General features: G+C 63.2%; 51 protein-coding genes. 32 read left to right on the forward strand and 19 right to left on the reverse strand.

Annotated elements, in window-relative coordinates; translation table 11 throughout:
* Position 1: 1 nt before the first annotated feature.
* A complete protein-coding gene (purB, locus tag HWE17_RS20675) occupies positions 2-1,381 on the reverse strand; it encodes an adenylosuccinate lyase (protein ID WP_176390070.1) in 1,380 nt (459 codons plus the stop codon).
* A 277-nt stretch (positions 1,382-1,658) separates the two neighbouring features.
* Here purB and HWE17_RS20680 point away from each other — a divergent pair, with 277 nt between their 5' ends.
* From HWE17_RS20680 to HWE17_RS20700, 5 genes are all read left to right on the forward strand, one after another.
* Entirely contained in the window at positions 1,659-2,273 is a 615-nt protein-coding gene (locus HWE17_RS20680) for a glutathione S-transferase N-terminal domain-containing protein (protein ID WP_099403975.1), read from the forward strand.
* Positions 2,274-2,280: 7 nt separating this feature from the next.
* On the forward strand, positions 2,281-3,309 hold the full coding sequence (locus HWE17_RS20685) for a LacI family DNA-binding transcriptional regulator (RefSeq protein WP_255206334.1): 1,029 nt from the start codon (positions 2,281-2,283) through the stop codon (positions 3,307-3,309).
* Between the two features lie 312 nt (positions 3,310-3,621).
* A complete protein-coding gene (locus HWE17_RS20690) occupies positions 3,622-5,901 on the forward strand; it encodes a TonB-dependent siderophore receptor (RefSeq protein WP_176390071.1) in 2,280 nt (759 codons plus the stop codon).
* A 14-nt stretch (positions 5,902-5,915) separates the two neighbouring features.
* A complete protein-coding gene (locus tag HWE17_RS20695) occupies positions 5,916-7,778 on the forward strand; it encodes an alpha-amylase family glycosyl hydrolase (RefSeq protein WP_255206335.1) in 1,863 nt (620 codons plus the stop codon).
* Positions 7,775-9,103, forward strand: a complete 1,329-nt coding sequence (locus HWE17_RS20700; protein ID WP_099403973.1) for an MFS transporter — start codon at positions 7,775-7,777, stop codon at positions 9,101-9,103. Before HWE17_RS20695 ends, HWE17_RS20700 begins: the two co-directional genes overlap by 4 nt.
* A 53-nt stretch (positions 9,104-9,156) precedes the next feature.
* Here the strand turns inward: HWE17_RS20700 and bfr are convergent, their stop codons facing one another.
* Positions 9,157-9,633 (reverse strand): bacterioferritin, encoded by a 477-nt coding sequence (gene bfr / locus HWE17_RS20705; RefSeq protein WP_034745609.1) that lies wholly within the window; start codon positions 9,631-9,633, stop codon positions 9,157-9,159.
* A gap of 422 nt (positions 9,634-10,055) precedes the next feature.
* Between bfr and HWE17_RS20710 the strand changes: the two genes are divergently transcribed.
* The gene (locus HWE17_RS20710) at positions 10,056-10,736 is read left to right on the forward strand and encodes a Fe2+-dependent dioxygenase (protein ID WP_035822772.1); all 681 of its coding nucleotides are present in this window, start codon (positions 10,056-10,058) and stop codon (positions 10,734-10,736) included.
* Between the two features lie 215 nt (positions 10,737-10,951).
* Here the strand turns inward: HWE17_RS20710 and HWE17_RS20715 are convergent, their stop codons facing one another.
* Together HWE17_RS20715 and HWE17_RS20720 are read right to left on the reverse strand one after the other, a co-directional pair.
* Positions 10,952-11,656 (reverse strand): energy transducer TonB, encoded by a 705-nt coding sequence (locus HWE17_RS20715; protein WP_051959629.1) that lies wholly within the window; start codon positions 11,654-11,656, stop codon positions 10,952-10,954.
* Between the two features lie 17 nt (positions 11,657-11,673).
* Positions 11,674-11,889, reverse strand: a complete 216-nt coding sequence (locus tag HWE17_RS20720; RefSeq protein WP_176390072.1) for a bacterioferritin-associated ferredoxin — start codon at positions 11,887-11,889, stop codon at positions 11,674-11,676.
* 412 nt (positions 11,890-12,301) lie between these two features.
* On the opposite strand from HWE17_RS20720, the gene HWE17_RS20725 reads away from it, so the two are divergent.
* From HWE17_RS20725 to HWE17_RS20740, 4 genes are all read left to right on the forward strand, one after another.
* A complete protein-coding gene (locus HWE17_RS20725; RefSeq protein ID WP_077408814.1) occupies positions 12,302-12,586 on the forward strand; it encodes a FeoA family protein in 285 nt (94 codons plus the stop codon).
* 2 nt (positions 12,587-12,588) lie between these two features.
* On the forward strand, positions 12,589-14,490 hold the full coding sequence (locus tag HWE17_RS20730) for a ferrous iron transporter B (protein ID WP_176390073.1): 1,902 nt from the start codon (positions 12,589-12,591) through the stop codon (positions 14,488-14,490).
* A 9-nt stretch (positions 14,491-14,499) separates the two neighbouring features.
* Complete coding sequence (locus tag HWE17_RS20735; RefSeq protein WP_100874743.1) at positions 14,500-14,781, forward strand: hypothetical protein; 282 nt, start codon at positions 14,500-14,502, stop codon at positions 14,779-14,781.
* Positions 14,782-14,845: 64 nt separating this feature from the next.
* Complete coding sequence (locus HWE17_RS20740) at positions 14,846-15,007, forward strand: hypothetical protein (protein WP_176390074.1); 162 nt, start codon at positions 14,846-14,848, stop codon at positions 15,005-15,007.
* Positions 15,008-15,056: 49 nt separating this feature from the next.
* Here HWE17_RS20740 and nagZ read toward each other — a convergent pair whose 3' ends face one another.
* The 4 genes from nagZ to HWE17_RS20760 form a co-directional block, all read right to left on the reverse strand.
* Entirely contained in the window at positions 15,057-16,598 is a 1,542-nt protein-coding gene (nagZ, locus tag HWE17_RS20745) for a beta-N-acetylhexosaminidase (protein WP_176390075.1), read from the reverse strand.
* A 182-nt stretch (positions 16,599-16,780) separates the two neighbouring features.
* Entirely contained in the window at positions 16,781-18,391 is a 1,611-nt protein-coding gene (locus tag HWE17_RS20750; RefSeq protein ID WP_176390076.1) for an FMN-binding glutamate synthase family protein, read from the reverse strand.
* Between the two features lie 102 nt (positions 18,392-18,493).
* On the reverse strand, positions 18,494-19,504 hold the full coding sequence (locus tag HWE17_RS20755; RefSeq protein ID WP_176390077.1) for a M48 family metallopeptidase: 1,011 nt from the start codon (positions 19,502-19,504) through the stop codon (positions 18,494-18,496).
* Between the two features lie 2 nt (positions 19,505-19,506).
* Entirely contained in the window at positions 19,507-20,559 is a 1,053-nt protein-coding gene (locus HWE17_RS20760) for a YjgN family protein (RefSeq protein WP_369681759.1), read from the reverse strand.
* Positions 20,560-20,734: 175 nt separating this feature from the next.
* Here HWE17_RS20760 and HWE17_RS20765 point away from each other — a divergent pair, with 175 nt between their 5' ends.
* From HWE17_RS20765 to HWE17_RS20775, 3 genes are all read left to right on the forward strand, one after another.
* Positions 20,735-21,406, forward strand: a complete 672-nt coding sequence (locus HWE17_RS20765) for a glutathione S-transferase family protein (protein ID WP_176390079.1) — start codon at positions 20,735-20,737, stop codon at positions 21,404-21,406.
* A 71-nt stretch (positions 21,407-21,477) separates the two neighbouring features.
* A complete protein-coding gene (locus HWE17_RS20770) occupies positions 21,478-22,251 on the forward strand; it encodes a 5'-3' exonuclease (protein WP_035822757.1) in 774 nt (257 codons plus the stop codon).
* 41 nt (positions 22,252-22,292) lie between these two features.
* On the forward strand, positions 22,293-22,703 hold the full coding sequence (locus HWE17_RS20775; protein WP_035828354.1) for a response regulator: 411 nt from the start codon (positions 22,293-22,295) through the stop codon (positions 22,701-22,703).
* Here the strand turns inward: HWE17_RS20775 and mnmA are convergent.
* Together mnmA and HWE17_RS20785 are read right to left on the reverse strand one after the other, a co-directional pair.
* Positions 22,700-23,821 (reverse strand): tRNA 2-thiouridine(34) synthase MnmA, encoded by a 1,122-nt coding sequence (mnmA, locus tag HWE17_RS20780; RefSeq protein WP_099403967.1) that lies wholly within the window; start codon positions 23,819-23,821, stop codon positions 22,700-22,702. The genes HWE17_RS20775 and mnmA overlap by 4 nt on opposite strands.
* 41 nt (positions 23,822-23,862) lie before the next feature.
* A complete protein-coding gene (locus HWE17_RS20785; RefSeq protein WP_034745637.1) occupies positions 23,863-24,342 on the reverse strand; it encodes an NUDIX hydrolase in 480 nt (159 codons plus the stop codon).
* A 412-nt stretch (positions 24,343-24,754) separates the two neighbouring features.
* Between HWE17_RS20785 and HWE17_RS20790 the strand changes: the two genes are divergently transcribed.
* Genes HWE17_RS20790 through HWE17_RS20800 form a run of 3 tightly spaced genes read left to right on the forward strand, consistent with a single transcriptional unit; the run spans position 24,755 to position 27,669 of the window.
* A complete protein-coding gene (locus HWE17_RS20790) occupies positions 24,755-25,867 on the forward strand; it encodes a Re/Si-specific NAD(P)(+) transhydrogenase subunit alpha (RefSeq protein WP_035822752.1) in 1,113 nt (370 codons plus the stop codon).
* 24 nt (positions 25,868-25,891) lie between these two features.
* Positions 25,892-26,206 carry an NAD(P) transhydrogenase subunit alpha gene (locus HWE17_RS20795; protein WP_034778841.1) on the forward strand — a complete coding sequence of 105 codons (315 nt, stop codon included), beginning with the start codon at positions 25,892-25,894 and terminating at the stop codon, positions 26,204-26,206.
* An 8-nt stretch (positions 26,207-26,214) separates the two neighbouring features.
* Complete coding sequence (locus tag HWE17_RS20800; RefSeq protein WP_176390097.1) at positions 26,215-27,669, forward strand: NAD(P)(+) transhydrogenase (Re/Si-specific) subunit beta; 1,455 nt, start codon at positions 26,215-26,217, stop codon at positions 27,667-27,669.
* A gap of 44 nt (positions 27,670-27,713) precedes the next feature.
* Here the strand turns inward: HWE17_RS20800 and HWE17_RS20805 are convergent, their stop codons facing one another.
* From HWE17_RS20805 to HWE17_RS20825, 5 genes are all read right to left on the reverse strand, one after another.
* Positions 27,714-28,667, reverse strand: coding sequence for a sensor domain-containing diguanylate cyclase (locus tag HWE17_RS20805; RefSeq protein ID WP_099403964.1), 954 nt, complete (start codon positions 28,665-28,667; stop codon positions 27,714-27,716).
* A 115-nt stretch (positions 28,668-28,782) separates the two neighbouring features.
* Complete coding sequence (locus HWE17_RS20810; RefSeq protein WP_176390080.1) at positions 28,783-29,925, reverse strand: UbiH/UbiF/VisC/COQ6 family ubiquinone biosynthesis hydroxylase; 1,143 nt, start codon at positions 29,923-29,925, stop codon at positions 28,783-28,785.
* A gap of 9 nt (positions 29,926-29,934) precedes the next feature.
* Positions 29,935-31,257 (reverse strand): Xaa-Pro aminopeptidase, encoded by a 1,323-nt coding sequence (pepP, locus tag HWE17_RS20815; RefSeq protein WP_176390098.1) that lies wholly within the window; start codon positions 31,255-31,257, stop codon positions 29,935-29,937.
* Positions 31,257-31,976 (reverse strand): N-acetylmuramate alpha-1-phosphate uridylyltransferase MurU, encoded by a 720-nt coding sequence (gene murU / locus HWE17_RS20820; protein WP_176390081.1) that lies wholly within the window; start codon positions 31,974-31,976, stop codon positions 31,257-31,259. The genes pepP and murU overlap by 1 nt, the downstream gene beginning before the upstream one ends.
* 43 nt (positions 31,977-32,019) lie before the next feature.
* Positions 32,020-33,087 (reverse strand): aminoglycoside phosphotransferase family protein, encoded by a 1,068-nt coding sequence (locus HWE17_RS20825; RefSeq protein ID WP_035822738.1) that lies wholly within the window; start codon positions 33,085-33,087, stop codon positions 32,020-32,022.
* A 98-nt stretch (positions 33,088-33,185) separates the two neighbouring features.
* Here HWE17_RS20825 and HWE17_RS20830 point away from each other — a divergent pair, with 98 nt between their 5' ends.
* The 4 genes from HWE17_RS20830 (at position 33,186) to rsmA (ending at position 38,865) form a co-directional block, all read left to right on the forward strand.
* Entirely contained in the window at positions 33,186-35,423 is a 2,238-nt protein-coding gene (locus tag HWE17_RS20830; protein ID WP_176390082.1) for an LPS-assembly protein LptD, read from the forward strand.
* Between the two features lie 103 nt (positions 35,424-35,526).
* The gene (locus tag HWE17_RS20835; RefSeq protein ID WP_235211752.1) at positions 35,527-36,921 is read left to right on the forward strand and encodes a peptidylprolyl isomerase; all 1,395 of its coding nucleotides are present in this window, start codon (positions 35,527-35,529) and stop codon (positions 36,919-36,921) included.
* 19 nt (positions 36,922-36,940) lie between these two features.
* Positions 36,941-37,996, forward strand: a complete 1,056-nt coding sequence (pdxA, locus tag HWE17_RS20840) for a 4-hydroxythreonine-4-phosphate dehydrogenase PdxA (RefSeq protein ID WP_035822731.1) — start codon at positions 36,941-36,943, stop codon at positions 37,994-37,996.
* 89 nt (positions 37,997-38,085) lie between these two features.
* Positions 38,086-38,865 (forward strand): 16S rRNA (adenine(1518)-N(6)/adenine(1519)-N(6))-dimethyltransferase RsmA, encoded by a 780-nt coding sequence (gene rsmA, locus HWE17_RS20845; protein WP_035822728.1) that lies wholly within the window; start codon positions 38,086-38,088, stop codon positions 38,863-38,865.
* Between the two features lie 92 nt (positions 38,866-38,957).
* On the opposite strand, the gene HWE17_RS20850 is transcribed toward rsmA, so the two are convergent.
* Positions 38,958-39,875, reverse strand: a complete 918-nt coding sequence (locus tag HWE17_RS20850) for a LysR family transcriptional regulator (RefSeq protein ID WP_034778821.1) — start codon at positions 39,873-39,875, stop codon at positions 38,958-38,960.
* A 225-nt stretch (positions 39,876-40,100) separates the two neighbouring features.
* Here HWE17_RS20850 and HWE17_RS20855 point away from each other — a divergent pair, with 225 nt between their 5' ends.
* Genes HWE17_RS20855 through HWE17_RS20885 form a run of 7 tightly spaced genes read left to right on the forward strand, consistent with a single transcriptional unit; the run spans position 40,101 to position 47,021 of the window.
* Positions 40,101-41,216, forward strand: a complete 1,116-nt coding sequence (locus HWE17_RS20855; protein WP_235211751.1) for a porin — start codon at positions 40,101-40,103, stop codon at positions 41,214-41,216.
* Positions 41,217-41,273: 57 nt separating this feature from the next.
* The gene (locus HWE17_RS20860) at positions 41,274-42,296 is read left to right on the forward strand and encodes an ABC transporter substrate-binding protein (RefSeq protein WP_035822724.1); all 1,023 of its coding nucleotides are present in this window, start codon (positions 41,274-41,276) and stop codon (positions 42,294-42,296) included.
* A gap of 21 nt (positions 42,297-42,317) precedes the next feature.
* Complete coding sequence (locus HWE17_RS20865; RefSeq protein ID WP_176390083.1) at positions 42,318-43,157, forward strand: ABC transporter permease; 840 nt, start codon at positions 42,318-42,320, stop codon at positions 43,155-43,157.
* Complete coding sequence (locus HWE17_RS20870) at positions 43,154-43,933, forward strand: ABC transporter permease (RefSeq protein WP_035822719.1); 780 nt, start codon at positions 43,154-43,156, stop codon at positions 43,931-43,933. The genes HWE17_RS20865 and HWE17_RS20870 overlap by 4 nt, the downstream gene beginning before the upstream one ends.
* A gap of 13 nt (positions 43,934-43,946) precedes the next feature.
* Positions 43,947-44,978 carry an ABC transporter ATP-binding protein gene (locus HWE17_RS20875; protein ID WP_176390084.1) on the forward strand — a complete coding sequence of 344 codons (1,032 nt, stop codon included), beginning with the start codon at positions 43,947-43,949 and terminating at the stop codon, positions 44,976-44,978.
* Between the two features lie 17 nt (positions 44,979-44,995).
* Positions 44,996-45,940 carry a nucleoside hydrolase gene (locus HWE17_RS20880; protein ID WP_255206336.1) on the forward strand — a complete coding sequence of 315 codons (945 nt, stop codon included), beginning with the start codon at positions 44,996-44,998 and terminating at the stop codon, positions 45,938-45,940.
* A 25-nt stretch (positions 45,941-45,965) separates the two neighbouring features.
* A complete protein-coding gene (locus HWE17_RS20885; RefSeq protein ID WP_176390085.1) occupies positions 45,966-47,021 on the forward strand; it encodes an adenosine deaminase in 1,056 nt (351 codons plus the stop codon).
* A gap of 1 nt (position 47,022) precedes the next feature.
* On the opposite strand, the gene HWE17_RS20890 is transcribed toward HWE17_RS20885, so the two are convergent.
* Positions 47,023-48,405 (reverse strand): short-chain fatty acyl-CoA regulator family protein, encoded by a 1,383-nt coding sequence (locus HWE17_RS20890; protein WP_176390086.1) that lies wholly within the window; start codon positions 48,403-48,405, stop codon positions 47,023-47,025.
* A gap of 157 nt (positions 48,406-48,562) precedes the next feature.
* Between HWE17_RS20890 and HWE17_RS20895 the strand changes: the two genes are divergently transcribed.
* From HWE17_RS20895 to mmsB, 5 genes are read left to right on the forward strand one after another with little or no spacing between them, the layout of a single operon-like run.
* A complete protein-coding gene (locus HWE17_RS20895) occupies positions 48,563-50,071 on the forward strand; it encodes a CoA-acylating methylmalonate-semialdehyde dehydrogenase (protein ID WP_176390087.1) in 1,509 nt (502 codons plus the stop codon).
* A 9-nt stretch (positions 50,072-50,080) separates the two neighbouring features.
* A complete protein-coding gene (locus HWE17_RS20900; protein ID WP_176390088.1) occupies positions 50,081-51,241 on the forward strand; it encodes an acyl-CoA dehydrogenase family protein in 1,161 nt (386 codons plus the stop codon).
* The gene (locus tag HWE17_RS20905) at positions 51,238-52,023 is read left to right on the forward strand and encodes an enoyl-CoA hydratase (protein WP_035822702.1); all 786 of its coding nucleotides are present in this window, start codon (positions 51,238-51,240) and stop codon (positions 52,021-52,023) included. The genes HWE17_RS20900 and HWE17_RS20905 overlap by 4 nt, the downstream gene beginning before the upstream one ends.
* Positions 52,016-53,158, forward strand: a complete 1,143-nt coding sequence (locus tag HWE17_RS20910) for an enoyl-CoA hydratase/isomerase family protein (RefSeq protein WP_176390089.1) — start codon at positions 52,016-52,018, stop codon at positions 53,156-53,158. The genes HWE17_RS20905 and HWE17_RS20910 overlap by 8 nt, the downstream gene beginning before the upstream one ends.
* Before the next feature lie 23 nt (positions 53,159-53,181).
* Positions 53,182-54,084 (forward strand): 3-hydroxyisobutyrate dehydrogenase, encoded by a 903-nt coding sequence (gene mmsB / locus HWE17_RS20915; RefSeq protein ID WP_035822699.1) that lies wholly within the window; start codon positions 53,182-53,184, stop codon positions 54,082-54,084.
* 186 nt (positions 54,085-54,270) lie between these two features.
* On the opposite strand, the gene HWE17_RS20920 is transcribed toward mmsB, so the two are convergent.
* Entirely contained in the window at positions 54,271-54,855 is a 585-nt protein-coding gene (locus HWE17_RS20920; RefSeq protein WP_176390090.1) for a hypothetical protein, read from the reverse strand.
* 36 nt (positions 54,856-54,891) lie between these two features.
* Positions 54,892-55,491 (reverse strand): hypothetical protein, encoded by a 600-nt coding sequence (locus HWE17_RS20925; RefSeq protein ID WP_176390091.1) that lies wholly within the window; start codon positions 55,489-55,491, stop codon positions 54,892-54,894.
* Positions 55,492-55,692 lie beyond the last annotated feature (201 nt).

Consider the following 55,692-nt stretch of genomic DNA (forward strand, 5'->3'; position numbering starts at 1 on the left):
CTTAGATGGCTTTGGCCAATTGCGCGGCGATACCGATGTAGTTGCCCGGCGTCATGGTCAGCAGCACGTCCTTGGCGTCCTGCGGAATGGCCAGGCCATTGACGAAGGTTTGCAGCGCTTCTTTCGAGATGCCCTTGCCGCGCGTCAGCTCTTTCAGCTGCTCGTACGGGTTTTCGATGCCATAGCGGCGCATCACGGTTTGTACGGGCTCGGCCAGCACTTCCCAGGTCGCGTCCAGGTCTTGCGCCAGGCGCGCGTGGTTCACTTCCAGCTTGTTCAGGCCGCGCAGGCAGCTGTCATAGGCCAGCAGGGTGTAGCCGAGGCCCACGCCGATATTGCGCAGCACGGTCGAATCGGTCAGGTCGCGCTGCATGCGCGAGACGGGCAGTTTTTCCGACAGATGTTTCAGCACGGCGTTGGCCAGGCCCAGGTTGCCCTCCGAGTTTTCGAAGTCGATCGGGTTGACCTTGTGCGGCATGGTCGACGAACCGATTTCGCCCGCTTTCAGCTTTTGCTTGAAGTAGCCCAGCGACACGTACGTCCAGATGTCGCGGTTCAGGTCCAGCAAGATCGTGTTGGCGCGCGCGAAGGCGTCGAACAGTTCGGCCATGTAGTCGTGCGGTTCGATCTGGATGGTGTACGGATTGAAGACCAGGCCCAGGCGCTGTTCGATGACGGCCTGCGAGAATGCCGGCCAGTCGAAGCCGGGATAGGCGGACAGGTGGGCGTTGTAGTTGCCGACGGCGCCATTCATCTTGCCGAGGATTTCCACTTGCTCGATGCGTTTCACGGCGCGCTGCAAGCGGGCCACGACGTTGGCAAATTCCTTGCCCAGGGTGGTCGGGCTGGCCGTTTGGCCGTGCGTGCGCGACAGCATCGGCACGTCGGCATTGTCGTGCGCGATCTGCGTCAGCTTGGTCACCAAGCCTTGCAGGGCCGGCAGCATCACGCCATCGCGCGCGGCTTTGAGCATCATGCCGTGCGAAGTGTTGTTGATGTCTTCCGAGGTGCAGGCGAAATGGATGAATTCCGACGCCGCCACCAGTTCCGGCACGTCCGCCACTTGTTCCTTCAGCCAGTACTCGACGGCCTTGACGTCATGGTTGGTGACCGCTTCGATGGCCTTGATGCGGGCCGCGTCGGCTTCCGAGAAATCGGCCGCCATCTTGTCGAGCAGGGCGCTCGCTTCCGCCGAGAAAGGCTTGATTTCAGCGAAACCGGCTTGCGACAGCGCTTGCAGCCAGGAGATTTCCACTTTCACGCGGTGGTGCATGAAACCGGCTTCGGACAGGATCGGGCGCAGCAGATCGGTCTTGCTGGCGTAGCGGCCATCGAGCGGAGACAGGGCCGACAGCGTGGAATACGGAGGTGTAGAAGTCATGAGAGCGGACGCAAGTTAAAGAAACGGTTGGCGTGTGGCGCGCGGGGAGGGCAGGGCTATTGCAATACAGCAACACTGACGGCGCCACAGTAAAGGGCGATTTTACCACCGCTGGCCGCTGGCCAGCCGTCCGTTGGCCGCCGGCGCACCGCAATTTGGCCGAATTTGGCCCCGATGCGGCGTGCCTGCCACACACTGCAGGCCGCCGGGCGCGTGCTGCCAAACACCGCTGCCGCCGATGCTATACTGCTTGCTGCTCCCTTACCTTAAAGTACCTATGAAACTGATCGGTTCCCTCGCCAGCCCGTATGTCCGCAAAGCCCGTATCGTGCTGGCGGAAAAAAAGCTCGACTATGTCTTCGAGCTGGAAAACGTGTGGGCGCCGGAAACCCGCATCGCCCAGGCCAATCCCCTCGGTAAAGTGCCTTGCCTGGTGATGGAAGATGGCAGCACGCTCATCGATTCGAAAGTCATCGTCGAATACCTCGACACGCTCACGCCCGTCTGTAAACTGCTGCCGGCCGGCGGCAATGGCCGCGAGCGGGCCGATATCAAGAACTGGGAAGCGCTTGCCGACGGCATTCTCGATGCGGGCGTGCTGGTGCGCCTGGAGCGCACGCAGCGTCCGCCCGAGCAGCAAAGCGCGGCGTGGATCGCGCGCCAGCTGGACAAAGTCACCTTGGGCCTGGCGGCTTTGGCATCGCGTCTGGGCGAGAGCGCGTATTGCGCCGGCAAGAACTACACCCTGGCCGACGTGGCCGTGGGCTGTACCCTGGGCTGGCTCAGCTTCCGCTTCCCGGAAATCGACTGGCGCGCGGATCACCCGGCGCTGGCGCGTTTGTTCGACAAACTGTCCGAGCGGCAGTCGTTCAAGGACACCGTGCCGCAGTGAGCGCACGATGACCGGTACTGATACGAAGGCGCAGCAACGCCTGCAGATGGCCGATATCGCGCGTCTGGCCGGCGTGTCCACGTCGACCGTGTCGCGCGCGCTGAGCGGCAGTTCGCTGGTCAATGAAGAGACGCGCGCGCGCGTCATCGCGCTGGCCCGTTCGCTCAAGTATTCCATCAATATCGGCGCGCAAAACCTGCGCCTGAAACAGAACCGCACGGTGGGCGTGGTGGTGCCGTATGACGCGGCCACGCGCCAGCACCTGTCCGATCCTTTCTTTCTGAGCATGCTGGGCAGCCTGGCCGATGCGCTGACGGAGCAGGGTTTCGACATGCTCATTTCGCGCGTGGATGCCGAAACGCTCGATGCGGCCGCCCAGTCTTTCGATAGCGGCCGCGTGATCGGCATCATCCTGATCGGCCAGTGGCGCCACCATGAACAACTGAACCAGCTGGCCGCGCGCCAGGTGCCCATCGTCGTGTGGGGCGCGCAATTGCCGCAGCAGCTGTATTGCACCGTCGGCGGCGACAACATCGCCGGCGGCCGGCTGGCCACGGAACACTTGCTGGCGGCGGGGCGCCGGCGCATCGCCTTCTTTGGCGACGCCAAGCTGCCCGAAGTGGCGCAGCGCCACGCCGGTTATGTGCAGGCGCTGGCCGCGCAGGGTCTGGCGCCCGACCCGCAACTGTACGTGGCCGGCTCCTTCCTGCCGCAGGGCGGCGCGACGGACGTGCAGGAACTGCTGGACCGCCAGCTGCCGTTCGACGCCATCTTTGCCTGCAGCGACTTGCTGGCCATGAGCGCCATCAGCGCCCTGCGCGCGCGCGGCGTGGCCGTGCCGGAACAGGTGGCCGTGGTCGGCTATGACGATATCGAACTGGCCGCGTACTTCCACCCGCCGCTGACCACCGTGCGCCAGCCGATCCGCGCCGCCGGACGCGCGCTGGTGGCCTCGCTGCTGGCGCTGGTCGACGGCGCGCTTGCGCCATCGCAGCAATTGCCAACCGAGCTGATCGTACGCGCCTCGGGCCGCTGAAGAGCGCGTCGCCTGTCGTTTGCAACCGATTGCAATAAATTCCAATTTATCCGTTTATTTCCATGCTGCGCCGCAGCATGAAAACCGTCGTATTCGCCTCATATCCCGCATGTTTAGCTCTATGTCACCCGTAAAATTCTCTTGAAAACAACATAAAATCCATGTTGCAGCGCTCGATTGCAATCGATTGCAATAAATTCTTATTCGTTGAATAATGGCGTACCGGCTCAGCCAGCGCGCCACGGCATGCGGCGGCCAGGACTCATAACAAGCCGATACCTCGATGTATCGGCATACAACACTGGAGACAAGATGAAGACACGTACTGCTCAACGCGGCTGCATGGCCGCCGCCGTCGCCCTGGCCCTGCTGCAATGGGGCGCCGCCCAGGCACAATCGGCTGCCGCCCCCGCCGATGGCCTGAACCTGGAACGCATCGTGGTCACGGGCACCACCGGCGGCACGTCCAAAATGAAATCGAGCAATTCCGTCAGCAGCATGGAGCTCGACACCATCCTGCATAACGCGCCGACCAGCGCCGCCGAAGTCCTGCGCTCGGTGCCGGGCTTGCGGGCCGAATCCTCGGGCGGCGAAGGCAATGCCAACATCACCGTGCGCGGCTTGCCCATTTCCGCTGGCGGCGCGCGCTATGTGCAGATCCAGGAAGACGGCTTGCCCGTGCTGCAGTTCGGCGACTTCAATTTCACCACGCCCGACAGCTTCGTCAAGATCGATTCCACGCTCGACCACCTGGAAGTGGTGCGCGGCGGTTCGGCCTCCACCCTGGCCACCAATTCGCCGGGCGGCATCATCAATTTCATCAGCAAGAACGGCAAGGAGAAGGGCGGCAGCGTGGCCCTCAGCCGCGGCCTGGGCTACGACCAGACGCGCGTGGACTTTGACTACGGTGCGCCAATTTCGGAGCGCACGCGCTTCTTCATCGGCGGCTCCTGGCGCACGGGCGAAGGCATCCGCCACAGTGGCGTCAACAGCGAAAAGGGTGGCCAGATTCGCGGCAATGTCACGCATGAATTCGACAGCGGCTTCGTGCGCCTGTCGTTCAAGCACCTCGACGACCAGTCGCCCACGGCCCTGCCCGTGCCGGTCAGCGTGCGCAATGGCCGCATCACGGAAATCGCCGGCATCGACCCGCGCAAGGCCAGTTTCTATTCGCCCTACTGGGTGCCCGACATGGTGCTGAACAAGGATAACCAGCGCGTGGCCACCCGCGTCAACGACGGTTTGCACGTGAAGAGCGATACCGTGGGGCTGGAAGCGTCGTTCAAGCTGGGGCAGGGCTGGAGCGTGAGCGAAAACTTCCGCTACGCCGACAACTCCGGCCGCTTCACGGGCGTGTTCCCGTCGAATAACGGCAGCGACGGCAGCTACGTGTTTGCCAGCGGCCCGAACCAGGGCCAGCCCTACACGGGCCGCGCGTTTTCCGCCGTGGTGTTCAACACCTCGATCGACGACGCCAGCAATACCCTGAGCGACACCAAGCTGGCCAAGACGTTTGTGCTCGACAGCGGCAAACTGACCACCACGGCCGGCCTGTACCTGTCGCAGCAAAAGCTGGGCCTGACCTGGAACTTCAATGAATACCTGATGCAGGCCACGGGCGACCAGCCCGCGCTGCTGCAAACGGCGAGCAGCACGCCCGGCTACATCGGCCCGGCCTTCGGCGCCTGCTGCTCGCGCGCCGTCGACATGGAATACCGCACGACGTCGCCCTACCTGAACCTGGCCTGGGAAAGCGGCGCGCTGAACCTCGACGGCGGCCTGCGGCGCGACCGCCAGCACGCCAGCGGCACGGCCAACCAGGCGACTGGTGCGCAAGCCTACCTGCCGTCGACGCTGCAGCAGGTCGACTACACCCTGGGCCACACGTCGTACTCGCTGGGCGCGAACTACAAGCTGCAAGCGAATCTGGCCGTGTTTGCCCGCGTCAGCGAAGGCGTGGCCTTCAATGCGGACCGCATCCTGTTCGGCACGCCGCTCGATGGCAGCGTGCCCGTGGCGATCAACACCGTGCGCCAGCTCGAAGGCGGCGTGAAATGGCGGCGGGGACCCCTGAGCACTTTTGTGACCGTGTTCCAGGCCAAGACCAAGGAAAGCAATTACGAAGCGACCACGCAGCTGCGCACGGCCAACAGCTATGAAGCGAAGGGCGTGGAACTGGAAGCGGCCTACAGCGCCGGCGACTTCCGCATCAATGGCGGATTGACATTCACGGATGCCGAGATCACGGGCACGGCGGCGGCCGACGTGGCGCTGATCGGCAATACGCCGCGGCGCCAGGCGCGCGTCGTGTACCAGATCGCGCCGACCTATGAGTGGGGGCAGGCCACCCTGGGCGCGAGTCTGGTCGGCACGGGCAAGTCCTGGGGCGACGATGCGCACACGATCACCTTGCCCGCCTACCAGGTGCTCAATGCCTTCGTCAATTACCAGCTCACGCCGCAGATGCAGGTGGCGCTGACGGCGAACAATCTGTTCAACAAGATCGGCTATACGGAAGTCGAGGGCGATGGCCATGCGGCCCGCTCGATCACGGGGCGCGCCGTCAAGGTCAGCCTGAAATACGCATTTTAAGCAAGGATAGATTCATGATGTCGATACGCAGCCCCCTGGCGCGCCTGCTGGCGCCGCTCCCCACGCACTTGCGCGACGATGCGGCGCGCCGCTATGCGCGCCAGGAGGCGGTCTTGCTTGACCGCCTGGGCAGCCTGTATGGCCAGCGGCCGGACTTCCTGCCCTGGCTGGGCGACCTGATGGAAAGCGTGGGGCGGCTGTATGCGGCACGTGCCCCCGAGCTGCTGCGCCAGGATGCGCAGCGCGCAGCGCAGCCGGACTGGTTTGCCAGCCAGTCCATGCTCGGCTACAGCGCCTATGTGCAGCGCTTCGGCGGCAACCTGCAGGGCGTGGCGGCGCGCATTGCCCACCTGCGCGAACTGGGCGTGACGTATCTGCACCTGCTGCCGTTCCTGCGTGCACGCGCCGGTGAAAGCGATGGCGGCTTTGCCGTCGCCAGCTTCGAGGAAGTCGACCCTGCGCTGGGCAGCAATGCCGACTTGCTGGCGTTGACGGCGCAGTTGCGCGCAGCCGGCATCAGCCTGTGCTCGGACCTCATCCTCAACCATGTGGCCGACGACCATGCGTGGGCGCTGGGCGCCAAGGCGGGCGATCCGTTGCTGCGCGATTTTTTCCATACCTATCCCGACCGTGTGCAGCCGGACCGCTACGAGCGCACCGTGGGCCAGGTTTTTCCGCAGGCGGCACCGGGCAATTTCACCTTCGTGCCGGAGCTTGATCGCTGGGTCTGGACCACGTTTTACCCGTACCAGTGGGATTTGAATTACGCCAATCCGGCCGTCTTCGCGGCCATGGCCGGCGCCATGCTGGGCCTGGCCAACAAGGGCATCGAGGTGTTCCGCCTCGATTCGACGGCCTTCCTGTGGAAGCGCGAAGGTAGCGATTGCATGAACCAGCCCGAAGCCCACAGCCTGCTGCAAGCGTTGCGGGCGATTGCCGCCATCGTCGCGCCGGGCGTGCTGCTCAAGGCCGAAGCCATCGTGCCCACGCCCAAGCTGCCCGCCTACTTTGGCAGCGATGCGGCGCCCGAATGTCATATCGCCTATCACAGCAGCCTGATGGCCGCCGGCTGGGGCGCGTTGGCCGAGGAAAGCACGGACTTGCTGCAGCAGGTGATCGCCGCCACGCCGCCGCTGCCGCCGGCCGCCAGCTGGCTCAGTTATGTGCGCTGCCACGACGACATCGGCTGGAACGTGCTGCTCAATGAAGCGGGCGCGAACGGGCCGGCGCGCCTGGCGCGCATCGCGCAATTCTTTGCGGGGGCACCGGGCAGCTATGCGCGCGGCGCCGCCTTCCAGAGCAGCAGCGCCGACAAGGCGCATGGCAGCAACGGCATGGCCGCCTCGCTGGCCGGCCTGCAAAGCGCCACCACGGTGCAGGAGCAGGAATACGCGTTGCGGCGCCTGCTGCTGCTGCATGGCCTGGCCTTGAGCTTTGGCGCCTTGCCGGTGCTGTACATGGGCGATGAACTGGGCATGACCAACGATGACAGCTACACGCAGCACGCCGACCGGGCCATGGACAGCCGCTGGCTGCAGCGTCCCGCGTTCGACGACAGCCTGCTGGCATGGCGCCACGATGGCGTGAGCGCCAGCGGCCGGCTGTACCTGGCGCTGCGCCAGCTGGTCGATGTGCGCAGGCGCTTGCCGGCGCTGGCCGCCGCCGCGCCGCGCAGCGTGCTGCCCGTCGGCACGCCGGCCGTGCTGGCGCTGCTGCGCGGCGACGCGTTTCTCAACCTGAGCAACTTCAGCGGCGCCAGCCAGCGTTTCACCTTGCCTGCGGGCGAATGGCGCAACAGCCTCGATGGCAGCGTGCTGGCCGGCACGGTGGGCTTGCAGCCATGGCATATGCTGTGGCTGGAAAGGGAACAGTCATGAGTGACGCCACTGCGCAGCGCCCGCATCTGTCGTTCTGGCAGATCGTCAACATGAATGTCGGTTTTTTCGGCATCCAGTTCAGCTTTGGGCTGCAGCAAAGCAGCATGAGCCCCATCTACAAATACCTGGGAGCCGACGAAGCGAGCCTGCCATATTTGTGGCTGGCCGGTCCCATGACGGGGCTGCTCGTGCAACCGCTGATCGGCGCCATGAGCGACCGCACGGTAACGCGCTGGGGCCGGCGCACGCCGTATTTTCTGATCGGCGCCATCCTGTGTAGCCTGGGCCTGCTGGCCATGCCCTTCAGTCCCACCCTGTGGATGGCGGCCAGCCTGCTGTGGATACTCGACGCGGCCAACAATGTGACGATGGAACCGTACCGCGCCTTTGTCAGCGACAAGCTCGACAAGAAGCAGCATTCGCTGGGTTTTCTCACGCAAAGCGCGTTTACGGGGCTGGGGCAAACGCTGGCCTACCTGACGCCGTCGCTGCTGGTCATGCTGGGCATGAACAAGGATGCCGTCAACGGCAGCCATATCCCGCACATCGTCATCGCCGCCTTCCTGATCGGCGCCGTGTTCTCGCTCGCCTCGGTGCTGTGGACCCTGAAAACGACGCCGGAAAATCCGCTCACGGCGGCCGAGCTGGCGGCCATCCGCAGCCGTCCGCCCGGCTGGCGCCACACGCTGGCCGACATCGGCGCGGCCCTGCGCGACATGCCGCCGACGATGAAGCAGCTGGCCCTCGTCAACCTGTTCCAGTGGTACGCCCTGTTCTGCTACTGGCAGTACATCGCGCTGTCGCTGGCGGCCACGCTGTTTCATACGACGGACCCCGCATCACAAGGCTTTCGCGACGCGGGCCTCTTGAACGGGCAGGTGGGCGCCTTCTACAATTTCGTCGCCTTTGTCGCCGCCTTTGCGCTGGTGCCGTTTACGCGCCGCTTTGGCCCCAAGCGCATGCACAGCGTGTGCCTGTGCGCGGCCGGCGTGGGCATGCTGAGCATTCCGCTGATCCATAGCCCGGCGCTGCTGTTGCTGCCCATGCTGGGCATCGGCCTGGCCTGGGCCAGCATCATGGGCAATCCCTACATCATGCTGGCCGGCTGCATTCCGCCCGAGCGCACGGGCGTCTACATGGGCATTTTCAATATGTTCATCGTCATCCCGATGATCATCCAGATATTTACTCTGCCGCTGTATTACCGCAGCTGGCTGGGCGGCAATCCGGAGAACGTCATCCGGCTGGCCGGCGCCCTGCTGCTGTGCGCGGCGGTGGCCGTGCTGTTCGTCAAGCTGCGCCCACCGCAGACCGGCAAGGCTTGACGGCAGGCGTAAAAAAACCGGCTCTGCCGGTTTTTTTACGATGCTGCGAAAGATTACTCTTCAATCGCCATCTGGCTTTGCAGGTAGTTCTGGATGCCGACTTTGGCGATCAGGTCGATCTGCGTTTCGAGCCAGTCGATATGCTCTTCCGTGTCTTCCAAAATCATCAGGAACAGGTCGCGCGAGACGTAGTCGCCCGCTTTTTCGCTGATGGCGATGCCTTCCTTGACGGTGGCGTGCGCGGCGCGTTCCAGCTTCAAGTCGCATTCCAGCATTTCCGGCGTGTTCTCGCCGATCAGCAGCTTGTGCAGCGCTTGCAGGTTAGGCAGGCCGTCGAGCATCAGGATGCGGTCGATCAGCTTGTCGGCGTGTTTCATTTCGCCGATCGATTCTTCGTATTCCTTCTTGCCCAGCTTTTCCAGGCCCCAGTGCTTGTACATGCGCGCATGCAGGAAGTACTGGTTGATGGCCGACAGTTCGTTGGTGAGCTGTGCGTTGAGCATGCGGATGACTTCTTTATCGCCCTTCATGGGATTTCCTTTGTTCTGTGTCGCGTTCGATGATGAAACCGCAGGCTGCTGGCGTTCACTGCCGGGTGGCGTTGGCTGCCTGGTGGCGCGCAGGTTGCCGGTTTCGCTATGCCCGCATGATAGCGCAAAATGCCGGCGATTTCCGGTGCTAAACGGCATTTTTCCGTCTTTTTAACGTAAATATCGTGCGAATAAAACCCATTCTCAAGTGGATTGCCCACTTGCGCCGTTTTTTATTTGTTAAGGAAAATGAAGGCCATTCTCATTCGCGTTTCCGCCGCTATTTGGCCGCCGCTGGTGGGCCTGCATGGCCGCGCTGAAAATGCGGGAAATGTTGGTTCGTTCTTGCTTTTGTGTCTTCTTGGCCGCTGCCGGCGATGCGATAATCAGGCAGCGATATTTACTGAAAAAAGGATAGCAAGATGATGCTGCATATACCCGGCGTGCTGACGCCGGAACAGGTGACGCAGTTTCGCCAGCGCCTGGCGCAGACGGACTGGGTCGACGGACGCGCCAGCGTCGGGGCGCAAGGCGCGCAAGTCAAGCGCAACCGCCAGCTGGCCGAAGGTTCTCCGCTGGCGCTGGAACTGGGCGAGATCGTCAGCCGCGCGCTGATGGCCAATCCGCTGTTCTTTGCCGCCGTGCTGCCGCTGCGCATCCTGCCGCCCTTCTTCAACAGCTATGCGGGCGGCGAGCACTATGGCCTGCATATCGACGGCGCCATCCGCACGCCGAAAAACGGCATGCAATCGATGCGCGCCGATGTCTCCTCGACCGTGTTCCTGAGCGAGCCGGACGAGTACGAAGGTGGCGAGCTGGTGGTGGTCGATGCGTATGGCACGCATGAAGTGAAACTGCCGGCCGGCGACGTGATCGTGTATCCGTCGAGCAGCGTGCACCAGGTGCTGCCCGTCACCAGCGGCGAGCGTATCTGCTCCTTCCTGTGGACGCAAAGCATGGTGCGCGAAGACTGGAAACGCAGCATGCTGTTCGAGCTCGATCAGAACATCCAGAGCGTGCGCGCGGAGCATGGCGATTCACCGGCGACGGTGGGGCTGACGGGGCATTATCACAACCTGCTGCGGATGTGGGCGGAGATGTAATCGTGGCGGTGTCGGATTACGCGTGGCCTTTGGCCGCGCTAATCCGACCTACGATACTGCGTGAAGCACCGGCAAAAAAAAGTCTGCCTGGCCCGGGGATGTAGGCTGGCAGACTGAAACAAGCAAATCGCTTGACGAAAACAGGCGCAAAAAAGCAAGCAGGGCACAGGGTGCGGTGCTTGCGGGCTGGCAGCGGCGCCGTGGCCGCCGGAAGGCTAGCTCAGTTGGAAGGTCAGTGGTACTAAAACGTACACGGGAACAGGCTTGCCGTTTTCGATCATCGGCTTGAACAGCGCGCGCTGGGCGGCCTGGCGGCCCGCTTCATCGAGGTTGTTGTAGCCGGTCGATTTCTGGATCAGGATTTGCTCGGGCAAGCCTTTTTCGTTGATCAGGATGCGCAACACCACGGTGCCGCTTTCGCCCAGACGGCGCGACAAATTCGGGTAGATCAGTTGCGGCGCCTTGATGTATTCGACGCTGCTGACGGTGCGCGGCGTCGATGGTGCCGGCGGCGTCGGCGATGGTGCCGATGGCGCCGTCGGCGCGGCGGTGGCAACAGCCGGTGCCGCTTCGGCGCGCGTCGGCTGCGGCGGCGTGATCGTCGGTTCGCTTGGCGCGACGGCGATCAGCGGCAGCGGCGGGATCACGGCGCGCGGCACGGGCGCGCTCAATTCCACGGTTTTCGGTACGGACGGTGCCGGCGGTTTCGGTGGCGCCGGCGGGGCGATGATGCTGATGGTGGTGATGGTCGGCATGGCCGCCGTGACGACGCGGCTCAGCAGGCCGCTCTGGATGGCGTAAAAGCCGGCGATATGCAGGACGACGATGGCCATCAGCGGCGCGAATTTGTTGCGCTTCTTGTCGAAGTCGGCAAATTGCTGCACGGCCTGCACCGTTACGGGCGGGGGCATCATCGTCATGGCATTCATCGCTTTCTTTAGTTTGTCAGTACAGCTCGCATCAATACGGTTTCTTGCAGCGCCACGGTGGCGTCCAGGTGATCGTTCAGCACTTCCCGCGCGCAGGTGTGGCATTTGCCGCAGCAGGTGGCCACGCCCAGGTCACGGCGCAGTTCGGCCATGCTGGACAGGCCAAGATCGACGGCTTGACGGATTTCACGATCAGATATGTTGTTGCAGACACATACAATCATTGATACACCTTCTGGCTGGAGGATGAACAGACACTAGTGCTGGAAAGCATTGTTGCTAGTGTTTTAATGAGAATCATTATCATTACGTTTCATTGTCGCGCAAAGTGCGGGACAATGCAAGCGATTTTGATCAAGTGTGCGGCACTTGGCGGCCTGGCGCGACGCATCGATATGCCATTTTTTCGGATGGTGCAGCCCTTGGTGGGGGCGGCTCTCCGGGCTAAATAAAAACTATTCGCATTCATGTTTATAATGCTGGTATTGTCTCGGACGGTTGCCGTCTGGACAGATGGAATGGCCGCTTGTCGGTAATGCGCAACAGTTGCGTTTTACCTCACAAACCTGGAACCAGCGCAAGGCGCCTTGCGCCGTCGCCGGTATCAGGTGTTCTTAATTTGAACGGAATTTGCTCATGACTCTAGTTCCACCCATGATGACGCTCGATGCGCTGGCAGTCGGCCAGAGCGGCACGGTGTTGCATATCACGCCCCACACGGCAGGACAGACGGAGGACGGCGTCGACCTGGCCCGCCGTCTGATGGAGCTGGGATTCGTTCCCGGTGAACGCATCCGCATGCTCAAGCGCGGCATTCCCGGCGGCGATCCGCTGGCCATCAAGGTGGGCAATGCCACATTCGCACTGCGCCGCTTCGAAGCGGCGCTGATCACGATTCAACCGCTGCTTCAACCGGAATGACCATGGGTGCTGTCGAAACGATCGTCGATGCGGGCGTGCACAAGCCGCCGCATCAGCCACAAATTGCCTTGCTGGGCAATCCCAACTGCGGCAAGACCGCCCTGTTCAACCGTTTGACGGGCGCGCGCCAGAAAGTGGCGAACTACGCCGGCGTGACCATCGAGCGCAAGGAAGGCCATTTCACCTCGCCCGCCGGCAAGCCCGTGCGCCTGCTCGACCTGCCGGGCGCCTACAGCCTGTCGGCCACCACGCCCGATGAAGCCATCACGCGCGACGTGGTGGGCGGGCTGCGCCGCGGCGACCCGCGTCCGGACGCCATCATCTGCGTCGTCGACGCCACCAATCTGCGCCTGAATCTGCGCCTGGTGCTGGAAGTCAAACGCCTGGGTCTGCCCATGCTGCTGGCGCTGAACATGACGGACGTGGCGCGCAAGCGCGGCATGCTGATCGACACGGCCAAGCTGTCGGCCGAACTGGGCATGCCCGTGGTGGAAACCGTGGCGGTGCAGCACGATGGCGAAAAAGCCCTGCTGAACGCCATCGACGCCATGCTGCCGCTGCCGGCCGTGGAAGCGAAACCGCTGGCGGCCATCGATGCCGTCACCGTCGAAGAAACCCAGCGCGAAGTGCGCCGCATCCTGGCCGCCGTCAGCAATGACACGAGCGACAAGGGCAACCTGACGGAAAAGATCGACGACGTGGTGCTGCACCCCGTGTTCGGCCCGATCATCCTGGCCGTGCTGATGTTCCTGATCTTCCAGGCCGTGTTTGCCTGGGCCGCCACGCCGATGGAAATGATCACCGATGGCGTGGGCCACCTGGGCGCCGTGCTGACGGCGAACATGCCCGACGGTCACCTGAAAAGCTTGCTGGTGGAAGGCATCATCGGCGGCGTCGGCAGCGTGCTGGTCTTCCTGCCGCAGATCCTGATCCTGTTCTTCTTCATTCTGAGCCTGGAAGATTGCGGCTACCTGCCGCGCGCGGCCTTTTTGCTGGACCGCCTGATGGGTGGCGTGGGCCTGTCCGGCCGCGCCTTCATCCCGCTGCTGTCGAGCTTTGCCTGCGCCATTCCCGGCGTGATGGCGGCGCGCACGATCCAGAATCCGCGCGACCGCCTGGTCACCATCATGATCGCGCCGCTGATGACGTGTTCGGCGCGCCTGCCCGTGTACGCGCTGATCATCGCCGCCTTCATCCCTGAGCGCCAGGTGTGGGGCTACCTGAGCCTGCAAGGCCTGGTGCTGTTCGTGCTGTACTTCGCCGGCATCATCTCGGCCATGGCCGTGGCCTGGGTCATGAAGCGCGGCATGGGCGTGCGCGGCAACCAGCCGCTGATGCTGGAACTGCCGGCCTACCACTGGCCGCATCTGCGCAACCTGGCCGTCAGCCTGTGGGAGCGCGCGAAGATCTTCCTCACGCGCGTCGGCACCATCATCCTGAGCCTGATGATCATCCTGTGGTTCCTCAGCACCTTCCCCGGCCCGCCGGACAACGCGATCCACCCGCCGATCTACTACAGCCTGGCCGGCATCCTGGGCCGCGGCCTGGAAGTGATCTTCGCGCCGATCGGCTTCAACTGGCAGATCTGCATCGCGCTGGTGCCGGGCATGGCGGCGCGCGAAGTGGCCGTCGGCGCCCTGGGCACCGTGTACGCGCTGTCGCAAACGGGCGACGCGCTGGCCACCACGCTGGAGCCGCTGATCGCCCATTCGTGGTCGATGGCCACCGCGCTGTCCCTGCTGGCCTGGTATGTGTTCGCGCCGCAGTGCCTGTCGACCCTCTCCGTGGTGAAACGCGAGACGGGCGGCTGGCGCTATCCGCTGCTGATGGCCGGCTATATGTTCGCCTTGGCCTATGCCGCCTCGTTCATCACGTACCGCATCGCCCTGATGCTGGGCGCTTAGGAGAAAAGCATGTGGCAAACCCTGATCGTCGCCCTGATCGTCGCAGCCGCGCTGCTGCATTTTTCGACCAAGTACCTGCCGGCGGGCGTGCGCCGCGCCATCGTGCGCGGCCTCGTGCGCTGCGGCCTCGATGAGGCGAAGATGTCGGCCTTCTTCAAGGTGGCGCCCGGTTGCGGCAGCGGCTGCGGTTCCTGCGGCTCCTGCGACAGCCCGCCGCCACCGTCCGCCACGCCGCCGGCCGACGGCAGCAGCAAGCGCGTGATCCTGATGCAGGTGCAGCGCCAGGATTGATGTACATGTAGCCACGGGCGCGCCCGTGGGCTACACTGGGCTTTCCGCATGGCAAGGAGTGGCAATGGCGATACTGTTGATCTTCATGTTTTTGTTTGCGGTCGCCACCTGGCTGCTGGCCAGCCGGCGCGGCCGCCACGGGGGACTCTGGTTCGGCATCGGCCTGTTCCTCGGGCCGTTTGCCCTGCTGGCGGTGGCGGCGCTGCCGCCCGTTGCGCCAACCTGAATGAAAAAAACCCGCGCATGCGGGTTTTTTTACGTCTGCAGTACGGCGCTTACGCTTTGCCGGCCAGTTTGTCGACCACCGGCACCAGCGCGGCCGGGCGGCAGCCGAAGGCGGCCAGGCGGCCTTGCGCGTGGGGCGCCAGGTCCAGGTCATACGGCAAGCGGCCCGCCACCAGCCACAGTTTATCCTGCGGCAGCGCCTCGACCAGACGGCGCTGGCCATCGACGAACATGGCGTTATACGTTTGCAGCACGATCTGCTGCGCACCTTGCGCAAAGGCGATGGCCTCGTTAACTTCGTCGTCCAGCGCCTCGGCCGACAAGGCGTACTCGCGCACGTCCAGGCCCGCTTCGAGCAGCGCCGGCAGCATCGAGCTGCGCGCTTCCTTGTTGCGGCCCAGCGCCACTTCGTCGATTTCGCTGCGCGAGCGCACTTCCACCGTCAGCAGGGTCACGGGCAGGCTGGCGTCGAGCGGGCGGTACTCGCCCTGCACGCGCAAGGCGGCTTTTTGCAGCAGCTGCGACAGGGCCATGGCGGCCGGTTGCATCAGTGCCGGCGGGGCGACGGGGCGGGCGCGCCAGTCGCGCACGGCGCGGTTGCGCTTGAGTTCAGCCACGCGCGCACAAGCGGCGTCGATGCGGTCGATGGCGATGTCACCGCGCTCCACGGCGGCGATGACGGCCTCGATGGCGGCCGTCTGCTGCGCTTCGCGGTGCGAAATGAGGACGATGTCGGCGCCCGCCTGCAAGGTGGCGATGGCGCCCTGGGCGATGCCGATGCCGTCGGCAATGGCCGCCATTTCCAGGCAGTCGGTGATGACCACGCCCTGGTATTTCAACTCGCCGCGCAGCAGGTCCGTCAGCACGCCTTTCGACAGCGTGGCCGGCACACTGGTATCGGCCTCGAAGGCGGGAAAGACCACGTGCGCCGTCATGATGGCGTCCACGCCGCCGGCAATGGCCGCGCGGAAGGGCGCCAGTTCCACGGCGTGCAGGCGTTCCTTGTCGTGTGGCACCAGGGCCATGGCGTAATGCGTGTCGGTGGCCGTGTCGCCGTGGCCGGGGAAATGCTTGGCGGTGACGGCCATGCCGCTGGCGCGCTGGCCGCGCATGGCCGCCATGCCGTAGGCGATGACGGTGGCGGCATCCTCGCCATACGCGCGCACACCGATGACGGGGTTGTTGCGGTTGTTGTTCACATCGAGCACGGGCGCGAGCAGCAGGTTGATGCCCAGCTGGCGCATTTCATCGCCGCTGATCTGGTTCATGCGTTCGCAGTCGTCGATGGAGCCGGCCGCCTGGAATGCCATCGCGGCGGGAATTGGCGTGACGCCCTGCTCGATGCGCATCACCATGCCGCCTTCCTGGTCGATGGAGATCAGCAGCGGAATGTCGGACACTTCCGCGTTGATCTCCTGCAGTTCGCGGCACAGGGCGGACACTTGCGCGGGCGTGTGCACGTTGCGGCGGAACAGGATCACGCCGCCCACCTTCTTTTCGCGTATCAAAGTCTTGATATGCTCGTCCGCCTGCAGGGCGTCGAAGCCCACCATGAATAGCTGTCCTACTTTCTCGCGCAAACCCTGCTCCATGCTGCAACTCCTCCGGTATTCATTCTGATGACGACAAGTCCGTATTCTGGCCCCCGGTGACGCGTCTGGACAATCACCGGAAAAGCTGCCTTGGTTTTGTACTTATTTTGGTATTGTATTGGATTTGGGTTTTTGCGCAAGTGGTTATTAAGTGGTATTGCTCCACTTGCGCAGTGCCGGCATCAATCCAGGCTCTGGAACGAAGCCGCTTGCGCCTTGGGCCAGTACAGGCCGAACACGGGCGGCAGTTGCGGCAACTGGCTCGGGTCGAGCAGCTGGCCCGCTTCCAGGAAGGGCAGCAGGGCCGACGCCAGTTTCACCTGATTCGGCGAGATGCGGCGCACCAGGTGATGCGGACGCAGTTCCTGCGGGTGCGCCAGGCCGGCGGCGGCGATCAGTTCGGCCAGCGCCTTCATGGTGTTTTGATGGAAGTGCGCCACGCGGGCGATCTTGTCGGATACCACCAGCGCGCGCTGGCGTTGCGGGTCTTGCGTGGCCACGCCCGTGGGGCAGCGGTCCGTGTGGCAGCTTTGCGACTGGATGCAGCCCAGCGCGAACATGAAGCCGCGCGCCGAATTGCACCAGTCGGCGCCCAGCGCCAGCAGGCGGGCGATGTCGAAGGCCGTGATGATCTTGCCCGAGCAGCCGATCTTGATCTTCGCGCGCAGGTTGGCGCCCACCAACGTGTTATGCACGAGCACCAGCGCTTCCTGCAGCGGCGTGCCCACGTGGTCCGTGAATTCCAGGGGCGCGGCGCCCGTGCCCCCTTCGCTGCCGTCGACGACGATGAAGTCGGGCGTGATGCCCGTTTCCAGCATGGCTTTGACGATGGCGAAGAATTCCCACGGGTGGCCGATGGCCAGCTTGAAGCCCGTCGGCTTGCCGCCGGAGAGCGTGCGCAGGCGGTCGATAAAGTGCAGCATTTCCAGTGGCGTGGAAAAGGCGCTGTGCGCGGCCGGCGAGACGCAATCCTCGCCCACCATCACGCCGCGCGTGGTGGCGATCTCGATCGTCACTTTGGGCCCGGGCAGCACGCCACCGTGGCCCGGCTTGGCGCCCTGCGACATTTTCAGCTCGATCATTTTCACTTGCTCGGAGCTGGCGTTGGCGATGAAGCGCTCTTCCGAAAACGTGCCGTCCTGGTTGCGGCAGCCGAAGTAGCCGGAGCCGATTTCCCATACCAGGTCGCCGCCGTTTTCGCGGTGGTAGGGACTGATGCTGCCTTCGCCCGTATCGTGCATGAAGCCGCCGCTGCGCGCGCCGCCGTTCAGGGCCAGGATGGCGTTGGCCGACAGGGCGCCAAAGCTCATCGCCGAGATATTGAAGACGCTGGCCGAATACGGCTTTTCACGCGGGCAGTCCGGATGGTTGCCGATCTCGATGCGGAAGTCGTGGCCCGTCACCTTGGCGGGCGCGATGGAATGGTTGATCCATTCGTAGCCCGCTTCATACACGTCGAGCTGGGTGCCGAACGGGCGCTTGTCCGTCTGCTCCTTGGCGCGCTGGTAGACGATGCTGCGCTGGCTGCGCGAGAACGGCGTCGCTTCGCTGTCGCTTTCCAGGAAATACTGGCGGATTTCGGGGCGGATGCTCTCGAAGAAAAAACGGAAATGCGCGAGGATGGGGTAGTTGCGGCGCAGGGCGCGCTTCGTTTGCAGCAGGTCGCTGATGCCGACCAGGGTCAGCGCACCGGCCAGCACGGGCAGCCAGTAATGATCGTAGTAAAACAGGGACAGGACAAAGATGGCTGCCGTCGCAATGAAGGTCAGGTAGCGAAATGGTACTAGGTGCATGGGCACTCCGGTGAAGTCAGACTGATAACTGCCGAGTCTACCTTCGATTCGCGGAACGTGCTGGTGGGAAAGAACGCGGCGCCCGGTGGACGCCGCGCGGGATTACCGTTGTGCGGCGCGGATACGCTCGACCCGTTCAGTGCTGGCCGGATGGCTCGACAGGTAGGGCGTGCCCTGGTCCAGCTTGCCCAGGGCGACAAACACTTGCGCCAGGTGTTCCAGCGGGATGCCGTTCTGGCGCAGCATGGCGATGGCGTAGTCGTCCGCGTCGCGTTCGACGTCGCGCGAATACTTCAAGTCCAGCAGCAGCGGCGGCAGGGTCGCCACCACCGTCGACACGTCGCCGAACAGCAGCGCCGCGCCGGCGCCGACGGCCGAAGTCTGGATGATGCGCCGCGTCAGGTGGCGCTGCTGCAAATGCCCCAGCTCATGCGCCAGCACGCCCATGATGGCCAGGTCGTCCGGCAGCAGTTCGATCATTTCATCGGTCAGCACGATGTCGCCGGACGGCAGGGCAAACGCGTTCGGGCCGATCTTGCTCTTGCGGAAAACGATGCGGTGCACGGGCGTGCCGTCGCCGGGCGTGGCCAGGCGCGCGAACTGGGCGCGCAAGGCTTGCTGGCGCGCGTCAGCGAGCTTGCTCGCCTCAAACACGTGCTGGTCGAGGAAATCGAGCACGCCCTGGCCCAGCTGGCGCTCGACGGACTGGGGAATCGCATACGCGACCCCCTTCGCCACCACGGGCAGCAGGTACTGATAGCTGAGCCACAGGGCCAGCACGGTGGCGACCGTGGCCAGCAGGGCGCCGCGCCAGCTTTGCTGCAGCCGCACCACCCAGCCGTCGCGGTGGCCCGTGGCGTGCAGCAGGCTGTTGAAGGCCGCCTGGTCGGCGATCTCCAGGTAGGCGCCGTCGGGGAAGCTGACCTTGCGCACGGCGTGGCTGCTGCGTTCGGACACGTGCAGCTCGCCCAGCGGGCAACTGCGCGCGATGTCGCCGGCCAGCACGGCCACGCCATCGCGCACGCTGAGCGTCACGTGGTACAGGCGCGAACTCTGGCCGTCGAAATAGCGGGCGGCCAGCGCGGCGTGGTCTTCTTGCGTGTCGGCGTTCATGCTTACATCGACAGGTCGAAGTCCAGCAGGTCGGCCATGCCTTCGCCGGTGGCCGACACTTGCTGGCCCGTGGCGGCGACAAATTCGTCCAGGCTGCCGTGCACCAGCATCGACGTCGCTTCCAGGCGGTACTTCAGCCAGCGCACATGGGCGAATGGCGCGAACAGGCCCAGTGTGACGACGACGCCCAGCAGGTTGGTCAGCATGATGAAGGTGGTGCGGCCCCAGGTCAGCTGCGACTGGAACTGGTGCTGCTGCAAACGCGTATGGTTCCAGATCAGGTTCTGGATCATGGTCATGAACAGCGGCAGCACGGTGAACGCCCACAGGTACAAGGCGCCGATGGCAAACAGCAGGCTGCCAACCTTGGCCTTGTCATTCATATTGGCCGCAAACGAGGTGAACACGCTGCCGAAGACGACGAAAATCAGGACCAGCAGGCCGCCCAGCAGCAGCGCGAAGAACAGCAGATAGGTCTTGTAGAAGCTGCCGACCGTGGCGTCAAAGCTGAAATGGGTGGCGCCGAAACGGCTTTGCGTGTGCTGAAAGCGCTTCAGGCGCTGGTGCAGGAATGGCGTCATCAAGCCCAGGGTGAAGGTATTGAGGATGGGCAACCACAGGAAATACTTGTAGGCTTCCCGGGCGCTGCCGTCGAAACCGAAGCGGATGCCCCGGTAGCTGGTGTTGTACAGCTTGAACTGCAGGCTTTTCCATATCAGCCAGGGCAAAATGGCGGCCAGCAGCACGAACATCAGCAGGCCCACGATGGGCGAAACCTTCAGGGCGATGTTGTAGCCGCCGATCAGCACGACGGCCGCGATGCGGCCCTTCAGGATGGCCACGGCATTGCCATGGTATTCGAAGCTGCTGCCAGCCAGGTGGGTGCTCGAATAGAAATAGCGGTTGCGGCGCACCTTGGCCCAGGCGGAGTAAATGCCCAGGGTGACGATGCTCAGCAGCAGGTTGACGATCCAGATGCGGAAGTATTCGCTGCCGGTGGCGCTGAAGGTGATGGCTTCGCGCTGGGTGTTCGGGGTGTTGGTGTCGATATCCACGCCAGGAATCCTTGCAGTTGAAAAAGAATTAAGATGCATGATTGTCAATAAGTTGTCAAGAAAAATATTGTTCAGGCGTAATACATTTTCGCATGAATGGGCGAATTGATGCCGCGCGCGTCCTGTGCGCGGTGTCCGGCTATACTGGAACTCAACCATCGTTACCGGGAAAACCATGATCGTCGTCCACCATCTGAACAACTCGCGCTCGCAGCGCGTGCTCTGGCTGCTTGAAGAGCTGGGCCTCGACTACGAGGTCAAGCGCTACCAGCGCGACCCGAAAACCATGCTGGCGCCCGCTTCCTTGAAAGCCGTGCATCCGCTGGGCAAGTCGCCCGTGATCACCGATGGCGCCAACACCATCGCCGAATCGGGCGCCATCATCGAGTACCTGGTCGAGCGCTACGGTAATGGCCGTTTGATCCCGGCGGCGGGCACGCCGGACAAGCTGCGCTGGACCTACTGGCTGCATTTCGCGGAAGGCTCGGCCATGCCGCCGCTGCTGATGAAGCTGGTGTTCGACAAGGTCGAATCGTCGCCGATGCCGTTTTTCGTCAAGCCGATCGCGCGCGGCATCGCCAGCAAGGTCAAGAGCAGCTTCGTCCTGCCCAATATTAATAGCCAGCTGGCCTACATGGAAGCGGAGCTGGAGAACAGCAAATGGTTTGCCGGCAATGAATTCACGGCGGCCGACATCCAGATGAGTTTTCCGCTGGAAGCGGCCGCCATGCGCGGCGGACTCGACGAGCGACTGCCGAAGCTGACGGCGTTCCTGCAGCGCATCCATGCGCGCCCGGCCTACCAGCGCGCCCTGGAAAAAGGCGGACCCTACGATTTCGCCAAATAAGCGGCATTCAGGCCCGATGTGCGGGGAACCATACGGTAAAATGCCCGATTCAACCAGTATCCACTTACCGCATGGCCAGACTCCTCGCTATCGACGGCTTGAATATCGTACGCCGCGTCTACGAAGCCAGTCCTGAACCCGATTCCGACCTGAAGGCGGAGATCGCGCTGCGCCATGCGCTGTCGTCATTCCGCACCCTCATCAACGACCACGAGCCGACGCACATCCTGCCGGCCTTCGATTTCGGTGGCCCGACCTGGCGCCACGCCCTGTATGCCGGTTACCGCGAGGGGCGCCAGCCCATGCCGCAGGTGCTGCGCGACGCCTTGCCCGGTTTTTACGACACCCTGGCCAGCTTCGGCATGCACGTGGTCAGCATTCCCGAGGTCGAGGCCGACGACGTGATCGGCACGGCCGTCATGCGCTGGCTGCACGAGGGGCGCGGCGCGGCCGTCATCGCCACCACCGACAAGGACTTGCATGGCCTGATCGCGCACGGCGCGCTCGTCTGGGACCATTTCAAGGGGATCTGGCATGACCACGCCTGGGTCGAGAAAAAGTTCGGCGTGCCGCCGGAACTGCTGCCCGACCTGCTGGCGCTGATGGGCGACGTCACCGACAGCATCCCCGGCGTGTCGAAGATCGGCTTGAAAACGGGCGCGAAACTGTTGCGCGCCTACGGCAATATCGACGCCGTGATGGCCGGCGCGGGCATTTTGCCCGGTGCACTGGGTGAAAGCCTGCGAAAAGAGCGGGAAATACTGTATCTTTCAAGAAAGTTAGTGGAACTCAAGACCGACGTGACCTTGGGTGTCACCTGGAACAAGCTGGCGTGGGAAAAGTAGAGCGCCAGGCAAGAACAATCAAGCAAGGGAAGTAAATCATGATGTTAAAGACAGTCCTGATCGATAGCAGCGCCGTGGCGCGCGGCCTGCTGAACACGGTCCTGACCGATGGCGGCTACGATGTCTGCGGGCAGACGCATACGAGCGCGCTGGGGCTGGCGCTGCTGGTCAAGCACCACCCGCATTTCGTGTGCATCGCGCGCGAGCAGGTGGAAGATGGGACGAATGTGGTGCAAACCATCCGCGCCCAGTATCCGAAGACGCTTATTTTCATGGTTTCGGGCGGCATCGACGCCGCCTCGCTGCAGGCGGCCCACGCCATGGGCGTGTCGGGCTTCATCGTGAAACCGTTCATGGCAGATACGGTGCTGAAAACCGTGCGCAACACGGTCATTGCCATGGTGCGCAAGCAGCAGCAGGCCTTGGCTGCCGCCGCGCAAGGCAATAGTTAGACGCCTTCCAGGCCGCTCGCGCTGGCGATAATGCCGCCGCCGAGGCACACGTCGCCGTCGTACAGCACGGCCGACTGGCCGGGCGTGACGGCCCATTGCGCCTGGTCGAAGGCCAGGCTGAAGTGTTCATTCCCGTCCGGCAGCAGCTGGCAAGCCACGTCGGCCTGGCGGTAGCGCGTCTTGGCGCTCAAGGCGCCCGCTTGCGGCGCCACGCCGGCAACCCAGCTGGCCTGGTCGGCCGTCAAGGCCGGCGACAGCAGCCACGGGTGGTCATGGCCCTGCACCACCCACAGGGTATTGTTGGCGATATCCTTGCGCGCCACATACCAGGCGTCGCTGCTGCCGTCCGCATTCTGGTACGACTTCACGCCGCCGATGCCGATGCCCTTGCGCTGGCCCAGCGTATAAAAACTCAGCCCCACGTGTTCGCCCACGGTCTTGCCGTCGGCCGTTTTCATCGGGCCCGGCTTGTAGGACAGGTAGCGGTTCAAAAATTCGCGGAACGGGCGCTCGCCGATAAAACAGATGCCCGTCGAATCCTTCTTTTGCGCGTTCGGCAGCGCCAGTTTCTCGGCGATCTGGCGCACTTGCGTCTTCGGGATTTCACCGAGTGGGAACAAAGTCTTGGACAACTGCGCCTGGTTCAATCGGTGCAGGAAGTAGCTTTGGTCCTTGCTGGCGTCGACGGCTTTCAGCAGCTCATAACGGCCCGCATCGGTGGGCGCCTGGCGCACGCGCGCATAGTGGCCGGTGGCGATCAGGTCGGCGCCCAGGGTCATGGCGTGGTCGAGGAAGGCCTTGAACTTGATTTCGGCGTTGCACAGCACGTCCGGGTTCGGCGTGCGGCCGGCCTGGTATTCGCGCAAAAAATCGGCGAACACGCGGTCCTTGTATTCGGAGGCGAAATTGACGGCTTCGATGTCGACGCCGATGACGTCGGCCACGCTGGCCGCGTCGATCCAGTCCTGGCGCGTGGAGCAGTATTCCGAATCGTCGTCATCTTCCCAGTTTTTCATGAACAGGCCGATGACTTCATAGCCTTGTTCCTTCAGCATCCATGCCGCGACCGAGGAATCGACCCCGCCCGACATGCCGATAACGACTTTCTTCTTGCTCATCTTGCTTTCCAGTTACTTTAATAATATGGCAATGCGTATTGCTATGCGCTATTGAAAACGGACGCATGCGTATGCAGCAGGGCCAGCGGCGCGCGCCGGCCGGCCAGGTATTCGTCCACGCACTGCAGCACCAGCGGGCTGCGGTGGCGTTCCTGGCATGCCGCCAGCTCGTCGCGCGTCATCCACAGCGTGCGGATGATGCCTTCGTCCAGCGGGCGGTCATGCTCGGCGCCGGCCGTGCCGCAAAAGGTGAAGCGCAAATAGGTCACGTCCTCGCCCGTGCGCAGTGACTGATAGCGCGACATGTACATGCCGACCAGTGCCGTGGGGATGAAATCGTAGGCCGCTTCTTCCAGCGTTTCGCGGATCACCGCCTGCTCCAGCGACTCGAACGGGTCGAGGTGACCGGCCGGTTGATTGATCTTGATGCCTTCGCTGGTCTCTTCTTCAATCAGTAAAAACAGGCCGTCGCGCTCGACGATGGCGGCAACGGTGACAGAGGGTTTCCAGATTCTCGGCATGATTCCATCCTTGAAAGAGCCGACATTTTATCTTGTTCTGCGCGCGCGGTTTGAACCCGGCCTTCTGTTGCGCGGACATATTGATAAATGACAACGTTTTAGCAAATAGCGGTGGGAGGTACTTACGTCTTTCCCGGGGAGCGCACTAGCATGGGGGCTTAGGCGGCAAGATGGCAGGAAACGCCCGCTAATATAGGCTTTACCGGTGGTCAAAACAAGCACGCACACGTGCTCGACTGTGGTGAGATTGACACACCTTTCCCACAATACGGGCGCCATACCGCATGGCGGAACAAGGATTGGTATTACGGGTAAATTAGTGTCGTACGACTAAAAGTTGCTGCTTCACAAACGTTTAACGCGCTGCTTTCCGTGTTAGATTCTAGTCAGTTTATCAATTAGCGGAGGCATCATGAGGATAGGCATACCGGCCGAAACACGGCCTGGTGAAACGCGGGTGGCGGCAACGCCCGAGACAGTCAAGAAGCTGGCAGCCAAGCATCAGATCGTCGTGCAGTCGGGAGCGGGCTTGCAAGCCTCGATTCCCGACGACGCGTATGCCGCCGCCGGCGCGCAGATCGGCACCGCCCAGGAAGCCTATGGCTGCGCCATCGTGCTCAAGGTGCGCGCCCCCGATGCCGAAGAACGGGCGCTGATGGCCAGCGGCACGGTGCTGATCGGCATGCTCAACCCGTTTGACGCGGACAATATCGCCGCCATGGCCACGGCCGGGCTGTCCGCCTTCGCGCTGGAAGCCGTGCCGCGCATCACCCGCGCGCAGTCGATGGACGTGCTGTCGTCGCAGGCGAACATCGCCGGCTACAAGGCCGTGCTGGTGGCCGCGAATACCTACCAGCGCTTCATGCCGATGCTGATGACGGCGGCTGGCACCGTCAAGGCGGCCCGCGTGCTGATCATGGGCGTGGGCGTGGCCGGTTTGCAGGCGATCGCCACGGCCAAGCGCCTGGGTGCTGTCATCGAGGCGTCCGACGTGCGCCCACCCGTCAAGGAACAGGTGGAGTCCCTGGGCGCCAAGTTCCTCGACGTGCCTTTCCTCACGGATGAAGAAAAGGAAATCGCCAAGGGCTCGGGCGGCTATGCGCGCGCCATGCCGGCCGACTGGATGCGCCGCCAGGCTGAACTCGTGCACGAACGGGCGAAACTGGCCGACATCATCATCACCACCGCGCTGATTCCTGGCCGCGCCGCGCCCGTGCTCATTTCCGAGGAAACGGTGAAAGCCATGAAACCGGGTTCCGTCATCGTCGACCTGGCCGTCGAGCAGGGCGGCAATTGTCCGCTCTCGGAACTGGGCAAGACCGTGGTCAAGCACGGCGTGTACATCGTGGGCGAACCGAACCTGGCGACCCTGGTGGCGGCCGACGCCTCGGCCCTGTATGCGCGCAACGTGCTGGACTTCTTAAAGCTCATCATCGACAAGGACGATCAATTGCTGATCGACCGCGAGGATGAAATCATCAAGGCCAGCCTGGTTTGCGCGGGCAATGACATCCTCAGAAAATAACGCGGCGCCGGAGAGAACAACATCATGGAAATCAGTCACACCATCATTAACCTGATCATCTTCGTGCTGGCCATTTATGTCGGCTACCACGTCGTCTGGACCGTCACGCCGGCGCTGCATACGCCGCTGATGGCCGTCACCAATGCCATTTCCGCCATCATCATCGTCGGCGCCATGCTGGCGGCCGGCCTGACGCAAGGCCCGCTGGCGCAGGCGGCCGGCACCCTGGCCGTGGCGCTGGCCGCCGTCAACGTGTTCGGCGGCTTCCTCGTCACGCAGCGCATGCTCGAGATGTTCCGTAAAAAAGAACCGAAAGCCAAGCAAGGAGCAAAAGAATGAGTCACGCCATGAGCTTCGTCACCATGAACCTGGTGACGATGATGTACCTGATCGCCTCGGTGTGCTTCATCCAGGCCTTGAAAGGCCTGTCGTCGCCCTCGACGGCGCGCCGCGGCAATGCCTTCGGCATGAGCGGCATGGCCATTGCCGCCGTCACCACCGTGGCGCTGATCCTGAAACTGAAGGAGCAGCAAACGGGCGGCATGGGCCTGACCCTCGTCATCATCGGCATCGTCACGGGCGGCGCCATCGGCGCCTACCTGGCGAAAACCGTGGAAATGACGAAGATGCCGGAACTGGTGGCGGCCATGCACTCGCTGATCGGCCTGGCGGCTGTGTGCATCGCTGTGGCGGCCGTGTCGGAACCGTGGGCCTTCAATATCGCCCAGCAGGGCCAGGCGCTGCCCATCGGAAACCGCTTCGAGCTGTTCATCGGCACCTTTGTCGGCGCCATCACGTTCTCCGGTTCCGTGATCGCCTTCGGCAAGCTGTCGGGCAAATACAAGTTCCGCCTGTTCCAGGGCGCGCCCGTCAGTTTCAAGGGCCAGCACATGCTCAACCTCGTGCTGGCGCTGGTGATGATCGCGCTGGGCCTGGTGTTCTGCTTCGCCGACGGTGTCGAGCCGGCCTGGACGCCGTTCATCGTCATGACCGTCATCGCCTTTGCGCTGGGCGTGCTGATCATCATCCCCATCGGCGGCGCCGACATGCCGGTGGTGGTGTCGATGCTCAACAGTTATTCGGGCTGGGCCGCGGCCGGCATCGGTTTTTCGCTGAATAACTCGATGCTGATCATCGCCGGTTCGCTCGTGGGATCCTCCGGCGCGATCCTGTCGTACATCATGTGCAAGGCCATGAACCGTTCGTTCTTCAACGTCATCCTCGGCGGCTTCGGCGGCGATGCGCCGGCCGCTGGCGCGGCGGGCGCGCAGGAACAGCGTCCCGTGAAATCGGGTTCGGCCGACGACGCCGCCTTCATCATGGGCAATGCGGAAACCGTCATCATCGTGCCCGGCTACGGCCTGGCCGTGGCGCGCGCGCAGCACTCGCTGAAAGAGCTGGTGGAAAAACTCACGCACAAGGGCATCACCGTCAAGTACGCGATCCACCCTGTGGCGGGGCGCATGCCGGGCCATATGAACGTGCTGCTGGCCGAGGCCGAAGTGCCGTACGACCAGGTCTTCGAGATGGAAGACATCAACGGCGAATTCGGCCAGACGGATGTGGTGCTGGTGCTGGGCGCGAACGACGTCGTCAATCCGGCCGCGAAAGACCCGAAATCGCCGATCGCCGGCATGCCGATTCTGGAAGCCTATAAAGCCAAGAGCATCATCGTCAACAAGCGTTCGATGGCGTCCGGCTATGCGGGCCTGGACAACGATTTGTTCTACCAGCCGAACACGATGATGGTGTTTGGCGACGCCAAGAAGGTGATCGAGGATATGTTGAAAGCCATCGAGTAACGCCGCTTGCGGCGACCGGACGGCCCGCCTTGCGCGGGCCGTTTTTATTGGCCGGCCGCTGCCGCGACGACCTGGTTGCGTCCCTGGTGCTTGGCGACATACAGGGCCTTGTCGGCATCCGACATGGCCGCGTCCAGGCTGGCGCCCTGCACCAGCGGCGCCACGCCGATGCTGATGGTGACGTGCAGCGCGCCGCCGTCGGGCAGCACGGTGACCGCCGCTGCCACGGCCGCGCGGATGCGCTCGGCCACCTGGTGCGCCTGCTGCAGGCTGGCGTCGGGGAAGAGCAGGCCGAACTCCTCGCCGCCGAGGCGCGCCGCCACGTCGGTGATGCGTCCCGTGTCGCGCAGCGCCTGCGACACCGTGCGCAGCACGGCGTCGCCCACGGCATGGCCATAGCGATCGTTGATCTTTTTGAAATGGTCGAGATCGGCCACGCCCACGCTCAGGGCGGCGCCGCTACGCGCCGCGCGCGCCATCGCCTGCTCGGCTTGCGCTTCGTAGGCGCGCCGGTTCGGCAGCGACGTCAGCGCATCGTGCAGCGCCTGCTGTTCCAGCTGCGCCAGCAGGCTGGCGTTCTTTGCCGCCAGTTCGCGCCGTTCGCGCACGTCGAGCAAAAAGGCGCCGAAATAGCGCATGCCGTCGACCACGCCCAGGTCCATCGCCTTCATTTCGATGGGGATCATTTGCGTGTCGCGGTGGCGGATGGCGAATTCGCGTATCTTGCCCAGCACGCTGGAGGTGCGCGAGCTGCGGATGTAGTTGATCACGTGGTTGTCGTGCTGCGCGCCGACGGCGTCGGGCAGCAGGCCGTTCAGGGTCTGGCCCAGCAATTCTCCGCTGGCATAGCCGGACAATGCCTGCATGGCGCCATTGATATAGCGGATGCGGCACTGCTCGTCGATGATGATGACGGCGTCGAGGGCGTCTTCCAGCAGGCGGGAAAACAGCACTTCGGGAAGAGCGGCAGGCGGTGCTGCGGGCAATGCATCTGTCATGGAACGGTCGCCAGAAACCAGGTGACAGCCATTGTCGCATCCGCGGGCCGTTTACTCCATGCCGGATATGTTCCCTGTTTCTTTTTTGCCCCAGCTCTTTCCTTATTGCTAAGCCTTAGCGGCGGCCGTACATCATCAGCCCAGCCAATGCCTTGCGTGCAGGGGGAAATGCGTCCAGCAGGCCCAGCGACAGGCCCAGCAAGCCCTGTGTGGGAGCGCTGCCCGTGAAGATGCGCGCCATGGTGTCGGTGACGCGCACGGTCAGCCCCCGGTCGGCCTGGCGCAGGCTGGCGTAGCGTTCCAGCCCGGCCGGGCTGCCGTCCTGCGCCAGCACGCGGGCCAGCACGGCGGCGTCGCGCAAGCCCAGGTTCAAGCCCTGTCCCGCCACCGGGTGCAGGGTTTGCGCCGCATTGCCGATGGCGACCGTGCGCGGCGTGCCGCCCCCTTGGGCGTTCAGGCCCAATGGATAGGCCAGGCGCGCCGTCGTATGCGTAAAGCGTCCCAGGCGGCTGCCGAAGGCGGCGCCCAGGCGCGCCAGGAAGGCCGCGTCGTCCAGGGCCAGCAATTGTTCGGCGCGCGTGGGCGGCACGCACCACACCAGCGCGTAGCCATCGTCCTGAGGCAGCAGGGCCAGCGGGCCTTCGTCGGTGAAGCGTTCATACGCGCGGTGGGCGATGGGGCTACTTGTGCGCACATGGGCGATGATGGCGCTCTGGCCATAATCGCGGCTGACGGCGCGTTCCGGTTGCTGGCCGAACAGGCCGCCCTCGGCTTGCACCAGCAGGCTGGCGCGCAAGCTCGAGGCGGCGCCCGCCTGCTCGATCTGCACGCTGACGCCGTCGGCATCCTCGGCACTGCCCGTCACCAGGGCCGGGCGCAGGCTGGCCACGCCCAGGCGCTCGCACACGTCGGCCAGCGCGCTGACGACGGCGCCGTAACGGGCGACATAGCCGAGCGCTTCGACGCCATGCTCGCCGCGGTCCATCAGGCTGCGCCCGAACTGGCCGCGGCGCGAGACGTGAATCTGGTGGATCTGTGTCGCCTCCACGGGCCAGGCGCCCGCTTCCTCGAGAATCTGGCGGCTGCCGTGCGACAGGGCGATGGTGCGCGGGTCGCGCCTGGCTTGTTCGATGGATTTGGCGTCGAGCAGGGCGATGCCGGCGGCGCGGCCGCCGCGCTGCACCAGCAGGGCGGCCAGCGCCATGCCGACGGGGCCGGCGCCGCAGATGGCGAGATCGAAAGTGGACGGTGTATGCATGCGGCGGCGTTAATCCTGTGACATCAGTTGTTCGATTTCAGCGACGCTCTTGGGCGCCGAGCTGAAGACTTCATGGCCTTGCGGCGTGACCAGCACATCGTCTTCGATGCGGATGCCGGTATGCCAGAACTGCTCCGGCACGCCCGCGCCCGGGCGCACATAGATGCCCGGCTCCACCGTCAGCACCATGCCCGGCGCCAAAGCGCGCCACGGCTTGCCGGGCGTACCCGTGTCGCGGTAGGCGCCCACGTCGTGCACGTCCATGCCCAGCCAGTGGCTGGTGCCGTGCATGTAGAAGGGCATATACGCCTTGTCGGCGATGACGTCCTGCACGCCGCCGCTTTTCTGCCGGTCCAGCAAACCCAGGTCCAGCATGCCCTGCGCCAGCACCTGCACGGCCGCCTCGTGGATGGCGCTGTGCGGCAAGCCGGGACGCAGCATGTCCAGCGACGCCTGTTGCGCCGCCAGCACCAGTTCATACAGCGCCCGTTGCGGGCCGCTGAAACGGCCGTTGACGGGCCAGGTGCGCGTGATGTCGGAGGCGTAGCCATCGAGTTCGCAGCCGGCGTCGATCAGCACCAGCTCGCCGTCTTGTAAGAGCGCGTTGTTGGCGCTGTAGTGCAGGATGCAGGCGTTGCCGCCGCCGGCCACGATGGAGGAGTACGCGGGGAATTGCGCGCCACTGCGGCGAAATTCGTACAGCAGCTCCGCTTCCAGCGCGTATTCGTGCATGCCGGGACGCGTGGCACGCATGGCGCGCACGTGGGCGGCGCTGGAAATGGCGGCCGCGCGGCGCATCAGGCCCTGTTCTTCCGTGTCTTTCAGCAGACGCATGGCGTCGAGCATGTCATTGACGTCATGCGCGATGGCGGGCGCCGTGACGCCGCTGCGGGCCTTTTGCCGCACGTTGTGCCGCCAGACTTTTACTTGCGCATCGAGGCTGCCGCCCAGCGCATAGTAAATGGCGGGGCAGTCGGCCAGCAGGCGCGTCATTTCCACGTCGAGTTCCTCGATGGGGAAGGCGCTGTCAAAACCGAAGCTGGCACGGGCTGCCTCGGGGCCGTGGCGGAAACCGTCCCAGATTTCGCGCTCCGTGTTCTTGGCGCGGCAAAACAGGATGGCGCGCGCGGGCGCCGTGGCGCTGGCGGCCACGAGGGCCACGGCGCTGTCGGGTTCCGTAAAGCCGCTCAGGTAATAGAAATAGCTGTCGTGGCGATACGGATAATCGCAATCGCTGTTGCGCGGCACCTCGGGCGCCGTGGCAATGACAGCCACGCTGCCCGGCAGCATCTGCGCCAGCAGCGCCGCGCGCCGGGCCGCGTAGTTGGCCATCATGTTGCGCTTGCCTTGGCCGTGACGCCATTGAGCGCGTCGAGCTGTGCCGGCGTACCCACATTCGTCCACTCGCCAGGATAGACTTCACCGCCCACGCGGCCCTGGTCCGCGTACCGGCGCAGCAAATCGCCGAGCTTGGCGTGGCTGCCGGGCGCGATGCCGTCGAACATTTCAGGGCGGTACACGCCGATGTTGGCGAAGGTCCACTTGGTGTCGTCCGTATTGTTGATCGCGAACAAGGTCAGACCGAAGTCGCCCTGTGGGTGGAAGTCGGGATTGGGCACCAGGTAAGTCCAGGCGATGTCGCGCTGGTCGGCCGGATACGGCGTGCCCAGCACGTCCTTGTCGGCCAGCACGTCGAGTACCTGCTTGAAGTCGAAATACGGGCAATAGATGTCGCCGGAAATGGCGAGAAAGGGTTCATCGCCCAGCAGGTGGCGCGCCTGGGCGATGCCGCCTGCCGTTTCCAGCGGCGTGGTCTCGGGCGAATACGCTATGTGCGCGCCGTACGCGCTGCCATCGCCCAGGGTTGCCTCGATCTGGTGGCCTAGGTGCGAATGGTTGATGACGATGTCGGTGATGCCGGCGCGCACCAGGTTCAGCACGTGCCAGACGATCAGCGGACGGCCGCGCACTTTCAGCAGCGGTTTGGGACAGGTATCGGTAAGCGGACGCATCCGTTCACCGCGGCCTGCGGCAAAGATCATGGCTTTCATGGAATACTCGTTTTCTGATGCATTGTAAATTGCTCTGAAGTGATCAGAAGGTGTAGCCAACTTGCGGCGTTTTATTCTCCAGGGCATCGAGCAAACGCACCAGCGGCTTGAGTTCCGTGTAGCGGTTGGCCGTCTTGCGCACGTAGTCGAGCACGGTTGGCAGGTCGCCCATGTACAGATCCTTGCCGTCGCGGTAGTTCAGGCGCGCGAACAGGCCGAGGATTTTCAGGTGGCGCTGCAGGGCCGTGAATTCGAAATCGCGGTAGAAGGCGTCGATGTCGGGATTGACTGGCAAGCCCAGCTGCTTGGCGCGCTGCCAGTAGCGGATCACCCAGTCGAGTACCAGTTCTTCATCCCACTGGATATACGCGTCGCGCAGCAGCGAGGCGATGTCGTAGGTGACGGGGCCGAAGACGGCGTCCTGGAAGTCGAGGATGCCGGGATTGGGGATGGAACCATCGTTGATGTGCATCAAATTGCGCGAATGGTAGTCGCGGTGCATGAATACTTGCTGCTGCGACAAGATATTCGCCGTGATGGCCTCGAAAACCTTGTCCAGCTGGGTCTGTTGCACATCCGTCAAGGTGGCGCCCAGGTGCTTGCCAATAAACCATTCCGGGAACAGATTCATTTCGCGCAGGATAAAGGCGCGGTCGAATTCAGGCAAGACGTCGGGCTGGCTGGCCAGCTGGATTTTCATCAGCGATTCCAGCGCTTCGGCGTACAGCACGCTGGCATTGTCGTGGTTCAGGGCGTCGAGATAGGTGGTCGTGCCCAGGTCGGACAGCAGCAGGAAACCCTGTTCCAGGTCTTGCGCGATGATCTCGGGGACGGACACGCCGGCGCCTTTCAGCAAGCCGGCCACCTTGATATAGGCGGGCACGTTTTCGCGCTCGGGCGGCGCATCCATGGCGATGAGTGTACTTCCTGGCAATGTTGCATTGCCTGGCAGCACGTCGAGACGGTAGTAGCGGCGGAAGCTCGCATCGCTGGAAGCGGGGCGGGCGGATTCGGGCGCGACGAGGTTCAGCGGGGCCAACCAGGCTTTCAACAGGGTCAGGCGAGCGTCGGCGGAGGCCGGCGCGGTGGAGGAATTGGGGGAGAATGACATTAAGCGGCCTGTGGAATCGGGTTGATGGTGCGTATTCCCATATAATAAGGGATTCAAATCAAAAAATCGCCTGTCATGGTGCTTGCCCCTTCCAATTCATGAGCTGGTTTTCGGCCTCCCCCCCTTCGCAGCGCTGGGCTTTCGCCATCAGCGCGCTCGTCGTCGCCACGACGGTGCCTGTCCACGCCCAGAAAGCGCCGCGCCCGGTTCACGTGGAAGATCCCGACGCGCCCACCGTCATGACGGCGAACAGCATGAACGGACGCCCCGAAAGGGAGATCAATCTCGACAAAAATGTCGTGATTGAGCGCGGAAAAACCACAAAAATGACGGCCGATACAGCTTGTTACAAACAAGTTGAAGATCAGTTCGACGCCGAGGGCCATATCAAGATGTGGCGTTTCGGCGATTACTACACGGGCGACGTCCTGAAGCTGAACATGGAGACCGGCAAGGGTTTCCTGCTCAACCCGACGTACCGCTTCGAAGTGGGCGGCGGCCAGGGCAAGGCCGAGCGCGTCGACTTCATCAACCCCGACGAAGCCACTGTCATCGATGGCACCTACAGTACCTGCGAAGGGCCGAATCCGGACTGGTACCTGAAATCGAGCACCTTGAACCTCGATACGGGTCGCGACGTGGGCACCGGCAGCAAGACCATCATCTATTTCAAGGACGTGCCGATCCTGGGCACGCCGGGCATTTCGTTTTCGCTGTCCGGTGCGCGCCGCTCGGGCTGGCTGGCACCCACGCCGGGCTTTGCCTCGAAGAACGGTTTCGAGCTGCTGATGCCGTATTACGTGAACATCGCGCCGAACCGCGACCTGACCCTGTTCCCGCGCTACATCCAGCGGCGCGGCATCCAGCTCGGCGCGACGGGCCGCTACATGGGCGAGACGGATGCCGGCCTGTACCAGGGTGAAACGTCGTTTGAGTTCTTGCCTAACGACAAGCAAACCAAGACCAACCGCTACATGATCAAGTCCAGGCATGAGCAGGCGCTGGCCAAGGGCTGGAGTTACAGCTGGGATCTGCGCGAGGCGTCCGACAATAATTACCCGAACGATTTTTCGAAAACCGTCGCCACCGCCACCGAGCGCCAGTTGCTGCGCGAATTGCGCACCGATTACCGCACCGAGGACTGGAACCTGACGGCGCGCGTGCAGAATTACCAGGTGCTGCAGGATCCCGATCCCAACGTGACCGTGCCGCGTCCGTATGACCGCTTGCCGGCGGTGAACTTCCACGCTGGCAAATATGACGTCTGGGGCGGCTTCGACTGGACCTTTGACGCGGAAGCGACGCGCTTCGCCCACCCGACCCTGGTGCAAGGCTCGCGCCTCGTGGCCGTGCCGCAGGTGAGTTTCCCCATCATGCGCCCTGGCTACTTCATCACGCCCAAGCTGATGCTCAATGCCAGCGCGTATCAGCTCGACAATGACGCCAGGACCAAGGCGCTGTTTCCGGATACGTCGTTTACGCGCGCCGTGCCGACCTTCTCGGTCGACAGCGGCCTGGTGTTTGAACGCGACACGAATCTGTTTGGCGCCAAGGGCGGCACGCAAACCCTGGAGCCGCGCCTGTTCTACGTCTACACGCCGTACCGCGACCAGTCGCAGTTTCCGAATTTCGATACGGCCGACGGCACGTTCAACCTGACGCAGATCTTCACGGAAAACCGTTTTGTCGGTAGCGACCGCATCGGCGATGCCAACCAGGTCACGGCCGCCGTCGTCTCGCGCTTCCTGCAGTCGGACGGCACCGAGCGCATGCGCCTGACCTTCGGCCAGCGTTTCTATTTTGCCGACCAGCGTGTGCAGCTCAATTCGACCACGCCCGTCAACCAGTCGCGTTCGGATATCCTGCTGGCAGCAACGGGCCGCGTGTCCGAGACTTGGACCGCCGACAGCCTGGTGCAGTACAATCCCAGCGATCGCCGCCTGATGAGCTACAACTACAGCTTGCAATATCAGCCTGGTGCCAAGAAAGTATTGAATTTCAGCAATCGTTTCCAGCGCGACAGTTTGCGCAATGCGGAAATATCGACGCAATGGCCGTTGACGGACCGCCTGTATGGCGTGGGACGCATCAGTTACTCCATCAAGGATCGCAGCATGCTGGAAAGCCTGGTCGGCCTTGAATACAAGGGTGACTGCTGGGTGTTCCGCATGGGTGCGCAGCGTTTCGTGACGACGGCCAAGACTGTCTCGACGCCGATTTTCTTCCAGCTGGAATTGACGGGCTTGTCGAACGGCCTGGGTCTGGGCGCGAATGGCCTGGAAACTTTTACAAAAACCATCCCTGGTTACCAGACACTGAGCCAGCCACTCCGTTAAGATAGGCACCGTTGCCGCCGCCGGTGTCCCCGGCGCTGGCACAAACCGGTTTTTTTATTCACCTGAACTCATGAGCGCTCTACACATTATGCGTAATGCCAGTATGCACCAACTCAAAATTGCAACGGTTTTGTTGTGCGCCATTTCCGGCGCCGCGACCAGTAGTGTCTGGGCGCAACAGGCTGCGTCAGCGCCTGTCGCCACGCCCGCTGCCGCCGCCCCAGCGCCGGCCAAGGGGTTCACGCCACCGGCCTCGAGCAGTGGCCAGACCATCGACTCCATCGCCGTCGTCGTCAATGATGAAGTGATTACGCGCAATGAAGTAGTTGCCCGCATCAAGAGCGTGGAACAGCGCATGAAGGCGCAGAACGTGCCCTTGCCCGATCCTGCCGACCTGCGTCGTCAATTGCTGGAGCGCATGATTGTTGAGCGCGCACAAATGCAGCTGGCCAAGGAAATGGGCGTGCGCGTGGATGACCAGACCCTGGACCGCGCGATCGGCCGTATTGCTGAACAGCAAAAAATGACGGTGCAGGAATTGCGCAACCAGATGGAAAAAGAAGGCACGCCGTTTGCGACCTTCCGCGAAGAAATCCGCGATGAAATCATCATGCAGCGCCTGCGCGAACATGAAGTCGACGCCAAGATCCAGATTTCCGATTCCGAAGTGGATAACTTCCTGGAAGCGGAAAAAGCGGCCGCCAGCGAACAGGTGGAGCTGAATCTGGCGCAGATTCTCGTGCGCATTCCGGAAAACTCTAGCCCCGAACAGATCGCCGCGCGCCGCGCGCGTGCCGAAGAAGTCAGCCGCCAGCTGCGCACGGGCGCCGATTTCGCCAAGATGGCCGCCACCTATTCCGACGCCAGCGATGCGCTGAGCGGCGGCGATATCGGCTGGCGCCATAGCGACCGCGTGCCGCCCCTGTTCACGGAACAACTGCTGAAACTGAAACCGGGCCAGATCACGCCTATCATCAAGAGCAACACCGGTTTCCACATCCTCAAGCTGGTGGACCGCCGCAGCGCGGCCGAAGCGCAAGCCGTCGCTGCCGTGCAGCAGACGCATGCCCGCCATATCCTGCTGAAAGTAACACCGACCCTGTCGGCTGCCGAAGCCAAGCGTAAATTGCTGGAATTGAAAGAGCGTCTCGACAACAAGGCCGCCAAGTTCGAAGACCTGGCCCGTTTGTTCTCGAATGACGGTTCGGCGGCCAAGGGCGGCGACCTGGGCTGGCTGTATCCAGGCGACACCGTGCCGGAATTCGAAACGGCGATGAATGCGCTGAAACCGGGCGAGGTGAGCGAACCGATCGAATCGAGCTTCGGCTTCCACCTGATCGAAGTGCTGGAACGCAAGAGCGACGACGTCTCGAAAGAGAAACAGCGCGCCGCCGCACGCAATGCCTTGCGCGAACGCAAGCTGGAAGAAGCGACGGAAAACTGGGCGCGCGAAGTGCGCGACCGTGCCTACGTCGAATTCCGCGCGGACGACCAGTAATGCCGCTGATTCATTGCGCATGAGTAACTTGCCCCCTGCACGCCGCCCGGCCATCGCCATCACTTGTGGCGAACCTGCCGGTGTCGGCCCGGAAATTTCCATACGCGCGGCCTGGGCCATGCGCAATGAAGTCAACTGCATCCTGCTGGGCGACGCCGCCTTCCTGGCGCTGACGGCCAGCCTGATCGATCCGGAGATCCGACTGGCGGCACTGTCGCTGCAAGCCGTGCGCAACAGCGGCTTGCCCCAGTTCGGACCGGGCCGCCTGGCCGTGATCGATATTCCCACCGTCAACAATGTCATTCCCGGCGTGCTGGACAAGGAAAACGGGCGTTCCGTGCTCGCCACCCTGGACGCGGCCGTGGAAGGCATAGCAGCCGGCTGGTTCGGTGCCATGGTCACGGCTCCCTTGCAAAAAAGCACGATCAACGACGCCGGCGTGGCCTTTTCCGGCCACACGGAATACCTGGCAGAAAAAACCAATACACCGCAAGTGGTGATGATGCTGGCCGGCGAACCGGGACATGGCGAACCGACCCTGCGCGTGGCGCTGGCCACCACGCACCTGCCATTGAAGGACGTGTCCGCCGCCATCACCATGGACAGCCTGGCCGTCACGCTCGATATTCTCCAGACGGACCTGCAACAGAAATTCGGCATCGCCGCGCCGCGCATCCTCGTTACCGGCCTGAACCCGCACGCGGGCGAGGGCGGGTATCTGGGACGCGAGGAAATCGACGTCATCGCCCCGGCGATTGCCGCGGCGCAAGCGCGCGGCATCGATGCGCGCGGACCGTACCCGGCCGACACCCTGTTCCAGCAAAAATATCTGGCCGATGCCGACTGCGTGCTGGCCATGTACCACGACCAGGGCTTGCCCGTGCTGAAATACGCGACCTTCGGGCGCGGCATCAATATCACCCTGGGCTTGCCGCTGATACGCACCTCGGTCGACCACGGCACGGCGCTGGACCTGGCCGCGCAAGGGCTGGGGCTGGCCGATTGCCACAGCATGGAGCAGGCGCTGCAAACGGCGCTCGACATGCTGCGCGCCAGCACCCCGACCAGAGCGTAGGTCGGGTTAGCCGCAAGGCGTAACCCGACGCTGCCTGCTCAACGATCCCGCCGGCCTGTGCCGGCTTTACCGCATTGATAGAAAAAATTATGAAACACGTTGCCCGCAAACGCTTTGGCCAGAACTTCCTGCATGACCGCTTCGTCCTCGACGACATCACGGCCGCCATCGGGCCGCAGGCGGACGATGCCATGGTCGAGATCGGTCCCGGCCTGGGCGCCATGACGGAGCAGCTGCTGCGCCATTTGAAACAGATGCATGTGGTCGAGCTGGACCGCGACCTGATCGTGCGCCTGGAAAAAACCTTCAATCCGGCCAAGCTGACGATCCATTCGGGCGACGCGCTGAAGTTCGATTTCGCACAAATCCCCGTGCCAGCCGGCCAGAAGCTGCGCATCGTGGGCAACTTGCCGTACAACATCTCCAGCCCATTGCTGTTCCACCTGGCGGATTTCGCGCCGCTGGTGCAGGACCAGCATTTCATGCTGCAAAAGGAAGTCGTCGAACGCATGGTGGCCGAACCGGGCAGCAAGGCGTATGGCCGCCTGTCCGTGATGCTGCAATGGCGCTACAAAATGTCGCTGCTGTTCATCGTACCGCCGACAGCGTTTGACCCGCCGCCGAAGGTGGAATCGGCCATCGTGCGCATGATCCCCGTGGCCGAGCGCCTGGCGTGCGACCAGGCGACCCTGGAAGCGGTCGTCATGAAGGCCTTCTCGCAACGCCGCAAGGTGATCCGCAACTGCCTGGCCGGCATGTTTACGGAAGAGCAGATCAAGGCGGCAGGCATCGACCCGACCCTGCGTCCGGAGACTGTCGGGCTGGAGCAATACGTGGCGCTGGCGAATCTGCTCAAAGCACCGCAGTAATCGCAAGGGCTGGGGTCAGACCCTCTCCACCACCGGCGTCTGAGCAGGCGCCGACGTGAGCGGGGGTCTGACCCCGGCAGTGCTGGCTTAACTTAAAACCACTGGTCGACCTGCTGCAAATCCTGCCGCAGCGCTGAAAAACAGTCGTCCACATGGTGGTTGCGGCTGATTTCATTGCGCCGCATCAGGGCGATCTTGCGCTTGCAGGTGGGCTGGCGCAGCGGTGCCACGTGCAAGTCCTCGTCGTTGAGGAAGGTCGTGTACAGGCTGGGCATGATGCCCACGGCGATGCCGGCGCGCACCACGCCGTACAGCGACTCGCTGTGGATCATCTGGTACAGGCTCGACGGGCTCAAGCCATGCTGGCGCAGCGCGCTCGAGGCGAATTCCCAGATGCTGCCCTTGGTGAACACGACGATTTCCTGGCCCGCCAGTTGCTCCCAGCGCACTTCCTTCAGTGGCGCCAGCGCATGGCGTCCCGCCGTCACCAGCACCAGCTCGTCTTCAAACAGGCCCACGCTTTCCAGCGACACGGAGCCGGGCACCTCGATGCCCACGCAAAAGTCCAGCTGGCCCGAATGCAGCGCGTGCAGCAAGCCGTCGTTGGGCATGTCCGACAGGACGATTTCCACTTCGTCGCCATGCTGCTCGCAGTAGCGTGCCACCACCACAGCCGTCATCGCCATGGCGGACGGTATCGCGCCGATGCGGATGCGGTGGCGGCCGCTGCCGATGGCGCGCTGGATATCGGCAAACGTGTTGCTCGCCGTATTCAATAAATGCGTGGCGTAATCGAGCGCCAGCTTGCCTTCGCGCGTCAGTTCCAGCTGGTGGGTTGTGCGGTTAAACAACTTTTTTCCCAGCTGATTTTCCAGCAGCTTGATCGACGCGCTGAGGGCCGGCTGGGTCACGCACAATTCCTGTGCAGCCTTGCTGAAGCTGTTTACCCGGGCTAGGGTGGCAAACGCTTGCAAATGTCGTAAGGAAATCTTCTTGCTCAACTCATGCATGGGTTTTGCTTATTAGAAAAAGTAATGGATTTATAAAAATAAACAAATTTTCTTATCCCGCAATTTACCATATTCTGGACTGGTCTTAACTTGTCTTGAAGGCAACAATCTTCAGAGAAGCGCTTGCCAGGCGGCGCCGGTACTCGCGGTGGCACGCCATGCAGGGGACGCATCAATACAATAATTCCAAAAAACTCAGGGTTTATTCTTTTTAGGGTGGCGGCGATGAACAAATGGATGACGGGAACGATGGTCGTGGGTGGCTTGCTGGCGGCGCAGGGTGCGGCGCAGGCGCAAAGCAGCGTGCAAGTGTATGGCTTGCTGTCGGCCGGTATCGGCTATGTGTCGGATGAGGGTAACGGCAGCCGCACGCATGCGCTGAGCGGCACGAACCAGAATCCCCGCATCGGTTTCCGCGGCCAGGAAGACCTGGGCAACGGCACCAAGGCCATCTTCGTGCTGGAAAACGGTTTTAACGTGATGACGGGCGCGGCCTCGCAAAGCGGTCGCCTGTTCGGCCGCCAGTCGTATGTGGGCCTGTCGAGCAACGACAAGGGCACCCTGACTCTGGGGCGCCAGTATGAAGCCGTCAAGGATCTGCTGGGCCCGGTGGTCATCGCCAGTAACGGCGTGCATATCGGCGACAACGACAATGGCTACAACAACTTGCGCGTGCAAAACGCCGTCAAGTACGTCAGCCCGAACATCAGCAACGTGTCGTTCACGGGCTTGTATGGTGTCAGCGAAAATCCCCAGGATTCCAACCGCAACCGCGTCTACAGCATGGGCGCCGGCTACAAAGTCGATGCCTTCAGCTGGGCCGTCGCCTATACCAAGATGGATCATCCAAATAGCCCGGACGCGCCGAATGGCGCCATCGGCAATGACTATGGCAGCCCCTTGTTGATCTTCAACAAGAGCGCCGTCAGCGGCGCCGGCGTGAATGACCAGGCCATCGCCGGCACGGGAGGCTTTTATAATGTCGGCAAGACCAAGTTTGGCGCGCTGTACACCAACGTGCGCTACCACTACCTGGATCAAAGCAATCTGACCTTGCAAAACGTGGACTTGAACGTGAACCACAAGCTGACGGAAGCGCTGAACCTGGGCGCGTCGTATTTCTTTACCACCGGTAAATATGACGTGATCAACAAGACGCCGAAATGGCATCAGGTCAACTTCCAGGCCGATTACTTCCTGTCCAAGCGCACCGATGTGGCCATCACCTGGAGCTACCAGAAAGCGGCGGGCGACGCGACGTTCGCGCGCGTGTTCGGCTTTGGCGCCTCGGGCGGCAAGACGCAAAGCGTTCTGATCGTCGGCATGCGACATTATTTCTGAGTCTGATACATCTTTACAGGCGCTGTCCCGCAGCGCCGTCCCCTGAAAGGAAGCATCTTGAAAAAGCACCTCATGTTGGCGTTGAGCCTAGGCTTGCTGGCTAACGCCGCCCACGCGGAAAAACGCGAGCTGGTCATTTCGGCCTATCCGATTGCCCAGCCCTTGTTCATGAAGTATGTGTACGAGCCGTTCAAGGCCAAATGCGGTTGCGACATCAAGGTGGAAACGGGGAATAACGCGGATCGCATCGCCAAGCTGGTGGTGCACGCCAAAAATCCGGTGATCGACCTGGTGCTGCTGTCCGATTCCGGCATGCTGGAAGCGGCGCAAAAAGGCGTCATCCAGCCCATGGATTATGCCAAGCTGAGCAATTACAAAGCCCTGTATGACGTGGCGAAAAACCCCATCGGCGGCAACTTCGCCGTCGGCTACACCTTGTACTCGGTCGGCCTGGTGTACCGCAGCGACAAGATTGCCCCGCTGACGTCGTGGAAGGACCTGTGGCGCCCTGAACTGAAGGGCCGCGTGGCCTTCCCCGACGTGAGCACCACGCAGGGCCCGTTGATGCTGCGCATGGCCGATGCGGCCTGGGGCGGCAAGACGGACGACTACGCCACCGGTTTTGCGAAGATCGTCGGCATGAAGGGCAACGTCGTCACGTTCTCGAAGAACAGCGCGCAGCTGGCCGCCCTGTTTGCGCAAGATGAAATCTGGGCCGCGCCCGTGGCGCGCTTTACGTGGTCGCAAATGCTCAAGACGGGCCTGCCCCTGAAATGGAGCATCCCGGCCGAAGGCCAGGCGGCCGGCATGAATGTGATGGGCATCGTGGCCGGCTCGAAGAATGCTGACCTGGCGTACCAGCTGATGGATTTCTGGCTGTCCAAGGAAGTGCAGACGCAGCTGGCGACCAACCTGGTCGACTCGCCCGTCAACAAGGACGTGCGCCTGTCCGTGGCTGCCGCGCAATTCAATACCTATGGCGCCGATCAGATCACTTCGCTGAAATTCGTCAAGCCGGAAACCATCATCAAGCAGCGCAGCAACTGGATGACGCAGTGGAACAAGGCCATGAGCAAATAGTGGTGACGAGGAGAGAACACCATGTTTGCTGATCCAAAAAAGCGTCTGGGACTGCTGCTGGTCCTGCCGGCGCTGATCTTTATCGTTGTCTGCTTCCTGCTGCCCGTGCTGGCTTTGCTGGTCGACGCCTTCCGCGTCGGCGACGGCATGCAGTGGGGCGTTGACCGCTTCATTGACTTCTTCTCGCAGGAATTCAACCGCACCATCTTCTGGCGCACCCTGCGCATCGCCGCGCTGGTGACGCTCGCCTCCATCATCCTCGGTTACCCGGCCGCGCAAGCCGTGGCGCGCGTGTCGCCGAAGTGGCGCGGGCTGGTGGTCGGCATGATGATCCTGCCGCTGATGGTCTCGCCGATCGCGCGTACCTATGCGTGGATCGTGCTGCTGGGCCGTAACGGCGCCGTCAACGCGGCGCTGGTCAACATGGGTTTCACGGAAGAGCCCCAGCGTTTGCTGTTCAGCGAGTTCGCCGTGTTTGTCGGCCTGCTGCAATTGCTGCTGCCGCTGATGCTGATGTCCTTGGCGGGCGCGCTGGAAAACCTGCCGCGCGACGTGGAACCGGCCGCGGCGACTTTGGGCGCCAATCCATGGCAAGTATTCTGCAAGGTCACCCTGCCGCTGACGCAGGAAGGCCTGGTTGTCGGCGGCACCCTGGTATTTACGGGCTGCGTGACGGCCTACGTGACGCCGGCCCTGCTGGGCGGCACCAAGGTGCTGATGCTGGAAACCCTGCTCTACCAGAAGGTCAGCGTGGAGAGCGATTTCGGCGCGGCGAATGTCATCGCCGTCATCCTCGTCTGCATGACCCTGCTGGTGAATGCCGGCCTTAAACGTATTTCCTCGAGCCGGAGTTCCGTATGAAAGAAAGCCTGTTTTCGCGCGCCGTCCTGTGGCTGGTGTTTTTGTTCCTGCTGGGGCCTTTCGCCATCGTCGTGCTGGCCGGCTTTTCCGGCGGCGAGACGCTGGCGTTCCCGCCCGAGTCGTATTCGCTGCGCTGGATCCTCGAAGTGTGGTCGGCGCCCGAGTTCCGCCGCGCTTTCCAGACCAGCCTGGAGATCGGCCTGATCGCCACCGTCATCGCGCTGCTGCTGGGCATACCCGTCGCGTATGCGTTTTCGCGCATGCCGCCACCCGGTATCGGTGCCATCCGCCAGATCCTGACGTCGCCGCTGATCATTCCCGCCATCCTCGTCGGCCTGGGCTTGCTGCACCACCTGGTGCTGACGATTAACGCGCCTGTGTACGTGGGCCTGCTGATCGGCCACATCGCGCTGCTGATTCCGTATTCGGTGCGCGTCGTGTACGCCAGCCTGGTCAACCTGCGCGTGGATATCGAAGATGCCGCCATCACCCTGGGCGCGTCGCGCCTGCGGGCCTTCTTCATGATCGTGCTGCCGAATATCCGCAACGCCGTGATCGCCGCCTTCTTCCTCGCCTTCGTCACCTCGTTCAACCAGGTGCCCGTGTCGCTGTTCCTCACGGGCCCCGGCATCAGCACCTTGCCGATCGAGATGCTGGGCCATATGGAAAACAGCTTCGACCCGTCGATCGCTGCCCTGTCGACCTTGTTGGTCTTGTTCACCATGGCCTTCGTGATGGTGACCGAGAAGGTGCTGGGCATTTCTAAATACATGTAAGAGGCAACACACCATGAGTTATCTGGAACTGCACAAGCTGAACCTCGGCTACGCCAAGAACACGACGTCCGTCAAAGACCTGGACCTGCACGTCGAGCAGGGCGAACTGATCTCCCTGCTGGGCCCCAGCGGCTGCGGCAAGACCACCACCATGCGCGCCATCGCCGGCCTGATGCCGCTGCAGTCGGGCCGCATCATTTTGGATGGCCGCGAAATCGGCAAGCTGGCGCCGAACAAGCGCAATATCGGCATGGTGTTCCAGTCGTACGCGCTGTTCCCGCACCTGAACGTGTACGACAACATCGCTTTTGGTTTGCGCCTGCGCAAGGTCGCGCCGGCCCTGCTGAAAACCAAGGTGGAAGCCGTGATCGCCGCCGTCGGCCTGACGGGTTTTGAAACCCGCTTGCCGGCGCAGATGTCCGGCGGCCAGCAGCAGCGCGTGGCGCTGGCGCGCGCCATCGTCGTCGAGCCGGCCCTGCTGCTGCTCGATGAACCGCTGTCGAACCTGGACGCCAAGCTGCGCGTGCAGATGCGCGCCGAACTGCGCCGCATCCAGCGCGAACTGGGCATCACCATGCTGTACGTGACGCATGACCAGGAAGAAGCGCTGGCCCTGTCCGACCGCATCGTCGTCATGAATGGCGGGCGCATCGAGCAGCTGGCCGCGCCGGAAGCCGTCTTCAATACGCCGTCGACGCGCTTTGTCGCCAACTTCATGGGCTTTGAAAACCTGTTCGACTACCGCGACGGCGCGTTGCACCACGCGGGCGCCAGCCTGCCGTACACGTCTCCCGTCGCTGCCGGCACCACGGTGCTGGGCTGGCGTCCGGACAAGGTGCGCGTCTGCGCCTTTGATGACGCGGCGGGCCAGTATCCGGGCACCGTGCTGGCGCGTGGCTTCCTGGGCGACACCGTCGAATACCTGCTGCAAACGCCGCTGGGCCAGGTCAAGGGTATCTGTGCGGCCGGCGGCGCCGCCTGGCGCGAAGGCACTGCCGTCTCGTTCGTGCTGCCTGCCGGCAGCGCCCTGTGTTTGGCTGCGTAACCTCGTTTGGAATCATCATGGACAAACCCTTGAAAAAGATCTGGCTCGACACCGATCCCGGTTTCGACGACTGGCTGACGATGCTGCTCTTGAGTAGCAATCCGGACATCGAGTGGCTGGGCGTGAGCGTGGTGGCGGGCAATGCGCCCGTCGCCATCACCTACGACAACGCCTTGCGCATCAAGGCCCATGACGGTTTGACGGTGCCGATCTACCGCGGCTGCGAAGAGCCGCTGGCCGGCGTCATCGAAACGGCGCAGCGCATCCTCGGCGACAGCGGCATGCCGACGACGGGCGAGATCCTGCCACCCGGCGCGGCCACGGACGCTCCCGGCCACGCCGTCGATGCGCTGATTGACGCCGTGCGCAAGTATCCTGGCCAGATCACCATCATGGCGATTGCGCCGATGACCAATATCGCAACCGCGCTGGCCAAGGCGCCCGACATCGCGGAAAAAATCGTCGAAATCATTTTGATGGGCGGCTCGACCGACCAGGGCAACCATACGGCGGCGGCCGAATTCAATATCTATGCGGACCCGGAAGCGGCCGCCCAGGTGTTCCAGGCCGGCATCCCGCTACGCATGTTCGGCCTGAACCTGTGCCGCCAGCTCTTGGTGACGAATGCGGAAGTGCGGCAGCTGCGCGCCATCGGCACGCCGCGCGCGCAGCGGCTGGCCGGCTACCTGGAAGCGTATGTGCGCATCCGCAGCGCCGACGGTTCCGTGCCCATGCCCATGTACGACCCCGTGGTGGCCCTGTACCTGGAAGCGCCGCAGCTGTTCCAGTTCCAGAGCGCCCACGTGGCCATCGAATTGACGGGCGAACTGACGCGCGGCATGACGGTGTGCGAGTTCCGCGTGCCGCGCCGCGCCGCCATCAATACGCAAGTGGCGATGCTGGCCGACGGCCCGGCCGCCATCGCACTGCTGATGCAGCGCCTCGCCCGCCTTCTAGCCTGATCCACTTCATTACGAAACGAGTTTCATGTCTAATTCCCCCCTGAGCATCGAACAGTTTTTACGCGCCATGCCGAAAGTGGAGTTGCATTGCCATTTGTTCGGCACGGTGCGCCAGGCTACTTTCCGCGCGCTGGCCGCGAAGACGGGCAATGTCGTCACCCCCGAGGAAATCGACTCTTTCTACACGCGCGGCGAAAAGCCCGTCGGCGTGCTGCGCGTGCTGCGCGCGCTCGATGCGCACCTGATCGTCTCGCCGACAGACCTGTATTGCCTGGCCTACGAATACCTGGAAGACGTGCATGGCCACGGCGTGCGCTATGCGGAGTTCTTCTGGAACCCGACCGGCACCGTACGCGTCTCGGGTATCCGCTATGAGGCGGCGCAAGACGCCATCGTGGCCGCCATCCGCGACGCGCAGCGCGACTTTGGCGTGATCGGCCGTTTGATCCCCAGCATCGACCGCGAAGCGGCTCCCGCCGAAGCCGTGCAGATGGTGGAATGGATGAAGGCTTACCGCGCGCCGGAAGTCATCGGCATCGGCATCGACTACCGCGAAAACGACCGCCCGCCCGAGCTGTTCATCGAAGCTTACCGCGCCGCGCGCGAGGCCGGTTTCAAATGCACGGCGCATGCGGGCGAATTCGGCATGCCGTGGATGAACGTGGCGACGGCGATAGACGAATTGAAGGTGGACCGGGTCGACCACGGCTACACCATCGTCGACAACCCGGAACTGGCGCAGCGCTGCGTGGAGCGCGGCCTTGTCTTCACCGTGGTGCCGACCAATTCCTATTATCTGCGCACCCTGGCGCCCGAACGCTGGGCGCTCGACCACCCGATCCGCGCCATGGCCAAGCTGGGCCTGAAACTGCATCCGAACACGGACGACCCGACCCTGCACCACGTGACGCCGACGGGCGCCTGGATGATGATGCGCGAATTCGGTTTCGGCCTCGATGACATGCGCGGCTTCATGTTGAATGGCCTCGACGCGGCCTGGATAGACGAGTCCACGCGGCGCGACTGGCGCGCGGAGTTTGCGCGCGAATTCGATGCGTTGCGCGCCCGGGTCGCCGAGTAAATCAGGCCGACGCTGGCGGCGGTGCCAGCAGCGACGGAAACGCCCGCTGCGGGCAGCTTTGGCGCTCGCACACCTTGCAGCCCGTGCCGATGGGCGTGGCGCTGCTCGGGTCGTGCAAATCGAGTCCCTTCGAGTAGATCAGCCGGTGCGCCTGCGAAATGTCGCAGCCCAGCGCCACGGCAAACGTCTTGCCCGGTGCCCGAAAGCCCGGCGAGGCCGTGCTGACCTGGCGCGCGATCCACAGATAGGTGCAGCCGTCCGGCATGCTGGCCACTTGCGTGAGTACTTGTCCCGGATGGCTGAAGGCGTCGTAGACGATCCACAGCGGGCACGTGCCACCCACTCTTGAGAAATGAAAGTCCGTGGCCGACTGGCGCTTCGAGACGTTGCCTGCGCGGTCGACGCGCACGAAGAAAAACGGCAGCCCGGCCGCGTCGGGGCGCTGCATGGTGCTCAGGCGGTGGCACACGGCTTCGAAGCCCACGCCGAACTGGTGCGCCAGGCGCTCGATATCGTAGGCGCGCGTTTCCGCCGCCTGCAGGAAGCGCTGGTACGGCATCAACAGGGCGCCCGCGAAATAATTGGAAAACGCCAGGCGCGCGCTCGTTTGCGCGGCCGCGCCGGAGAGTCCCGCCGCCAGCACGAGAGCGTCGATCAGCTCGCTGTGCTCGAGCAGGCTGATTTGCGCCGCCATCTGGAAGGCGCGCTGGCCGCCCGTCAGGGTGTCGGGCAGCCACAGTATCTGTTGCTGGGCGTCGTAGCGGTGCTTGCGCACCATGCCCGCGTCGCCATCGGACAAGCGCACTGCGATGCCGTGGCGCTCCAGCAAGCGGCCTTGCAGCGCATCGAGCGTGCGCAGGGTGGGATCGAACTCGCCCGCCACCAGTTCCGCCGCCCGGTCCAGCTCATCGATGTAATTTTGCCGCCGGTTCAGGTATTCGCGCACTTCCTCGTCCGTGGACGGGGCCGCCGAGCTGGCGCCGCGGCTGCCATCGTCGAGACGCGCGGCCAGCGTGTCGGCCCGCTCCGCCATCACACGGTAGCGCCGCTGCAAGAGCAAGATCGAGCGGGCCAGCTCCGGCATGTTTTCCACCAGCATCTTGAGTTCCGCCATCGACGTGGGCGGCGCGTCCGGCAGTTCGCCGAACACGTCGCGCACGTCGGCCACGAGGCTGGCGCTGTCGTGTTCGGAAAAGATTTGCGGATCGACCCCCAGCACCGTGCCGATGCGCAGCAAAATCGGCACCGTCAGCGGGCGCTGGTTGCGTTCCATCTGGTTCAGGTAGCTGGGCGAAATGCCCAGGGACTTGGCCAGCGCCACCTGCGTCATGCGCCGTTCCTCGCGCAGCCGCTGCAGGCGCACGCCCATGAAAACCTTTGCCATCGCGTTTCCTCTTCCCCGGTTTGTGGAATCTGCAAATTTACAATATTTGCAGATTAACAGATTCAGCTTTGCATTATCTCGCATTTTCACGCCTTGTTCGCGGCGGCGATTGTGCGAATAATGCAAACAGACTGATACCCACACAAGGAGACACCGAGTGACCACGCAAACTGCAATTCCGACCGTTCCACTGTTGATCAACGGCGAGTGGGTTGAATCCCAAACCACCATCTGGCGCGACGTCGTCAACCCTGCCACGCAGGAAGTATTGGCCCGCGTACCGTTCGCCACGCCGGACGAAGTCAACGCGGCCATCGCCTCGGCCCAGCGCGCCTTCAAAACCTGGCGCAAGACGCCGATTGGCGCGCGCGCGCGTATCTTTTTGAAGCTCCAGCAGCTGATCCGTGAAAACATGGCCGATCTGGCCGCGACGCTCACCATGGAACAGGGCAAGACCCTGCTCGACGCGGAAGGCGACGTCTTCCGTGGCCTGGAAGTGGTGGAGCATGCCGCCAATATCGGCACCCTGCAAATGGGTGAATATGCGCAAAACGTGGCCGGCGGCGTCGATACCTACAGCGTGATGCAGCCGCTGGGCGTGTGCGCCGGCATTACCCCGTTCAATTTCCCTGCCATGATCCCGCTGTGGATGTTCCCGATGGCGATTGCCTGTGGCAACACTTTCGTGCTGAAACCATCGGAGCAAGACCCGCTCGTGACGGAAAAACTCGTGCGCCTGGCCTTGCAGGCTGGCATCCCGGCCGGCGTGCTGAACGTGATACACGGCGGCGAAGACGTCGTCAATGCCCTGTGCGACCACCCGAACATCAAGGCGATCTCGTTCGTGGGATCGAGCAAGGTGGGCACGCACGTGTACCAGCGCGCCAGCCTGAACGGCAAGCGCGCGCAATGCATGATGGGTGCCAAGAACCACGCCGTCGTCTTGCCGGACGCCAATAAAGAACAGACCCTGAACCAGTTGCTGGGCGCAGGCTTCGGCGCGGCCGGCCAGCGCTGCATGGCCGCCTCGGTCGCCGTGCTGGTGGGCGAGGCGCGCGAGTGGCTGCCGGAATTATCGGCCAAGGCGCAGACCTTGACGGTGGGCGCGGGCAAGGACAATCCTGACCTGGGTCCCGTCATCTCGTGCGCGGCAAAAGAGCGCGTCTTCAGCCTGGTCGCCAAGGGCATCGAACAGGGCGCCGTGCTGACCCTCGATGGCCGCGACGTCAAGGTCGATGGCTACCCGAACGGCAACTTCGTCGGACCGACGATTCTGTCTGGCGTGAAACCGGGCATGGCCGTGTATGACCAGGAAATCTTTGGCCCCGTGCTGATCGTCGTCGAAGTCGACACGCTCGATGAAGCGATTGCCCTGGTCAACGCGAATCCGAACGGCAACGGCACGGCGCTGTTCACGCAAAGCGGCGCGGCCGCCCGCTACTTCCAGGAAGAAATCGACGTGGGCCAGGTCGGCATCAACGTGCCCATTCCCGTGCCCGTTCCCCTGTTCAGCTTTACGGGCTCGCGCGGCTCCAAGCTGGGAGATTTGGGTCCGTTCGGCAAGCAAGTCGTGCTGTTCTACACGCAGACGCAAACGATTACCCAGCGCTGGTTCACGGACGCTGCCTCGGTGGGCAAGGTCAACACCACCATCAGCCTGAAATAAGGAGCTGGCATGGACTTTGAACTGAGCGACGAGCAGCGCGAGTTCCAGCAGGCGGCGCGCGCGTTTGCCGAAGGCGAACTGGCGCCGCACGCGGCCCATTGGGACGCGGAATCGATTTTTCCTGTGGAAACGATAGCCAAGGCGGGCGAGATGGGCTTTTGCGGCCTGTACACGCCACAGCGCTGGGGCGGCCTGGGCCTCTCCCGCCAGGATGCGGCCATCGTGTTTGAAGAGCTGGCCGGCGGCTGCACCTCGACCACGGCTTACATCACCATCCACAACATGGCCACCTGGATGCTATCGCGCTGGGGCCAAGAAGCCCTGTGCGACGAGTGGGTGCCGGCCCTGGCCGCCGGGCAGAAGCTGGCCAGCTATTGCCTGACGGAACCGCAATCCGGTTCCGACGCGGCATCGTTGCGCACCAAAGCCGTCAGGAATGGCGACTTTTATGTACTCGACGGCACGAAAGCCTTCATTTCCGGCGCGGGCCAGACGGATATGCTGATCGTCATGGCGAGAACCGGCGGCGAGGGCGCTGGGGGTATTTCCGCGTTTGCCGTGCCGGCCAACTTGCCCGGCATCGTGTATGGCAAGAAAGAAGAAAAGATGGGCTGGAACAGCCAGCCCACGCGCATCATCAGCTTCGACCAGGTGAAAGTGCCGGCGGCTAACTTGCTGGGCGCGGAAGGCGAAGGCTTTGCCATTGCCATGAAGGGCATCGATGGCGGGCGCATCAATATCGCCGTGTGCTCGGTGGGCACGGCGCAGGCGGCCCTCACGCGGGCGCAGGTGTACATGAAGGAGCGCACGCAGTTCGGCCGCGAACTGGCGCAATTCCAGGCTCTGCAATTCAAGCTGGCCGACATGCTGACGGAACTGGTGGCGGCGCGCCAGATGGTGCGCCTGGCAGCCTGGAAACTGGACCAGGAAAGCCCGGACGCCACGGCGTATTGCGCCATGGCCAAACGTTTCGCCACGGATGCCGGTTTTAATGTGGCCAACGATGCGCTGCAATTGCACGGCGGCTATGGCTACATTCGCGAGTATCCGCTCGAGCGCCACGTGCGCGACACGCGGGTGCACCAGATCCTGGAAGGGACGAATGAAATCATGCGCCTGATCGTCGCGCGAGCGATTTTGAAAGACGGCGCCACGGAGACCTTACGATGAGCAAAGTGTATACAAATTTACTGCTGGAACGCCGTGGCCATACGGCCCTGGTGACGCTTGACAACCCGCCCGCCCACACGTGGACCCTGGCCAGCCTGAACGCGCTGACGCAGCTGGTGGCCGACCTGAACGCGGATCCGGACGTGTACGCGCTGGTGATCACGGGCGGCGGCGCCAAGTTCTTCTCGGCCGGTGCGGATCTGAAAGTGTTTGCCGATGGCAATAAGGACACGGCGTTCGCCATGGCCGCCGCGTTTGGCGAGGCCTTCGAGGCGCTGTCCGCGTTTCGCGGCGTCAGCATTGCCGCCATCAATGGTTATGCCATGGGCGGCGGGCTCGAATGCGCGCTGGCCTGCGATATCCGTATTGCCGAAGAACATGCGCAGATGGCCTTGCCGGAAGCATCGGTCGGTTTGCTGCCGTGCGCGGGCGGCACGCAGCATTTGCCGTGGCTGGTGGGCGAAGGCTGGGCCAAGCGCATGATTTTATGCGGCGAGAGAGTCGATGCGGCCAAGGCGCTGGCCATCGGCCTTGTGGAGGAAGTTGTGCCCACCGGCAAGGCTGCCGCCACGGCGCTGGCCCTGGCCGCCAAGGTGGCGCGCCAAAGTCCCAGCAGCGTGACGGCGTGCAAGACCCTGATCCAGGGCGCGCGCAGCCATCCGCTGGTCAACTCCTTGCCCGATGAACGCACCCTGTTCCTCGGCCTGTTCGATACGCAAGACCAGAAAGAGGGTGTGCAAGCGTTCCTGGAAAAACGTCCGGCGGAGTGGAAGAATGGTTGAAACTACTGTGGCTGAAACCTTGCTTGAAACAGTGAAACTGGAAGAACGCGACTGTCCTGGCGGCATGAAGCTGGGCGTCATCACCCTCGACGCGCCAAAGTCCTTGCATGCCCTGAACCTGGACATGATACGTGCCATCGATGGCGCCCTCGTGCGCTGGGCCAGTGACGACGCCATCGCCTGCGTGGTGCTGCAATCGTCGACCGACAAGGCCTTCTGTGCCGGCGGCGACGTGCGCAGCCTGCGTACGGCCATCGTCGAGCAGCCGGATGTCGTGCCGAACCCGCAGGCGCTGGCCTTCTTTGCCGAGGAATACCGGCTCGACCACCGCATCCATACGTATGCGAAACCGCTGCTGGTGTGGGGCGGCGGCATCGTCATGGGCGGCGGGCTGGGCCTGATGGCGGGCGCCAGCCACCGTGTCGTGACGGAAAGCACGCGCATCGCCATGCCGGAAATCACGATCGGCCTGTTCCCCGACGTGGGCGGCAGCTGGTTCCTGGGCCGCATGCCGGGGCGCAGCGGACTGTTCCTGGGGCTGACGGGGGCGCCGATGAACGCGGCCGACGCCCTGTTCACCGGTCTGGGCGACTATTTCCTGCGCCAGGAAGAGCGCGCCATGGTGCTCGACTCGCTGGCGCTGGCGCAATGGCAAGCCAGCCCGCAGGCGAACAGCGAGCAGCTGAACCGCTTGCTGCGCGGCTTCTCGGCGCCGGCGTCCATGCTGCCCGTCTCGGAAGTGCGCGCCAACTTCGACGCCATCGCCGTGCTGACGCAAGCGCCCACCTTGCCTGAAGTGGTGGCGGCCATTGCCGCGTATGACGGCGATTCGGCCTGGCTGCAAAAGGCGGCCCACTCGCTCGACAAGGGCGCGCCCACTTCGGCCGCCTTGGTGTGGGCCATGCGCGACCGCACACGCCACATGAGTCTAGCGCAAGTGTTCCAGCTGGAATTGATTGTTGCCGTGCAATGCTGTGCCCATGCCGATTTCCGCGAAGGCGTGCGCGCCTTGCTGATCGACAAGGACAACGCGCCGCAATGGCAGCCGGCCAGCCTGGCCGAGGTCAGCGGTGCGTATCTCAATGAATATTTCGCGGCGCCATGGGATAGCCATCCTTTGCGCGACCTGCATTAAAAGAACAACAGGAGATTTTTACCATGCAACATATCGCTTTCATCGGCTTGGGCAACATGGGCGCGCCGATGGCCCGCAATCTGGTGGCCGCCGGCTTCCACGTGTCCGTGTTCGACCTGGCGCCGGCGGCAGTGGCGTCCCTCGTTGAGGCGGGCGCCACGGCGGCTGCGTCCGCCAGCGCGGCCGTGCAGACGGCCGACGCCGTCATCACCATGTTGCCAGCCAACAAGCACGTGCAGGAACTGTACCTGGCGGCCGGCGGCGTGCTGGACTCGGCCAAGCCCGGTGCCTTGTTCATCGATTGCAGCACCATTGCGGCCGATGTGGCGCGCCAGGTAGCGCAAGCGGCTGGCGAGCGCGGCTTTGCCATGATCGATGCGCCCGTCTCGGGCGGCACGGCGGGCGCGGCGGCCGGCACCCTGACCTTTATCGTCGGCGGTAGTGTAGCGGCCTTGCAGCAGGCGCGGCCTTTGCTGGAAAAGATGGGCAAGAACATCTTCCATGCGGGCGAGGCGGGCGCGGGCCAGGTGGCGAAGATTTGCAACAACATGCTGCTGGGGATCTTGATGGCGGGGACGGCCGAGGCGCTGAACCTGGGCGTGGCGCATGGCCTGGACCCGAAAGTGTTGTCCGATATCATGGCCAAGAGTTCGGGCCGCAACTGGACCCTGGAAGTGTACAACCCGTGGCCCGGTGTCATGGACGGCACGCCTGCTTCGCGCGATTACACGGGCGGCTTCGGCACGGCGCTGATGCTGAAAGACCTGGGCCTGGCGCAGCAGTCGGCCCTGTCGGCGAACGCGCCCACGCCCTTGGGCGGGCTGGTGCGGCAGTTGTACCAGATGCATGCGCAAGCCGGTTATGCGCAGCAGGATTTCTCCAGCATCGTGCAAATGTTGCAGCCGGGCTTGAATAAACCCGTTTGAGGAATTTTGGGCAAAAAAAAGCCCGCTGGTAAAAGCGGGCTAAATCCAATTCTTGGAAGAGTTGGAGGAGACAGATGCATTATGCTGCATCGCCACATATAACTCCAATTTATCTTTGGAATATCAACTATAGATTTCCGTGATATCTCTTCCCGGTAGCCGCGCAGCGGCTACCGTTGCCGCCACTCAGGCCGGATTGCAAACGATCTGCACCGTCGTCACATTCGCTTCGCCCATGGTGCCGCCGCCCGTGCCTGGCTGTACCGAGCACTTCAGCCCCTTTGGCTGGGTTTCGGAGACGCTGATGCCATAGGTGTCGCCATAGGCGACCGAGCCGGACATGGTAAAGGTCGTGGCGTCCTTGGCCACCGTTGTTGTCGTACTGCCGTTAATCAGCACCAGGCCGTCCACCGTCAGGCCGGAAACCGTGCCGCCCACGGTATATCTGTTTTGCGAGCAAGTAACCGCGGCGCTGATATTGATGTAATGGCCAGCCGAACCGGAACCACCGCTGATGCCGCAAGTCATGTGGGCTGGTTGTTTATTGACGGTGATGTTGTAGTCGGTGCCATAGTCGATGCGCTTGCCGAAGGTAAACGACGTTTTGCCCGCAGGAACCGGCAGGGTGTCGCTGCCATTGGCCAGGATCAGTCCTTCATTGTTCAAGCCTGTGATGGTGCCGCTGACATCATACGAGGCCTTGCCGCCGCAAGCGGCCAGTCCCAGGGTCAGCAGCAGTGCGGCGAGTGGGCGCAAGCAGGATAACTTCATGTATTTCTCCAAAAAATAGGTGACGGATCGCAAGGATTACTGCGGCGTGCAGTCAAGTGTGGCCGCGGTCGTGGCGGCGGAGCCCATCGTGCCGACCGTATCGCTGCCGTCCGCACTGCTGGAACCCTGGAAGCGGCACTTCAGGCCCGTTGGCTGAGCCAGTATGGAAATGCCGTACGCGGCGCCGTCATCAACACTTGCGAATTCGTAGGCGGTGGCGCCAGCCAGCAGGGTGGTGCCGTTGGGGCCCATCACCAGACGCAAGCCATCGGCGCTCAGGCCCGTGACCGTGCCGCGAAGCGGGTAGGTATTGGTCTTGCAGATCACCTGGGCCGTGGTCACGGAGTAGCTCGATGCCTTGCCGACGCCATTGATAATCGTGCAAACGGCGCCCTTGGGCTGTTGCGCGATGGTGATGTCGTAGCGGTCATCGTTCTTGACCAGCTTGGTGAAAACAAACTGGCCCTGGCCCGCAGGGACCGGCAAGCGTTCCCCGTCATTCTGGAGAATCAGGCCATCCTTGGCCAGACCGCCAACCGTGCCTTGCAGATACAGGTTGCCGCCGCTGCCGCCGCAGGCTGCCAGTGTGGCGGCGCAAGCCGCCGCCAGCATCGAGCGCAGGTACAAATTTTTCATACAGTCTCCAAAACGAATTAGGTTGGGTAGCGCAACGCGGACGCTGGCGCCGCATTGGAATGGCGCCTATTTTAGTCTATCTGGCAAGCTGAATGATCTTGCCTTGTATCACCCTGTAACAATTTTTCGCCGGGAAGCGCTGGCCCGGCCCCATTTCACGGGGGCGCAGCCATGCCGGCGGCGGCGATCGGTGCGACAATA

It is taken from the genome of Janthinobacterium sp. BJB401 (genome assembly GCF_013372745.1).
In the GTDB taxonomy this organism is placed as follows: domain Bacteria; phylum Pseudomonadota; class Gammaproteobacteria; order Burkholderiales; family Burkholderiaceae_D; genus Janthinobacterium; species Janthinobacterium rivuli.

What these genes read in the sequence shown, in the direction of transcription:
- HWE17_RS20685 (WP_255206334.1), top strand. Translation starts at nt 2,281, where the DNA reads ATGACCGGTACTGATACGAAGGCGCAGCAACGCCTGCAGATGGCCGAT.
- HWE17_RS20790 (WP_035822752.1), top strand. Translation starts at nt 24,755, where the DNA reads ATGAGGATAGGCATACCGGCCGAAACACGGCCTGGTGAAACGCGGGTG.
- HWE17_RS20725 (WP_077408814.1), top strand. Translation starts at nt 12,302, where the DNA reads ATGACTCTAGTTCCACCCATGATGACGCTCGATGCGCTGGCAGTCGGC.
- HWE17_RS20900 (WP_176390088.1), top strand. Translation starts at nt 50,081, where the DNA reads ATGGACTTTGAACTGAGCGACGAGCAGCGCGAGTTCCAGCAGGCGGCG.
- HWE17_RS20810 (WP_176390080.1), bottom strand. Translation starts at nt 29,925, where the DNA reads ATGCATACACCGTCCACTTTCGATCTCGCCATCTGCGGCGCCGGCCCC.
- mmsB (WP_035822699.1), top strand. Translation starts at nt 53,182, where the DNA reads ATGCAACATATCGCTTTCATCGGCTTGGGCAACATGGGCGCGCCGATG.
- HWE17_RS20880 (WP_255206336.1), top strand. Translation starts at nt 44,996, where the DNA reads ATGGACAAACCCTTGAAAAAGATCTGGCTCGACACCGATCCCGGTTTC.
- HWE17_RS20770 (WP_035822757.1), top strand. Translation starts at nt 21,478, where the DNA reads ATGGCCAGACTCCTCGCTATCGACGGCTTGAATATCGTACGCCGCGTC.
- nagZ (WP_176390075.1), bottom strand. Translation starts at nt 16,598, where the DNA reads ATGGAGCAGGGTTTGCGCGAGAAAGTAGGACAGCTATTCATGGTGGGC.
- HWE17_RS20795 (WP_034778841.1), top strand. Translation starts at nt 25,892, where the DNA reads ATGGAAATCAGTCACACCATCATTAACCTGATCATCTTCGTGCTGGCC.
- HWE17_RS20835 (WP_235211752.1), top strand. Translation starts at nt 35,527, where the DNA reads ATGCACCAACTCAAAATTGCAACGGTTTTGTTGTGCGCCATTTCCGGC.
- HWE17_RS20720 (WP_176390072.1), bottom strand. Translation starts at nt 11,889, where the DNA reads ATGATTGTATGTGTCTGCAACAACATATCTGATCGTGAAATCCGTCAA.
- HWE17_RS20750 (WP_176390076.1), bottom strand. Translation starts at nt 18,391, where the DNA reads ATGCACCTAGTACCATTTCGCTACCTGACCTTCATTGCGACGGCAGCC.
- HWE17_RS20910 (WP_176390089.1), top strand. Translation starts at nt 52,016, where the DNA reads ATGGTTGAAACTACTGTGGCTGAAACCTTGCTTGAAACAGTGAAACTG.
- HWE17_RS20680 (WP_099403975.1), top strand. Translation starts at nt 1,659, where the DNA reads ATGAAACTGATCGGTTCCCTCGCCAGCCCGTATGTCCGCAAAGCCCGT.
- HWE17_RS20695 (WP_255206335.1), top strand. Translation starts at nt 5,916, where the DNA reads ATGATGTCGATACGCAGCCCCCTGGCGCGCCTGCTGGCGCCGCTCCCC.
- HWE17_RS20825 (WP_035822738.1), bottom strand. Translation starts at nt 33,087, where the DNA reads ATGTCATTCTCCCCCAATTCCTCCACCGCGCCGGCCTCCGCCGACGCT.
- HWE17_RS20735 (WP_100874743.1), top strand. Translation starts at nt 14,500, where the DNA reads ATGTGGCAAACCCTGATCGTCGCCCTGATCGTCGCAGCCGCGCTGCTG.
- HWE17_RS20920 (WP_176390090.1), bottom strand. Translation starts at nt 54,855, where the DNA reads ATGAAGTTATCCTGCTTGCGCCCACTCGCCGCACTGCTGCTGACCCTG.
- HWE17_RS20775 (WP_035828354.1), top strand. Translation starts at nt 22,293, where the DNA reads ATGTTAAAGACAGTCCTGATCGATAGCAGCGCCGTGGCGCGCGGCCTG.
- HWE17_RS20805 (WP_099403964.1), bottom strand. Translation starts at nt 28,667, where the DNA reads ATGACAGATGCATTGCCCGCAGCACCGCCTGCCGCTCTTCCCGAAGTG.
- rsmA (WP_035822728.1), top strand. Translation starts at nt 38,086, where the DNA reads ATGAAACACGTTGCCCGCAAACGCTTTGGCCAGAACTTCCTGCATGAC.
- HWE17_RS20865 (WP_176390083.1), top strand. Translation starts at nt 42,318, where the DNA reads ATGTTTGCTGATCCAAAAAAGCGTCTGGGACTGCTGCTGGTCCTGCCG.
- bfr (WP_034745609.1), bottom strand. Translation starts at nt 9,633, where the DNA reads ATGAAGGGCGATAAAGAAGTCATCCGCATGCTCAACGCACAGCTCACC.
- HWE17_RS20730 (WP_176390073.1), top strand. Translation starts at nt 12,589, where the DNA reads ATGGGTGCTGTCGAAACGATCGTCGATGCGGGCGTGCACAAGCCGCCG.
- HWE17_RS20870 (WP_035822719.1), top strand. Translation starts at nt 43,154, where the DNA reads ATGAAAGAAAGCCTGTTTTCGCGCGCCGTCCTGTGGCTGGTGTTTTTG.
- HWE17_RS20740 (WP_176390074.1), top strand. Translation starts at nt 14,846, where the DNA reads ATGGCGATACTGTTGATCTTCATGTTTTTGTTTGCGGTCGCCACCTGG.
- HWE17_RS20800 (WP_176390097.1), top strand. Translation starts at nt 26,215, where the DNA reads ATGAGCTTCGTCACCATGAACCTGGTGACGATGATGTACCTGATCGCC.
- HWE17_RS20855 (WP_235211751.1), top strand. Translation starts at nt 40,101, where the DNA reads ATGAACAAATGGATGACGGGAACGATGGTCGTGGGTGGCTTGCTGGCG.
- purB (WP_176390070.1), bottom strand. Translation starts at nt 1,381, where the DNA reads ATGACTTCTACACCTCCGTATTCCACGCTGTCGGCCCTGTCTCCGCTC.
- HWE17_RS20875 (WP_176390084.1), top strand. Translation starts at nt 43,947, where the DNA reads ATGAGTTATCTGGAACTGCACAAGCTGAACCTCGGCTACGCCAAGAAC.
- HWE17_RS20785 (WP_034745637.1), bottom strand. Translation starts at nt 24,342, where the DNA reads ATGCCGAGAATCTGGAAACCCTCTGTCACCGTTGCCGCCATCGTCGAG.
- HWE17_RS20715 (WP_051959629.1), bottom strand. Translation starts at nt 11,656, where the DNA reads ATGACGATGATGCCCCCGCCCGTAACGGTGCAGGCCGTGCAGCAATTT.
- HWE17_RS20755 (WP_176390077.1), bottom strand. Translation starts at nt 19,504, where the DNA reads ATGAACGCCGACACGCAAGAAGACCACGCCGCGCTGGCCGCCCGCTAT.
- HWE17_RS20765 (WP_176390079.1), top strand. Translation starts at nt 20,735, where the DNA reads ATGATCGTCGTCCACCATCTGAACAACTCGCGCTCGCAGCGCGTGCTC.
- HWE17_RS20885 (WP_176390085.1), top strand. Translation starts at nt 45,966, where the DNA reads ATGTCTAATTCCCCCCTGAGCATCGAACAGTTTTTACGCGCCATGCCG.
- pdxA (WP_035822731.1), top strand. Translation starts at nt 36,941, where the DNA reads ATGAGTAACTTGCCCCCTGCACGCCGCCCGGCCATCGCCATCACTTGT.
- HWE17_RS20700 (WP_099403973.1), top strand. Translation starts at nt 7,775, where the DNA reads ATGAGTGACGCCACTGCGCAGCGCCCGCATCTGTCGTTCTGGCAGATC.
- HWE17_RS20905 (WP_035822702.1), top strand. Translation starts at nt 51,238, where the DNA reads ATGAGCAAAGTGTATACAAATTTACTGCTGGAACGCCGTGGCCATACG.
- HWE17_RS20710 (WP_035822772.1), top strand. Translation starts at nt 10,056, where the DNA reads ATGATGCTGCATATACCCGGCGTGCTGACGCCGGAACAGGTGACGCAG.
- HWE17_RS20925 (WP_176390091.1), bottom strand. Translation starts at nt 55,491, where the DNA reads ATGAAAAATTTGTACCTGCGCTCGATGCTGGCGGCGGCTTGCGCCGCC.
- HWE17_RS20890 (WP_176390086.1), bottom strand. Translation starts at nt 48,405, where the DNA reads ATGGCAAAGGTTTTCATGGGCGTGCGCCTGCAGCGGCTGCGCGAGGAA.
- HWE17_RS20850 (WP_034778821.1), bottom strand. Translation starts at nt 39,875, where the DNA reads ATGCATGAGTTGAGCAAGAAGATTTCCTTACGACATTTGCAAGCGTTT.
- murU (WP_176390081.1), bottom strand. Translation starts at nt 31,976, where the DNA reads ATGAAAGCCATGATCTTTGCCGCAGGCCGCGGTGAACGGATGCGTCCG.
- HWE17_RS20690 (WP_176390071.1), top strand. Translation starts at nt 3,622, where the DNA reads ATGAAGACACGTACTGCTCAACGCGGCTGCATGGCCGCCGCCGTCGCC.
- mnmA (WP_099403967.1), bottom strand. Translation starts at nt 23,821, where the DNA reads ATGAGCAAGAAGAAAGTCGTTATCGGCATGTCGGGCGGGGTCGATTCC.
- pepP (WP_176390098.1), bottom strand. Translation starts at nt 31,257, where the DNA reads ATGGCCAACTACGCGGCCCGGCGCGCGGCGCTGCTGGCGCAGATGCTG.
- HWE17_RS20830 (WP_176390082.1), top strand. Translation starts at nt 33,186, where the DNA reads ATGAGCTGGTTTTCGGCCTCCCCCCCTTCGCAGCGCTGGGCTTTCGCC.